Below are 55,243 nucleotides of genomic sequence, written 5' to 3'. Positions count from 1 at the left end.
CAATGTCGCGGAACGCCGGTGAAACGCGTGCGTACAGGCGCTCGCCGGCCTCGGTCAGCGCGACGCTGCGCGTGGTGCGATTGAACAGCCGCAGGTCGACGCGCGACTCGATCACGCGCAGCGCATGGCTCAGCGCCGAAGCCGACACGCCCAGCTCGACCGCGGCCTTGCGAAAGCTGCGGTGGCGCGCGACCGCGAGAAAGGCGGACAGATCGGCAGGGGATAGTCGGCTCATTACTGAAAATATCTCAGTAGCTCGTTAAAAAATCAGCGGATTGTTTCAACAATAGCCCAGGCCTACCTTGGTTGCACCACCCGGCGCCCGCCGGATTCAAGCCCCGCAAACCAGGAGTTTCGACATGATCACCAACACCGCTCAATCCTCTGGCGTCCCGCGCCGTGTCTGGTTCATCACCGGCGCCTCGCGCGGCTTCGGCGCACTGATCGCAGAGCAGGCGCTGGCCGCTGGCGACGCGGTCGTCGCCACTGCGCGCAAGCCGGAGACCGTGACCGCGCGTCTCGGCCAGCACGAGCGCCTGTTGCCGGTCGCGCTCGACGTCAACAGCGACGCGCAGGCGCATGCCGCGGTCGCCAGTGCGCTCCAGCAGTTCGGCCGCATCGACGTGCTGGTCAACAACGCCGGCTACGGCCTGCTCGGCGCGGTCGAGGAGGCCAGCGCAGAAGAAGTACGCAAGCTGTTCGCGACCAACGTCTTCGGCCTGCTCTCGGTGACGCGCGCGGTGCTGCCGGCGATGCGCGAGCAGCGCAGCGGCCACATCATCAACCTGTCGTCGATCGGCGGCTATTCGGCCGCGTTTCCGGGCTGGGGTGTGTACTGCGCGACCAAGTTCGCGGTCGAGGGCATCAGCGAATCACTCTCCGTGGAACTGGCGCCGCTGGGCATCAGGGTCACCGTGGTCGAGCCGGGTTTCTTCCGCACCGATTTTCTCGACGAGACTTCGCTGAGCAAGGTCGCCCAGCAGATCGGCGACTATCACGAAACGGTCGGCGCGACGCGCGACATGGCCGCCGACTACAACCACCGGCAGCCGGGTGATCCGGCCAGGCTCGCGGTGGCGATGCTGGCGCTGGTCAATGCGGAAAATCCGCCGCTGCGGCTGCCGCTGGGCAGTGACACGGTGGCGCGCATCGAGAGCAAGAACGCGCAGGTCGTGCAGGAGCTGGCGCAGTGGCGCGAGCTTGCGCTGTCGACGGATTTTGCGGCGGCGTGAACCGTCGTCCGAAAACGGTCGCGGGCAAGCCCGCTCCTACAAAAGCAGCTGTAGGAGCGGGCTTGCCCGCGACATCACCGTCTACAAATCAGCCGTGATACTTCGTCGCCAGCTCCACTTCGTTCTTGGAGCCCATGATCACCGGCACGCGCTGGTGCAGCTTGTCGGGCTGGATGTCCATGATGCGGACGCGGCCGGTGGTCGCGGCGCCGCCGGCCTGTTCGATGATCATGCTCATCGGGTTGGCTTCGTAGAGCAGACGCAGCTTGCCGCCCTGCTTCTGCGTCTTGCTGTCGATCGGGTACATGAACACGCCGCCGCGGGTGATGATGCGATGCACGTCGGCGACCATCGACGCGACCCAGCGCATGTTGAAGTCCTTGCCGCGCGGGCCTTCCTTGCCGGCCACGCATTCGCTGATGTAGCGCTGCACCGGCTCTTCCCAGAAGCGCTGGTTGCTCATGTTGATCGAGAACTCCTTGGTGTCCTCGGGGATCATCATGTTGCGCTGGGTCAGCACGAAGCTGCCGAGTTCGCGATCCAGCGTGAACTGGTGGACGCCCTTGCCCAGCGTCAGCACCATCGTCGTGCTCGGGCCGTAGACGCAGTAACCGGCCGCGACCTGCTTGACGCCGGGCTGCAGAAAGTCCGCTTCGCTGGCCTGGGTCACGCCCTCGGGCACGCGCAGCACCGAGAAGATCGTGCCGACGGAAACGTTGACGTCGATGTTGGACGAGCCGTCGAGCGGGTCGAACAGCAGCAGGTAGCCGCCTTTCGGATACTGGTCGGGGATTGCGTGCGGATGATCCATTTCTTCCGAGGCCAGGCCGGCGAGGTGGCCGCCCCATTCGTTGGCTTCGAGCAGGATCTCGTTGCTGATCACGTCGAGTTTCTTCTGCGCCTCGCCCTGGATGTTGCCGGTGCCGGCGTCGCCGAGCACGCCGCCGAGTGCGCCCTTGCCGACCGCGATCGAGATGCGCTTGCAGGCGCGCGCCACCACTTCGAGCAGCAGGCGCAGGTTCGGCTGCAGCTTGCCGGCGTTACGTTGTTCCTCGATCAGGAACTGGGTCAGGAAAATCGGCTTTTTGGACGGGTTCATGGTGGTCGGCTGACGTTGGGTTCGGGGGCACACGGGAGTCGGTCGCTAGTGTAAGCGGATGTCGCCACGCTCGGCGCGTGGGTGTTCACTCCGCGAACGGATTGCTAGACTCCGGCGCTATGACAAGGACGTGTTTTTTAGCGGGCATGTTGCTGCTCCCCGCGATAGCCTGCGCCCAGGACGGCGGCAAGCAGCAGTACATCTCAGATGACATCAGCATCACCGTCCGCGACGGCCCGCGTAACGACGCCGCATCGGTCGGCACGGTCAACAGCGGCGACAAGGTGACGGTGCTCGAGTCGCTCGGCGAGGCCAGCTTCGCGCGCATCCGCACGGCCGACGGCCGCAGCGGCTGGATCACCGCGCGCTACCTGTCGTCGCAGCCGGCGGCCAAGGATCGCACCCAGGGCCTGCAGACCGAGCTGACCGCGAGCCGCAACCAGCTCAAGTCGCTGCAGGCCGAACTCGACGCCGCCCAGGCCCGGCTCGAAGGCGCGCGACCGGCGATGGAACTGGCCGCCGACAACGAAAAGCTGAAAACCGAGCTGGCCACCGCTCAGCAGCAGAACGAGGACGCGCAGATCCGCACCAACGAGGAGCGCGCCAAGCGCCGCACGCTGGTCACCGGCGCGGCGCTGGTCGGCGGCGGCATTCTGCTCGGGCTGATCCTGCCGCTGATGGGGCGCAGCGGCGGGCGCAGGAAGCGGCGTAACGAGCTTTGAAGCCTTAGTCCCTTCTCCCACCGGGAGAAGGTGGCGCGAAGCGCCGGATGAGGGTGTCCGAGTGAGCGCCAAGCTCGAACGCCCTCACCCTAACCCTCTCCCGGAGGGAGAGGGAATCAAGACAAGATCACACGCCGCCGATGAAATCCGGCTTGCCCAGCACCACGCCGTTGTGGCGCAGGATGTTGTACGTGGTCGCGACGTGGAAGTGCAGGTTCGGCAGCACGAAGTGCAGCAGGTAGTTTTTGCCGGAAAAGCGCATCTCGCCGTTGCGGCCCTTGAGCACGATCTCGCGGTCTTCGCTGCCGTCGATCTGTGATGACGAAAAGCTCTTGACGAAGGCCGCGGTCTTTTCGACGCGCGCGATCAGTTCGGCGAACGTGACTTCCTTGTCCTCGTAGGACGGCACATCGGCGCCGGCCAGGCGCGCCGCGCAGCCCTTGGCCATGTCGGCCGCGATCTGCACCTGGCGCGACAGCGGGAACATGTCCGGATACAAACGGAACGTGGTCAGGCTGCTCGCGTCGAGCTTGTGCTGTTCGGCGTGCGCCGCACCTTTTTCCAGAATGCCGCGCAGATTGTCGAGCATCCGCGACAGCGCCGGAACCGATGCTTCATACATGGACAAGCTCATGTGATCTCCCCGTTTATCATTCAAGGCGGCAATAATAGGCGCGATACGGTGCTGGTGTGCGATTCGAGAGGCGGCCGCGGCACGTGCGGGTAAGCGACATCACTCCATAGCCGATCCTTAAACGACAAGGACGTTGACGATGACGATGCAATACTGGAAGGCCTTCGCGGCCGGCGTGCTGCTGCTCCCCGCGTGCGGCGCTTTCGCCGCCGACGATTCCGCGCGCCAGGGCAGCCATCTGCTGCAGATCGGCGTGTTTCATGTCGATACACTCGACAGCAGCGAGCCGCTGGAAACGCGGCTCAGACCCGGCGCCGCCGCGCTGCTCGGCGTGCAGAGCGATTTCGTCTCCGACGGCACCAGCGCGCAGGTCAGCTCGGCCGACACGCTGGCGCTGATCTACTCGTATTTCCTGACCGACCATCTCGCGCTGAAAGTGGAAGGCGGCATTCCGGCCAAGTTCAAGCTCTATGGCAATGGCACCGTCGCGCCCACCGGCCCGGCCGGCGCGCTGATCAACGTCGACCTCGGCAATCCCAGCTTCAACCCGCTGGCCGAGGTCACGCAGTGGACCCCGGTGCTGATGCTGAGCTACTTCTTCCGCGACGCCGACAAGGCGGTGCGTCCCTACCTGGGCGTGGGCGTGACCTACACCTGGTTCACCGACATCAAGCCCGACAAGGATTTCGAGACCGAGCTGAACAACAAGTTCGGCCGCACGCTGGCGCTGGCCAACCTGACGCCGGGTGCGACCTCGGTCAGCGCCGAGGCGACGCCGGACTGGGCGCCGGTGTTCAACATGGGCGCGACCGCGCAGCTGAGCCCGCGCTGGAGCCTGTCCGGCTCGCTGTCGCTGAGCCTGCTGTCGACCAAGGCCAAGATCAAGATCGACGCCGCCAACGGCGACCGCCTCGCCACCAGCAGCACCAACCTGGATCTGAATCCGCTGGTGATGGCGCTGCTGCTGGGTTACAGCTTCGACCTGTAGCGCTGAGCGCAGTGCTGTTGTAGCCCGGGTGAAACCCGGGTTGCACCCGGGCTACAGCAGCGCCGAAACCTCGCTCAACACCTCGCCGACGCCGCGCTCGATCTTCAGCGCCAGCAGCGGATCGGCGCGGGTGGCGCCACGGTTGATCGCCGCGATCGGGATGCCGCGCGCCGCCGCGGCATGGGCGAAGCGGTAGCCGGAGAACACCATCAGCGACGAGCCGACGATCAGCATCGCGTCGGCGCGCTCGACCCCGGCCATCGCCTCGGCGACCCGCGCCGGCGGCACGTTCTCGCCGAAGAACACCACGTCCGGTTTGAGCCGGCCGCCGCAGACCGGGCATTGCGGTACGACGAAGCCGGAGAAATCCTGTGCCTCGAGGTCGGCATCGCCGTCCGGCGCGCTGCTGGCGCTGAGCGCGGCCCAGTCGGGATTCAGTCCGGCCAGCTGCAGCTGGAATGCGGCGCGCGGCGTGACGTCGCCGCAGGCGGTGCAGACGATGCGGTCGATGCGCCCATGCAGGTCGATCACGCGCTCGCTGCCGGCGGCCTGATGCAGGCCGTCGACGTTCTGCGTGACCAGCAGGTCGACCTGGCCGGCGCGCTCCATCTGCGCCAGGCTCGCGTGCGCGGCATTGGGCCGCGCCGCCGCCAGCAGGGGCCAGCCGACCAGGCTGCGCGCCCAGTAGCGCGCGCGGGTCAGCGGCTCCTGCGTGAACGCCTGCCAGGTCACCGGCGGGCGGCGCTTCCAGGTGCCGGCCTCGTCCCGATAATCCGGGATGCCGGAGTCGGTGCTGCAGCCGGCGCCGCCGAGCACGAACAGCCGGCGGTGGCGCGCGATGAACTCGGCGAGTCGCGCGCTGCTGTCGTCGCCGCCCCGGCTCGGTGTAGGGTGTGCGTCCATTGATCCTGTGAGCTTACCGGGCATGCCCGAACAACGCCTTGTCGACCTGGAAATGCGCCTGTCCTACCAGGAGGCCGCGATCGAAACCCTGAGCACCGAGATCGCGCGGCAATCGCGGCTGATCGAGCAGATGCAGCTGAGCCTGAAGCGCATCGTCGAGCGCATGCCCAACGAGCCCGAAGGCGCCGCGCGCGGCTCGCTCAGTGACGAGATGCCGCCGCATTACTAGGGAACGTCTGAGGTTCCCTTAATGCCACCGATGCTTGAATGGCGGCGCTCCGGCCGCATCATCGCTATCCGAAATTAAACTGCGCAGGAGTTTCCCATGTTCGGCAGCAGCCTGAAAATCAGCCCCAAGGATTTCCCCGTCGCCGCACTCGACGAGGCGCCGGCAGGCGCGCCGGGGCGCAAGCTGGCAGTGCTCGCCGGCGGCTGCTTCTGGTGCGTCGAAGCGGTGTATCGCGAAGTCGACGGCGTGCTCGACGTGGTCAACGGCTACTCCGGCGGCAGCGCCGACGATGCCGACTACAAGACCGTCTGTACCGGCCGTACCGAGCACGCCGAAGTCGTGCAGATCGCCTACGACCCCTCGCGCACCAGTCTCGGCGCGCTGCTGCGGATCTTCTTCGCCGTCGCCCACGATCCGACGCAGCTCAATCGCCAGGGCAACGACATCGGCACGCAGTATCGCAGCGCGATCTTCTACGCCGACGACGAGCAGAAGCGCATCGCCGAGGCCTATATCAAGCAGCTGGACGCGGCCGGTGTTTACGCAACGCCCATCGTCACGCGTCTGGAAAAACTCGAGGACTTCTTCACCGCCGAGGGCTATCACCAGAACTACGCGGCGCTGCATCCGACCGAGGGCTATATCGCCGGTGTCGCTTTGCCCAAGGTCGACAAGCTGCGCAAGTATTTCGGCGAAGAACTGAAGCGCTGACTTGTCATTCCCGCGAAAGCGGGAATCCAGAGATGTCACCGCCGCCGGATTCCCGCCTGCGCGCGAAGACAAAAAGAACTGCTCATGCCGGATTCATCCGCCCGCCCGAGAATGCTGGCTCAGGCGGGCGGGACGCTGTCAGCACCCTTTCCGCGAATCCATACCAGGAGGGTGTCATGCCAGGCGATAACAACGCTCAGCCGACGAACAACGGCGCGCAGAAAAAACCGTTTCTTACCGATATCAAGATCATCCGCGAGCGCGCGCGCCAGCACATGGGCGACGGCGCGGTCACCGGCGGCTACAGCGCCGATCGCGAAAAAGTCATAGCGCTGCTGAACACCTCGCTGGCGACCGAAATCGTCTGCACCTTGCGCTATCGCTATCACTACTACATGGCCTCGGGCATTCACGCCAAGTCGATCGCCGCGGAGTTCCTGCAGCATGCGCAGGAAGAGCAGGGCCACGCCGACATGATCGCCGAGCGCATCACCCAGCTCGGCGGCAAGCCGAACTTCAATCCGGAAGGCCTGGCCACGCGCAGCCACGCCGAGTACGTCGAAGGCGATAGCCTGGTACAGATGATCGAGGAAGATCTGGTCGCCGAGCGCATCGCGATCGACACCTATCGCGAAATCGCCAACTTCATCGGCTCCGACGATCCGACCACGCGCCGGATGATGGAAGAAATCCTGGCGATGGAAGAAGAGCACGCCGAAGACCTGAGCACCATGCTCGAAGATCTCGGCAAGAAAGGCGAGCCTGCCGCAGCGCCGCTGAGTGCGAAGACCTTGAACAAGCATTGAGTCGATGCAGCAAGAAAAGCCCGCGAAAGCGGGCTTTTTTGTTGAAGAACTACTCCTTCCTCCGCCTGCGGGGCAACGAGAAAAGCAGCCCTCACTCCAGCGTTTCGATGACCAGGCGCTTGTACTTCTGCGCCAGCCGGAACCGGCCCTTGCGCACCACCGTCATCAGCTTCTCGGTGTCCTCGTTGCTCTCCGCTTTTACCAGCAGGAAGTGGCAGCCTTCCTTGGCCAGCGTGTTGTGCAGCTCGACCATTTTCAGCGAGGACCCCATCGCCGCGATCAGGCTGGCGGTATCCAGGCCGTGCTGCGAAGCCGAGATCATGCGCTGGTCGTCGATCTCGCGAACGTCGTCGAAGCCGGCGGCGCGCAGGCCGTCGCGCGCACCATCAGCCTGGGCCTTCTGCTCGAAGGCCAGCAGCACATGATGCGTGGGATAGAAGTTGCCGAAGTCGGCGCCGTCTTCCTGCTGCTCGTGCAGACTTTTCTCCGTCACTTCGCTCATGGTGTTCCTCCGTGAATTCATGGTCGCTTCAGTGCCGCAGCGTAGCGTCTCCTAACCTGCACCCAGATGAATTCAGTCGCTCGGCACGAGCGGCCCGCAGCACAACGCAAGACAAGGAGAGTCCCAGATGAATGACCTGCACTATCAGCCGCAACAGACCGCGACCATGCCCAATGCCGAGCAGCTCAAGCACCTGCGCAAGCTGGTCGAAAAAGCCAAGGTCGGCATGTTCACGACCATCGACCGCGCGCAGGAACTGCGTAGCCGTCCGCTGCATACCGTGCAGATGGACGACGACGGCAGCCTGTGGTTCGTCGTCGCCACCGCGTCGCCGAAAACCCAGGAGGTCAACGAGCACGAGGGCAAGGTCTGCCTGGCCTATGCCAATCACGGCGACCAGGAATACGTGTCGATCACCGGCCACGCCAGTCTGGTGCGCGACAGCGCGATGAAGGAAAAAATCTGGAACAAGATGATCGACGTCTGGTTCCCAAAAGGCGACAAGGACCCGAACGTGGCGATGCTCAAGGTCGTACCCGAGCGCGCCGAATACTGGGACGGCCCGAGCAATACCGTGACCCAGCTCTATGCCTTCGCCAAGGCGATGGCGACCGGCAACAAGGACGCCTTCGGCGAGAATGCCAAGCTCAAGTTTTAAGGCCGCAGAGCCGGCGCCGACGCGCTGGCAGCATGCATGGCCGTGGCTGCGTCGCGCACTCACGGCCTTGTTTTTCGGCGGCCTGCTGCTGCTGCTGATCGAGCGTGGCCGCGCGCTGGACTGGAACCAGGTCGGCGCCTCGCTCGCCGCTTACGACGCCGAAGCGCTGGCGCTCGCGGCGCTGTTCGGCGTGCTGAGTTATGCGCTGTATTGCAGTTTCGACCTGTTCGGCCGGCGTTACACCGGTCACCGCTTATCGACCAGCGCGGTCACCTCGACCGCGTTCGTCAGCTATGCCTTCAATCTGAATCTGGGCGCGCTGGTCGGCGGCATCGGCTTCCGCTACCGGCTGTATTCGCGCTACGGACTGGACGCGGCGACGATCACGCGCGTGCTCGGCCTGTCGATGGTGAGCAACTGGCTCGGCTATTTGCCGCTGGCCGGCGCGGTGTTCGTCAGCGGTGTGGTGTCGCTGCCGCCGCAATACCGTTTCGGCGAAATGGCGCTGCAGCTGCTCGGCTACGGGCTGCTGCTGGTGGCGCCGGCCTATCTGGCGCTGTGCGCGTTTTCCAGCCGTCGTTACTGGCGCATCCGCGGCCTGCGCATCGATCTGCCGCATGCGCCGATGGCGTTCGCGCAGCTGGCGCTGTCGGTGGCCAACTGGCTGAGCATCGCCGGCATCGTCTGGATGCTGCTCGGCGGCCAGATCGCCTATCCGATGGTGCTCGGCGCGCTGCTGCTCGGCGCGATCGCCGGTGTGCTGACGCATGTGCCGGCTGGCCTCGGCGTGCTCGAAGCGGTATTCCTGACCGTGCTCGACGGCCGCATGGCCGAGGCGCCGATCCTGGCGGCGCTGCTGGCGTACCGCGCGATCTACTACCTGGTGCCGGGCCTGATCGCGCTGCTGGTGTATCTGGGGCTGGAGGCGAAGGCTCGTTGGCGGCCGGTGGCCTTGCGGTCGTCGGTCTAGCTGAATCTGTAGGAGCGGGCTTGGCCGCGACTCATGCTTGGGCGGGCACGGGCACGGTCGCGGGCAAGCCCGCTCCTACAGTCGGCACAGCTCACTCACAGGCCCCAGCTGACTTCCTTGTTCTTCTTCTGCGCGCGCTCGAGCATGTCGATCAGCGGGAATGCGCGACGGCCGAGGTCGACGTCCTGCTCGCGGCGCTGGCGCTCGTCCGGGTCGTCGGTGTCTTCCGGTTTGGCGTGCTGCGGCTTGTCCCTGGCGATCGCGGCGCGCAGCGACTCCAGTGCGGCCGGGATCTGGTCCGGCGAAATCGTGCCGCGCTCGCCCGAGGTCTTGCCGAGCTTGTCGAGTATCTGTTTGGCGTGCTCGTCCAGCATGTGCACGTCGCCGGCGGCGGGGGATGAGAATCGGATCATCGGCAAGCTCCTTGTTATTGTCGTGGCTGCGAGCATCGTCCACCCAGCTTAGCCGCTACTGACGCGCGCCGGCGCGGCCAGCCGCGCGCGGGCTTCCCATCGGCCGCGGCTCGCGGCAAGCTGCGCGCCCGCACCTCGCCGTCCCGCCCCATGTCGCCTCCCGCCAAAGCCCAGTGGCAGCTGCATTTCTGCGTCCTGCTGTGGGGCTTCACCGCGATCCTCGGCAAGCTGATCACGATGCCGGCGCTGGCGCTGGTGTGGTGGCGCATGCTGATCGTCGCGCTGTGCCTGGCCTGCGTGCCGCGAGTCTGGCGCCAGCTGCGGCAGATGCCACCACGGCTGCTCGGCGCCTATTTCGGGGTCGGTGTGCTGCTGTCGGCGCACTGGCTGACGTTCTATGGCGCGATCAAGCTCGCCAATGCCTCGGTTGCGGTCACCTGCCTGGCGCTGGCGCCGGCGTTCCTGTCGGTGATCGAGCCCTGGATCGCGCGACGGCCGTTCCAGCCGCGCGAGCTGCTGCTGGGCCTAGCGGTGATCCCCGGCGTCGCGCTGGTGGTCGGCGGCGTGCCGGCGGGCATGCACCTGGGCGTGATCGTCGGCAGCTCCTCGGCACTGTTCGTTTCGTTCTTCATCGCGCTGAACAAGCGCTACGCCGAGCACAGCGATTCGCTGACCGTGACCGCGATCGAACTCGGCACCGGTGCGTTGCTGCTGCCGCTGCTGGCGCCCTTGTTCGACGGCGGCTTCGCCCGCCTGCTGCAGCCGCCGCAAGGTATGAATGCAGCCTGGATGCTGCTGCTGGCGATCGGCTGCACGCTGCTGCCGTTCACGCTGTCCCTGATCGCGCTGCGCCAGCTGTCTGCGTTCACCGCTCAGCTCGCGATCAACCTGGAGCCGGTTTACACCATCGTGCTGGCGGCGCTGCTGCTGGGCGAGCAGCGCGAGCTCGGCCCGAGTTTCTACGCTGGTGTCGCGGTGGTGCTCGGCGCGGTGTTCCTGCATCCGCTGATCGCGAAGAAGCCCGAGCTGATCGCGCCGGACGCGCTCGCCGCGGACATCGACAAACCGTAGCGCGGCTGCCACCGACATCGACGCCGCGCCGATGTCGGGCAGGTGCACGTGACAACGGCAAGTCCCGGGTTTCACCCGGGCTACCGTAGCCCGGGTGAAACCCGGGATCAGCGGTCCAGCCGCATCGCGACCTCGCCATACAACTCGAATGCGCCACGCGTGCTGCTGAAATCCCAGCGCCGCAGCTGGCAGGCGTGGCGGCTTGTGTCGTAGTCGACGATGTTGACGCTGTTCGAGGCCTCGAAGCGCACGCGACGCGACACCGCGGTGCCGGCCTGCACGCACCACAGCTTGCGCGACAGGTCTGGATAGGATTCGCGCAGGTCGCGAACGTAGGGCAGATGGATGTGGCCGCCGAGCACCAGGTCGGCGCCGGCCGCGGCCCAGGCGCGGATCGCGGCCTCGTGGTTGTGCAGGCGGTTGTGCTCGTCGCGCTGCTCGATGACGTGAACCGGCTGGTGCGTGACGACGATGCGCAGCTGGCCGGGTCGCGCCGACCGCAGCCGCGTCGCGATCTGCTCGATCTGCTCGTCGGAGACTTCGCCGTCCTTGTGCCGATACCAGCGCGTGGTGTTGACGCCCAGCGCCAGCAACTGCTCGGTCTCGAACTCCGGCATCAGCGGCGTCTGCAGGGCGCGATGGTAGTTGCCGTAAGGCCTCAGCAAGCGTCCGGCGACATTGAACAGTGGAATGTCGTGGTTGCCCGGCAGTGCCATCACCGGAATTTCCAGGCAGTCGAGGAAGGCCGCTGCAGCCGCGAACTCGGCACGGCGCGCGCGCTGGGTGATGTCGCCGGACAGGATCGCCATCAGCGGCTTCTGCGCCGCGTTCAGAGCCAGCAGGGCATTGGCAACCGCCGCCTGCTCGGTGCCGAAGTGGGTGTCGGACAAATGCAGGAAGCGCAGCGTGCTCATGCCTGCCGCGCCTTTTCCGCCTCGGCCGGATCACGCGGCACCAGCAGCTGCAATGATTGTGGCGCGACGCCGAGCCTGATCGGCGGTTGCAGGTAGGCGACCTCGCCGTCGGTGGCGATCTTCATCGGCTGGTGATGATGCCGCAGCGGCGTCACCGTCAGCTCGCGGAACGCGAAATGGATGACCTTGTGCGCATGCGCGAGTCGGCCGAGCGCGCCGTGAAACGCGAGCTGGAACAGGCCCCAGCGGCTGATCGGCTTCATCGCCACGCCGGCGAGAAAACCGGTTTCGACATCGGGCGCCTGGGGCAGGCCGACCTGTTCGAGTTGCAGCGCGTTGTTGCCGACGAACAGCGTCGGTGTCTGCAGGATCGCCTCGCGGCCGCGCTCGTCTTCCAGCTGCAGCAGCCAGTGCCGATGACGGCGCAGCACGGTGCTCGCTGCCGACCACAGCGCGACGATGCGATGGCGGCCGTAGCGCTTCTTGAACACTTCGCGATCTTCGAGAATGCGCGGATACAGGCCGATGCTGGCATTGACCAGGAATACACGGCCATTGATCAGCCCGACCTGTGTCGGCTGGATGCGTCCGCTGAGCAAGGTCTGCACCGACTCCTCGATGTTCTGCGACAGGCCGTTGGCGCGGCCGAAATAATTGAACGTGCCCTGGGGCAGCACGCCGAAAGGCCGCTCCGATTCCAGCACGGCGGCGGCGACGGTGTTGATGGTGCCGTCGCCACCCGCCGCCACCGCAATGCCGTCGCGTTCCACCGCCATCTGCACCGCGCGCCGGGCGATGTCCGGCAGGGTTTTCGGATCATCGACCTCGAGCAGCTCGAACTCGCGACCGGCCCGGCGCATCGCGTCGGCGATGGTCTTCTTGGCCGCCGCCGGATCGCCGTGACCCGAGCCGATGTTGAAGACGATGAAGCAGGGTGCGTCGGGCCGCATTCGGTGATCGCCTTAGGAGGTGGAGCTAGCGCACGGCAAAGGCGCGCTCTCGCGCCCGGAAAACCGCGATTCAACGCTGCCGACCTGGAATCCAGCATGAACGATATCGCCGCGCCTGCGCCCGGCTTCCACGGCGTGGATATCAACCGCTGTCTAAAGCCCTGAGTCGATCGCGCGGTGAAACGGCCTTGCAGTTCAGCACGAGTGTGGCGCCGCAGGCCTAGCTTGCTACTGCAGTCGATCGCAAGGACGCGATCGGGTACGTAGCCAACACAAGGAGTGTGTGATGTCCGACGACAGGAGCAAGGCCGCCGTGAACGACGAGCATCGTGACGAGCAGGACAGAAAACCCAATGCAGTGAAAGCGGCGATCGGCAAGGTCACCGCGACAATCCGCGCAGACGACGACATGCTGGAGGTGATGAACGCCTTCCTCGCCTTCGATCCGGATGCGATCGAGAAATGCGACGTCGAGCAGGCGCGGCGTCAGCCGACGGCGGCCGATGCGGTAAAAGCCGTACTACGCAACCAGGGCCGTGATCCCTCGCCAGAGGCGCTGGTGCCCGGCGTCAGCAGTGTCGACCGGGTGATTCCGGGCGCCGCTGGCGAACTGCGCGCGCGTATTTACACGCCCACCGGCGCGACGCCTCTGCCGGTTGTCGTGTACTTCCACGGCGGCGGCTGGGTGATCGCCGATCTCGATGTCTACGACGGCGGCGCGCGCGGCCTCAGTGCGCAGGCCGGCGCCATCGTGGTGTCGGTGGACTACCGGCGTGCGCCCGAGCATCGCTTCCCGGCGGCCTGGGACGATGCGCTGGCCGCGTATCGCTGGGTCGCCGACAACGCGGCGAGTTTCGGCGGCGATCCGGGGCGCATCGCGATCGCCGGTGAAAGCGCCGGCGGCAATCTGGCGCTAGCGACCGCGATCGCCGCGCGCGACGCCGGCCTGACCGCGCCCTGCCATGTGCTATCGGTTTACCCGGTGGCCCAGACCGGCAGCACCAGCACGCCGTCGTACATCGAAAACGCGATCGCGCAGCCGCTGAACAAGGCGATGATCACCTGGTTCCTCGACAAGCTGCTGCGTTCGCCGGAAGACAAGGCCGATACGCGGCTGAATCTGGTCGGCGCCGATCTGCGTGGCCTGCCGCCGGTCACGATCATCAACGCGCAGCTCGATCCGCTGCGCAGCGACGGCGCGATGCTGCAGGAGGCGCTGCAGGAGGACGGCGTATCGGTGCAGCGCCGCGATTATCACGGCGTCGCGCACGAGTTCTTCGGCATGGCCGCGGTCGTCGAAAAAGCGCGGCAGGCGCAGCAGTTTGCCGGTGAGCGGCCACGCGAGAGCTTCGATCTGGATCTGGCGAGGACACTGGTTTCTGGCGGGATTTAGCGCAGTCGTCGTCGCGGACAGGGTCCGCTCCTACAGGTGACGATGTAGGAGCGGACCCTGTCCGCGACCTGCTCTACGCGGCGAGCTTCGCCGCAATCTGCGCCACATGCCGCCCCTGGAACTTCGCCATCCCCAGCTCTTTTTCGCTGGGCTTGCGCGAGCCATCGCCGCCGGCGATGGTGCTCGCTCCGTACGGCGAGCCGCCTTTGACTTCCTCGACGCCCATCTGCTCCTGGCAGGAATAGGGCAGGCCGACGATGACCATGCCCAGGTGCAGCAGCGAGGTGTGAAAGCTCAGGATCGTGCTCTCCTGGCCGCCATGTTGCGTGCCGCTGGACGTGAACACGCTGCCGACCTTGCCCACGAGCGCGCCTTTCTGCCAAAGCGCACCGGTCTGATCCAGGAACACGCGCATCTGTCCGCACATGTTGCCGTAGCGCGTCGGCGCGCCAAAGACGATCGCGTCGTAGTGGGCCAGCTCGTCGACGCTGGCGATCGGCGCCGCCTGGTCGGTTTTCGCATGCGCCTTGGCCAGCGCCTCGGCGTCCATCGTGTCGGGCACGCGCCTGATGTCGACCGTGCTGCCGGCAACGCTGCGCGCGCCTTCGGCGATCGCGCCGGCCATCGTCTCGATGTGCCCATACATGCTGTAGTAAAGCACGAGGATTCTGGCCATTTGAAGCTCCTTCTTGTTATCCGATGGCGCGGTGTGAAAGCACCGGCCCAATACAGACTGCCGCCGTATCGTTGAAGTTCAGGCAGCGCTTCTATCGTGTGGGCCATCGCGCAACGCGCCTGGCATCGGAGTCGAATCATGGCGAACGGCCGCCTGCTCACGCCCCGCGAAATCGGCAGCCTGGCCAAGCACGCCGTGGTCGGATGGTCGGACGACAATGCATCGAGCATGGGGGCGGCGATCGCCTACTACACGATGCTGTCGCTGGCGCCTCTACTGCTGATCGTGATCACCATCGCCGGCTTGATCTTCGGTGAAGACGCCGCGCGCGGCGCGCTGTTCGGACAGCTGTCCGAACTGGTCGGAGACAACGGTGCGCAGGCGATTCAGGCGATCCTGACCAGCTCCAGCAGCCTGTCCGGCGGCCTGTTCTCGATCGCCATCGGCGTCGCCACGCTGTTCATCGGCGCGACCACGGTGTTTGCCGAGCTGCAGGCGGATCTGGACCGCATCTGGAAAGCGCCGGTTCCCACCGGCGGCGGCATCATGCGCTTCATACACAAGCGCCTGCTGAGCTTGGGTGTGATCATCGGCGTCGGCTTTCTGCTGATCGTGTCGCTGATCGCCAGCGCCGCCATCGCCGCGGTCGGAACCTTGTGGAATCACTGGCTGATGGGCACCGCCGTGCTGCTGCAACTGCTCAACTTCGTCGTCAGCTTCGGCGTGATCACCGCGCTGTTCGCGCTGATCTACAAGCTGTTGCCGAGCGTGCGCATCGCCTGGGGCGATGTCTGGATCGGCGGCGCCGCGACCTCGCTGATGTTCGCGATCGGCAAGTTCCTGATCGGGCTGTATCTCGGCACCGCGGCGATTTCATCGTCGTTCGGCGCGGCGGGCACGCTGGTCGTGGTGATCGTCTGGGTGTACTACTCGGCGCAGATCTTTCTGCTCGGCGCCGAATTCACCTACCACTATGCGCTCAGGCATGGATCGCTGGCGCAGTCGCGGACAGGGTCCGCTCCTACATTGGCAACTCTGTAGGAGCGGATCCCATCCGCGACCGCCTTAAACCGACGCCGCGACGATCTGCTCGACCTGCCCCGACAGATAGAACGGCTCCAGATAACGCCGCACGGTCGCGTCCAGCATTTTCTTCTTCTTCAAGGTCTTCAGGATCGGCGGCGCGTAGCGGCGCGCTTCGCCTATCATCATCTGCCGGGTCACACCGATGTCGTCGATCAGCGCGGTCAGCGTGCTGTCGCCGTACTTGTCGAAGAACGCGTCGATCGCCGCCTCGATCAAGGTGCTGAAGATGTCGGTGCGGCGCAGTTCCTGAAAATACTCGTAGCCGATCACGAACAGTTCTTCCTGGTCGAGGCTGCTGATGTCGGCGCGCAGCACGGCCACCGGCAGTTCGCGCACGCGATCCCAGATGTCCAGCGCCATATCCCTGATCGCGGCGTCGTCGATGTGGTGCAGCAGGTAATCGACGCTGCGCCTCGACGTCGCCTCGACGCTCTTGCCGATGTATTTCTTCAGCCCGTCTTCCAGCGATGATTCCAGGCCCGGCGACGCCTTGCTCATGACCCGCTTGCCGAGTTTCATCATCGAGCCGGCGCCGGGGATATTGCGCGTCAGCGGATTGTTCGACAGGTAGCCCTGGATGCCGTGATACAGCAGGTCGGAGGCGAACTCGGCGTACAGTGGCCCGGAAAACAGCTCCAGCGCAATTTTCTCGCGCAGGGATTTGAACTCGAGAATCTTGTCCAGGTACTGGCTGACGGCATGGTCCGAAATCAGCTCGCCGAACGTGGTGGCCTGATGGATCTTGTGGCCGTGCAGCGCGCGCGCAATGTCGCCGACCAGCTCGGGCACGCCGCCGCCGAGCTGCAGCTCCACCGCGTAGGTGCGCGTGGTGTCCTTGATCATCTTCGGCGTGACCACGTCCTTGAGCTTGAGCCTGGCCGCGTCGGCCAGCGCGGCGTCCAGCCCCTGCTCCAGCAGCGGCATCAGCGCCTCGCCGGTCAGCTGCTCGATCACGAACGCGCAATGCGCATCGAGCAGCGCCGCGGCGACGCCGCCGGATTTTTTCTTGGTCGTCTTGCTCACCGGCCTCTCCCCTCGTAATGCGGGCGACGATAGCAGAAGCGCCGGGTGCGGCATGCGGCTCCACCGGACCCCGTTCGTGGGCGCCGCTGGTGAGACCGCTGCGGTAGGAGCGGACCGAGGCGGCGCGGGCTCAGCTGTCCGGCGGCGCCGCGTGAATCAGCTCCGGCGCCTGCACCGGCGGCAGTTCCACCGCCTGCTCCGGTTCGGGCCGGCGTGCGCGGCTGAACGGCGCGAGCTTTTGTGCCTCGCCGGTTTCCAGCGCCAGGCGTATCGCCTCGATGATGCGCACATCGGCCAGGCCTTCTTCGCCATCGGGTTCCGGATCACGGCCGTCGAGGATGCATTCGGAGAAATACTGCAGCTCGGCACCGAACTGGTCGGTGACCGGGAATTCGCGCTCGCTGGTGTTGCCTTCGACGGTCAGCCGGTGCCTGACGCCGACGCCAAACATGAAGCCGGGGGAGACTTCCAGATCGCCGTGCGTGCCGAGCACCCGGTACTGGTCCACCGGCGCACCGAAGTAGCTGACGGTGAACTGCGCCAGGCGCTCGTCGGGGAAGCGCATCGTCACGCTGACGGTATCGTCGAAGTCGAACGTGGTATGCGGATGACGCACGCCGACGGCGCTGACCTCGACCGGCTCGGCGGCGAACAGCATGCGCGCGGCGTTGATCGGATAAGGGCCCATGTCGGCGACCGGGCCGCTCCAGAAACCATGCTCGGCGCGGTGATTGCTCGGCGTGACCTGCTGCGAGAACAGCGACGAGAACGCGCGGATCTCGCCGATCGCGCCGCGCCGCATCAGCTCGACCGCGGCCAGCGTGCCGGGCTCGGAGTGCAGGCGGTAGGCGATCATCAGCCGGCGGTTGTGGCGTACCGCCGCGTCGCGGATCGCGATGCAGTCGGCCTCGCGTATCGCCATCGGTTTTTCCAGCAGCACGTGCAGGCCGGCTTCCAGCGCGCGCACCGCGTAGTCGCGGTGCATGAAGTTGGGCAGCGCGATGTAGACCGCATCGATCTCGCCGCTGGCCAGCAGCTCGCCGTATTGCGCGTAGCCCCAGGCGCGGATGCCGTAGCGTGCCGATAGCACGCGCGCCTTGTCCTCGTCGCCGGTCACCAGCGCCGCCAGCTGCGAGTTGCCGGTGTGCTGCACGCCGGGCATGAAAGCCTGCTGCGAAATCCAGCCGGCACCGATGACGCCGTAACGCACGCGCGTGCCCGGTGCGAAGCTCATGAGCGCGCTCCGGCGCGATGAATGCGGTGTTGATGCGGCATGTCGAGCCTTCCTTGGCATAGGCCGCGAGCGGCCGTGCTGAAGCTTGAGAGTTATCAAGATGACCGCCGCGCCGTGAGCCGTGGCTGAACCTGCCGCCGGCGCAAAGGCCTGCGACAATGCGCCATGGCGATGCTCATTCCCGGCAGGACTCAACTCAAGGCGCGTCTACGCACCACGCTGATCGCGCTGCTGACCCGCGAGACCGAGACGCCGGTGGACTACGACCAGCCGCGCGGCGACGCCGGCCTGTTCGGCCCGCGCAGCCTCACCTGGAAAGTGCATGCGGATTTTCCCGGCATGATGGCCGGCGGCGTCTGTGCCCTGATGCTGCAGACGCTGCATCCGCGCGCACTCGCCGGCGTCTACGATCATTCCAATTTTCGCGAAGACCTGATGGGCCGGCTGCGCCGCACCACCGCCTTCGTTGCCGCCACCAGCTACGCGCCGCAAGCCGAGGCGGCGCGGATGATCGCGCGCGTCGCGCAAATCCACACGCGGGTGCGCGGCGTGACCGCCGACGGCCTGCCTTATTCGGCGGCCGATCCGGATCTGCTGACCTGGGTGCACGTGACCGAAATGTCGAGCTTTCTCGCCGGATTCCAGCGGTATCGCGGCGAGACGCTGACGCCTGCCGCACGCGACCGCTACTACCGCGAGACTGCGCGAGTCGCCGAAATGCTCGGTGCGCGTCGCGTGCCGAAGTCGGCTGCGGCGGTGGCGCGTTACTTCGCGCGGGTGCAGCCCGAGTTGCGCTTCGATGCGCGCTCGCGCGAGGTGCTGGAGGTGTTGCAGAACATCGCCGTGCCGGTGGCCGGCGGCGTCCTGGCGCGCGAGGTGTTCATCGGTGCCGGTGCCGTGCTGTTGCCGGACTGGGCCGCGACGCTGATGCGCCGCACGCGGCTGCAGCGCCTGCGCGCTGAGGCCGCCGCACGCAGCCTGCAACTCGCCGGGCCGGCCCTGCGCGCCGCCTTGTCCGACGGCGTCGTCGCGCGCTCCTGCCGGCGCATGGCGGTCGATCCGAAGCGCTTTCAGCCATGAGGCATCCGGAACTGTTTCTGTCGCGTATCCGTCTGAATGTGAACCAGGAGAATTGCATGTTCGTTTCTTCGAAAAACCACGCCGCGCTCGCCGCCGCCCTGCTGGCGCCGCTACTGCTGGCCGCCTGTGCCACCGCGACGCCGTACCAGCCGGCCAAGGACGGCCTGGGTTATTCCGAGCAGCGGCTCGAGACCAATCGCTACCGCATCACCTACACCGGCAATTCGCAAACGCCGCGCGACGTGGTCGAGAACTACCTGATGTACCGCGCCGCCGAAGTCACGATCAACAATGGCTACGACTGGTTCGTGATCGCCGATCGGCAGACGCATGCCGACGCCGCGAAATCCGGCAGCAGCGGCGGCGTCGGCCTGGGCATCGGCGGCAGCTCCGGCAACTTCGGCTCGGGTCTGTCGATCGGCCTGGGCACGATACTCGGCGGCGGCAATGGCGAGGCCTACAACGCGCAGGCCGACATCCTGGTGTTCAAGGGCGCCAAGCCCGCCGACAACCTCAAGGCGTTCGACGCGCAGCAGGTGCGCGCCAACCTGCAGTCCAGCGTGCAGCGCCCCAAGCCCTAGTCCACTGCATCGATGAAATCGCACCTGGCTATCGGCGCCATCACAGCGCGCTGCGGCGTCGAAAATGCTCGCAATAGCGCTGCTATTGCTGTGCTTTTCTCCTTGCATCGCACCGCGCTGGCACCGCTATCCAGATGCTTTTCCACCGATGCAGCGGACTAGCGTCCTTCGCAGCGTTGGCTGCGGCCAGACCGTACGCGTTGGCCGCGAATGTTTATTTTGTCGATGGCCCCGGATACTTCACCGGAGCGCATCACGCAGCATCGTGGGGCGACAGCGAGTCGGCAACGTATCGACGAGTTGGCTGCTTCCGGTCAGACCTATTAAAAAAGAGGAGTGCGCAGTGAAGATCGGGTTCATCGGGCTAGGTGAAATGGGGCTGCCGATGGCGGCCAATCAACTCAAGGCTGGCCATCAGCTGGTAGTGTGGAACCGCAGCGCCGAGCGCGCCGTGCCGCTGATGGAGGCCGGCGCCAGGCTGGCGGCCACGGCTGCCGACGTCGCCGTCGACGTCGACGCGGTCCTGATCATGCTGGCCGACGATCAGGCGCTGCGTTCGGTGATGGATGGCGGCCTGCTCGCGGCGCTGAAGCCGGGCACGGTCGTGGTCAATCACGCGACGGTTTCGGTCGACTACGCCCGCGAGCTGGCGGCTGCGGTCGGCGCGCAGGGTGCCGTCTACGTCGCCGCGCCGGTGTTCGGCCGGCCACCGGTGGCGCAGGCCGGGCAGCTCAACATCGTCGTGGCGGGCGACGCCGCCGGCATCGCGCTGGCGCAGCCGGCGCTGGATGCGATGTCCAAGAGGTGCTGGAACTTCGGCGTCGAGCCCGAGCGCGCCAACGTGGTCAAGATCGCCGGCAACCTGATGATCGCCAGCGCGATCCAGAGCATGGCCGAGGCCAGTGCGCTGGTGCGCGCCCACGGCGTCGAGGCCGCGGACTTCATCGGCATGATGACCCAGACCTTGTTTGCGACACCCGTCTACAGCGGCTATGGCGGCATGATCGCCGAGCGTCGCTATGAGCCCGCCGGCTTCAAGGCATCGCTCGGGCTCAAGGACGTGGAACTCGGCCTCAGCGCCGCCGGCAAGTCGCGCGTGTCGCTGCCGATGGCGGCGGTGATTCGCGACGCGCTGCTCGACGCGCTCGCGCATGGCGCCGGCGACCAGGACTGGGCGGTGCTCGGCGACGTCGCGGCGCGTCGGGCGAATCTCGGCGCATCGTAGCCGCGCAGCGCGGCAAAGGATTGCCGACCGAAGATGGCCGGGCGATTGCTTGCACCGGGTATCGCCTGTCGCCGTGCACCACCATGATCCGTCCTCTGCCGCTGTGCCTCGCGCTACTGCTGGCCGCGCTCGCCGCCTGCAAGGCGCCGCCGCCGGACCCGGATTCGCCGACGGTGCCGGCGGACGCGGCCATCGCCGAAAACAGCTGTTTCTGGAACGGCCCCTGGGTGCGCGACGATCCGGTGCGCAACTACGCGTATCCGGACAGCGGCGCCGCTTACTGGGCGGCGCGTTTCACCTTGCCCGAGAACACCGAGCTGGAACTGGGCGGCGACTTCGCCCACGCGCGTTACACCTCGCTGGTGCTGTACGAAAGCGCGGCCGAACCCAGCGACGCGCTGACCGATCTGGACATCGTCCCCGACGCCGGCAGCCGCAATCCCTTCGTCGACGGTGTCGAGCGCAACACCCGGCCGCGGCGCTGGCATGCGCGCATCGCGGCGGAGGACCCGACGACGCCGCGCGCGCCCAATCACTTGTACTCGGGCAAGGGCAAGCGCGAAGTCGCGCTGCTGTATCGCGTCTATGTGCCCGACAAAAAGTACGGCCGCACCGGCGGCGTCGCGCTGCCGCAGGCACGATTGATAGGCGCCGACGGCGTGCCCTTGTCCGAAGCCGAAACCTGCGCGCGCATCGCGGCCAATGAAAAGCCGATGCCCGGCACGGTGGTCGCGAAAGCCGCGTACTCGGTCGCACGCGACCGGCCGCTGCAGCCGAAGACGTTTCCGGCCGACGATCCGCCGCAGTGGCATGCGTTCTACGACACGCGCCATCAGGCCGCGTGCATTTACCTGAAGAACTGCGGCGGCGATCCGCAGCGCAAGGGCGGCGTGCTGAGCAATCCCGACAATGCCTATCTGACGGCGATGATCAATCGCGGCTACGCGCCGCTGGTGGTGCTGCAGGGCCGCCTGCCGCGCATTCCGGCAACCGAGGCCGGCGGTGGCCGCATGCAGCGCGGCGAGCTGCGCTACTGGTCGGTCTGCAACTACGAGGCCTACACGCAAAAGGCGATGGCCTGTCTCTATGACGAGCAGTTGCCGCTGGACGCACAGCGTGGCTACACCATCGTCGTCAGCCGCAGCGCCGATCGTCCGCGCAACGCGCGCGCCGAGTGCGGCGTCGCCTGGCTCGAATGGACCGAGGCCGGCGACGGCGCCGGGCACAGCGACGACGGCATGCTGTTTCTGCGCAACATGCTGCCTTCGCCCGGGTTCACGCACGCCGTGCAGAACACGCGCAAGCCCGGCGACGAGCGCGAGGTGATGGGCGAGTATCTGCCGGTGGCGGGGTATTCCGGCGTTGCGGATTTCGAGAAGCGGGGTTGCGTGCATTGAAGCGCGATCCGGCCCCTCGATACGCCGGGATGTAGCCCCGGCTACTCGGGACGAACGGGTTTGTGGTGCTGAAGAACCAACCAACCTCCGTTCGTCCCGAGTAGCCCGCGCTTTTGCGGGCGTATCGAGGGAGCCGACCACAATCGCCGTCGGCGTTGCTGGCACAATGCCGCGATGGACACGCCAGCCAAACCCGCCGCGCCGGGCTCGTGGAAATCGCCGATCAGCCTCGACGCCGTATTCGCCGACGCGGTTGGCCTGGGCAGCATCAGCGTCCGCGGTGACGAGCTGTACTGGCTGGAGTCGCGCGCAGCCGAAGGCGGGCGTTCGGTGCTGGTGCATCGCGGCGCCGACGGCGAATGCCGCGATCTCAACGACGCGCCTCTGAGCCTGCGCAGCCGCGTGCACGAATACGGCGGCGGTGCCAGCGTGATCGGCGACGGCGTGGTGTATTTCAGCAACGATGCCGACCAGGCCGTGTACGCGATGGATCTGCGCACGCGCGTGGCCAGCGTGATCGCCGGCGAGCCCGGCCTGCGCTACGCCGATGCGATCATCGACCGCGTGCATCGCCGCTTGATCGTCGTGCGCGAGGATCATCGCGTCGCCGGCCGCGAGCCGCAGAACACGCTGGTGGCGATCGCGCTGGACGCGCCGCATGCGCAGACCGTGCTGGTCGCCGGCGCGGATTTCTATTCGTCGCCGCGCCTCAGTGCCGATGGCCGCCAGCTCGCCTGGCTGAGCTGGATGCATCCGAACATGCCCTGGGATGGCAGCAGCCTGTGGCTCGCTACCGTCGACGCCGATGGCGCGATCGGCACGACGTCGCTGGTCGCCGGCGGCGACGACGAGTCCATCTTCCAGCCGGAGTTTTCGCCGCGCGGCGAACTGGTCTTCGTCTCCGATCGCAGCGGCTGGTGGAATCTGCTTCGCTGGCGCCGCGGCGAGACGCGCGCGCTATACGAACTCGACGCCGAGTTCGGCGCGCCGCAATGGACGTTCGGCATGAGCCTGTACGGCTTCGATCGCGACGGCGGCATCGTCTGCGCGTTCCGCCGTCGCGGCGATTCGCAGCTGGCGCTGCTGGATGCCGACAGCGGCAAGCTCACCGAGATCGCGACGCCGTATCGCGATATCGCGGATGTAAAAGTCGGCGACGGCTTCATCGTCTTCGTCGGCGGTTCGCCGACGCAGGCGCCGGCGCTGGTGCGGCTGGATCTGGCCAGCTGTCGTTGCGAAGTGCTGCGTCGCTCCAGCCCCTTGCAGATCGACGAGGCCTACGTATCGGCGCCGCAGGCGATCACGTTCCCGACCACCGACGGCAAGTCCGCGCACGCGTTCTTCTACGCGCCGCGCAACCGTGACCACACGCTGCCCGAAGGCGCGAAGCCGCCGCTGCGCGTGCTCAATCACGGCGGCCCGACCAGCGCGGCCACGCCGACGTTCAGCGCCGCGATCCAGTACTGGACCAGCCGCGGTTTCGCGATCGTCGACGTCAACTACGGCGGCAGCAGCGGCTATGGCCGCGCCTATCGCCAGCGCCTGAACGGGCAGTGGGGCGTGGTCGATGTCGACGATGCGGTCAACGCGGCGCGCTACCTGGTCGGGCGCGGCCTGGTCGACGGCGACAAGCTGTGCATCAAGGGCGGCAGCGCCGGCGGCTACACCACGCTCGCCGCGCTGACCTTCCGCGACACTTTCAAGGCCGGCGCCAGCTACTACGGCATCGGCGATCTGGAGACCTTGGCGCGCGACACGCACAAGTTCGAGTCGCGCTACCTGGACAGCCTGGTCGGCCCGTATCCGCAAATGCAGGCGCTGTATCGCGAGCGCTCGCCGATCCATCACACCGGGCGGCTGTCGACTCCGCTGATCCTGTTCCAGGGCCTGCTCGATGCGGTGGTGCCGCCGAACCAGTCGCAGGCGATGTTCGAAGCGGTGCGCGCCAAGGGCCTGCCGGTGGCCTATGTCAGTTTCCCGAACGAGCGACATGGCTTTCGTGCGCTGGAGGCGAATCGGCGCGCGCTGTCGGCGGAGTTTTATTTCTACGCCCGCGTATTCGGCTTCGAGCCGGCGGACGAGATCGAGCCGGTCGAGATCGTCAACCTGTAGGAGCGGATCCTATCCGCGACGCAGGCTCCACCGGCACGGTCGCGGATAGGATCCGCTCCTACCACTACGACGTCTGGTGGTTTGCACCGTATGTTTGCGCGCGCCCAGCGCATAGCATGTCGGTCTTCCGATAATCGCAGGGACCTGTGATGCTCAAGTTGCGCCAAGCGGCCGTCGTTCTCGCCTTATTGTCCGCGTCCGCGCAAGCCGCGCCCGACGCGAAACCCGATCTCAAAACCATCTCCGAGCAATCCGGCTTCATCAAGACCGGCCGCTACGACGAGGTGATCCGGCTGTGCCAGGACTTCGCCGCGCGCTGGCCCGAGGCGGTCAGGTGCGAGGAGTTCGGGCGCACGCCGGAAGGCCGTCCGATGATGCTGATGGTGGTGTCGCGCAGCGGTGCGCTGACGCCGCAGGCCGCTGCGGCCAAACACGTTCCGGTGATGCTGATCCAGGGTGGCATTCATGCCGGCGAGATCGACGGCAAGGACGCGGGCTTTCTGGCGCTGCGCGACGCGCTCGAAGGCAAGACCGACAAGGGCATGCTCGACAGGCAGGTGCTGCTGTTCGTGCCGGTGTTCAACGTCGACGGCCACGAACGCTTCGGACCCTGGCAGCGGCCGAACCAGGTCGGTCCGGCCGAAATGGGCTGGCGCACCACGGCGCAGAACTACAACCTGAATCGCGACTACATGAAGGCCGACACGCCGGAGATGCAGGCGATGCTGCAGCTGATCAATACCTGGGACCCGCTGCTCGCGGCCGACCTGCATGTCACCGACGGCGCCAAGTTTCAGCACGATGTATCGATCACGGTGGAGCCGGTGTATTCCGGCGACCAGGCACTGCGCGCCGCCGGCCTGGCGCTGCGCAGCGACGTCAACCGGCAGTTGTCGAAAAAAGGCTCGCTGCCGCTGGCGTTCTATCCGGCCTTCGTCGTCGACGACGATCCCAGTTCCGGCTTTGCCGACAGCGTGCCGCCGCCGCGTTTTTCCAATGGCTATTTCGTGCAGCGCAACCGCTTCGGCGTGCTGGTCGAGACGCATTCGTGGAAGGATTACAAGACGCGCGTGCGCATCACCCGCAACACCATCGACGCGCTGCTGGCGCAAATGGCCGAGCATGGGCAGGACTGGCTCAAGCTGACCGCGGCCGCGGACCAGCGCGCGATCCAGCTCAGCGGTACGGTGCCGCTGAGCTGGAAGGTGAGCGACAAGATACGCACGATCGATTTTCTCGGTTACGCCTACACACGCACGCCGTCGGATGTTTCCGGCGCGCTGATGACGCGCTACGACGATCGCAAAAAACAGGTCTGGCATCTGCCGATGCGCGACGACCCGCAGCCGCTGTATAGCGTCGTGGCGCCCGGCAGCGGCTACATCGTGCCGGCGGCGCAGGCCGACTGGCTCAAGCAGAAATTCGCGCTGCACAACATCGTCTATCGCAGGTTCGACGAAGAGCAGGCGCCGGGCCCGGTGCAGGTGTTCCGTGCGACCGCGGTGCGCTATGCGAAAGAGTCGTTCGAGAATCGCACCGCGGTCGAGTTCGATGGCGAGTGGAAGCCGGAGACGCGCGGCGTGCCGGCGGGCTCGCTGTTCGTGCCGATCCACCAGCCGAACGCACGGCTGGTCATGGGCCTGCTCGAACCCGGCGCGCCGGACTCGTTCGCGGCCTGGGGCTTCTTCAACATCGCCTTCGAGCAGAAGGAATACATGGAAGCCTATGTCGCCGAGGATGTCGCGCGCGACCTGCTGGCGAAAGATCCGGCGCTGGCGGCGGAGTTCAAGCGCAAGCTCACCGAGGATGCGGCGTTTGCGGCGAGCCCGGCGGCGCGGCTGAACTTCTTTGCGCAGCGTTCGCCGTCGCGCGACGAGCGGCTGAACCTGTATCCGGTGATGCGCGTGGATTAATTGGCGAGACCGGAGAGGTTGCGAGGCGCTTCAGCGTACAACCCCTCTCCCGGCCCTTCGGGCCTCCCTCTCCCACAAGGGGAGAGGGAGACATATTCAGAGCCGCAGCTTTTCCACATCCGCTGGCCGCCGCCGCATCAGTGCTTGCGGGTCGGCGGCGCCAGCGCGGTTTCGCGCATGTCGATTTCGTACAGCAGCGCGTTCAGTACCACGTCGTTGATCTCGTCGAGCCGGTGCATGCGCATGACCTCGTTGCGTTCGGCGCGGATGCCGATCAGGCGCAACTCGCGTTCGGCGTCGGCGCGCTCGCGGTGATTGTCCGGGCCGTCTTCCTCGCGCAAGGTGCGCAAGCGCTGCTGATAGGCCGAGATCATTTTCTGCGCGGCCTTGGACGTCAACGAGCCTTGGTCTTCTTCCTCGCGCTCGCTGCCGGGTTCGCGCGCGGCCACCGCGATCGCCGCGACGGCGGCTTCGCAGGCCTGGATGCGCGCCAGCTGTTCTTCGCGCTCTTCCGGATCTTCTTCCTCGACGGTGATGCCGCGCAGCAGCCACGGCAGGCCGATCGCGGCGGCGATCAGCGAAATCAGGATCACGCTGGCAGCGAGGAATACCATCAGGCTGCGCTGCGGGAACGGCGCGTTGCCCTCGATGACGAAAGGCAGCGACAGCACACCGGCCAGCGTGATCGCGCCGCGCACGCCGGCCAGCGCGGTGGCCCACATCAGCCGGCGGCGCGGCATCGGCTTGTGGCCGTCGCCGCGCCAGCGCGCCACCAGATGGGTGAAGCGCAACATGCCCCAGACCCAGACCACGCGCGCGACGATCAGCGCTACCCAGGTCGCGAACGCCCAGGTCAGCAGGCGCAGCGCGTCCGACCAGCCGCCTTCCTGGAACGACTCGCTCAGCGCGTCGAGAATGATGTCGGGCAGCTGCAGGCCCATCAGCACGAAGATCACGCCGTTGAGCACGTATTCGAGCATCGACCAGATATGCGTGGTCGCGATGCGCGTGTCGGCGCCGGCGTCGGCGGCGCTTTTCAGATTCAGCGTGATCGCGGCTGCCACGGCGGCGAGAATGCCGCTGGTGCCGGCTTCTTCGGCGATCAGATACGAGGCGAACGGCAGCAGCAGGATCATCACGATCGTGCCCTGCGCCTGCACCCGGGTCCAGCCGGCCAGCCACTTCTGGAACAGCGCCATGCCCCAGCCCATCAGCGCGCCGATGGCGACGCCGCCGATCGCCACCAGTACGAACGCGATCGAGGCGTCGTACAGCGAAAACGCGCCGGTGGCCGCAGCGGCGACCGCGAACTTGAACGCGGTCAGGCCGCTGGCGTCGTTCATCAGCGCCTCGCCTTCGAGCGTGTACATCAGCCGCTTCGGGATTCCTGCTCCACCGGCGAGCGCCGACACCGCCACCGCGTCGGTCGGCGACAGCACCGCGGCCAGCGCGAACGCGGCCGCCAGCGGCAGATGCGGAATCATCCAGTGCAGCAGGTAACCGACCGCGACCACGGTGAACAGCACCAGGCCGAAAGCCAGCGCCAGGATGCGTTCGCGCGCCTGGAAGAACTCGCGCTTGGGCATGCGCCAGCCGTCGGCGAACAGCAGCGGCGGCACGAACAGCAGCAGGAACAGATGCGGCTCCAGGTCGACATGCAGGCCGTAGCTGGGCACGCTGATGACCGCGCCGAGCGCGATCTGCGTCAGCGGCAGCGGCAGTCGCGCGACGCGCACGATGATCGCCGACATCGCAACGCACAGCAGCAGGGTCAGGACCAGGATCGCAGCATTCATGTCGGGAGTCGGCTGGCTCGGCGCCGGTATCGATGAGGCCGAAGGATAGCCTGCGATCCTGTACGCGACGTTGATCCGCTGCGTCCCTGCCCGGAACGAACGCGGTGGCGACGCGTTCAGTCCGTAGCCCGGGTGAAACCCGGGTTGTACCCGGGCTAGGCCGCGATGCCGTGTTTCAGTACACCCGGCCGCAGGCCAGGTTTGCCGGTACCGCGATGTCCATCAGCTTCGGGTTCGGCAGTTTCAGTGCGTTCATCAGCTCGATGTATTGCTCGCGGCTCTTGCCGGCGAGCCGCGGGTTGTAGCGGCGCTCCTCGCCGATCGAGGACACGGTCCAGCCCTTGTAGTCGTGCGCCGGGTAGACCAGGGTCTCGTCGGGCAGGCGCAGCAGCACCTCGTGGATCGAGTCCCAGGAGCGGCCGGCATCGCCGCTTTGAAAATCGGTGCGGCCGGTGCCGCGGATCAGCAGCACGTCGCCGGTCATCACCGCGCGGGGCCGCTGCGGATCGAGCACCAGGCTGAAGGATTCTCCGGTATGCCCGGGTGTGAAGCGCGCCTGCAGCTGCAGGCTTTCGATGCCGATGATGTCGCCGTCGCGAAAACACTCGGACACGCATTCGGCCTTGGTGAACTCGCCCATCATCGTCACGCAGGCGGTGGCCTCGCGCAGATCGCCGAGTCCGGTGATGTGGTCGGCGTGGGTATGGGTGTCGATCGCGCGCAGCAGTTTCAGGTCGAGCTGGGCGATGGCCTGCAGGTACTGCGGCACCTGCTCCTTGACCGGATCGATGATCAGCGCCTCGCGGCCGATGCCCGAGGCGAGCAGGTAGGTGTAGCTGCCGGTTGCGGCATCGAAGAACTGGCGAAAAAGCACGCTTGGCTCCTAGAAGGACTTCATCATCAGCACGCCGGCCGCCGCCAGCATCATCACGGCGAAACCCTGCTGCAGCCGCGGCCCGGCGATGCGCGGCGCGATGCTGCGGCCGGCGAACATCCCCGCCAGCGCGCCGGCCACGAAAGGCAGTGCCGCGGCCCACAGCATCGGCCGGCCCATCAGCAGAGAGACCAGCACGGTGCCGGCACTGGTCAGCGCGATCGACATCAGCGAGGTCGCCACCGCGGAATGCACCGACAGCGCGGTGGTGGCTCGCAGCGAGGGCACGATCACGAAGCCGCCGCCGACGCCGAGCAGGCCGGACAGGAAGCCGGTGGCGGCGCCGATGGCGGAGATCGTTAACGCGCAGGCTCGCGTCCACAGCAGCCGCCCCGAGCCCGGATGGATGCGGCAGATCGGCCCGCCTGCGGGCGCCCCGTCGCCGGCGACGGAGGCGCGTACCACCTGGGTCTCCTCGGGATGCTGTTGCGCCTGCAGCAGCATCCGCACTGAAATGATCACCAGCGCGGCGGCGAACAGGCCGGCGAGCATGCCGCCCGGCATCGCGCTCGCGGCGACCAGCCCCAGCGGCGCGGTGACCAGGCCAAGCGCCGACATCAGCGTCGCCGCGCGATAGCGCACGTAGCTCACGTCCCAGGCGGTGACGGTGCCGAAAGCCGCCGCCGCGCAGACCGCGATCAGCGCCACCGGCGCGGCCTGGGGCAGGCTCCAGTGCATGCCGAACATCAGCAGCGGTACCGCGAATACCGAGCCCCCGGCGCCGGTGAGGCCGAGGACCAGGCCGACGACGATGCCGATGGCGATGCTCATCACGGCGAATTTCTCCGGGTCACCGCACTAGCCGTACTTGGCCAGCAGCGCGGTCACCGCGTCGATTCGCGACTCCGCCTTGGCGTCGTCGATGCCGAGTTCGGCCAGCTCGCGCTTGGTCACGCAGGCCATCAGGTCGAAGAACGCGCGGTCCATGGCCTTGCGGGCGGCGGCGAACTGCTGCACCACCGGTTCGCATTCCCCCTCGGCCTCGATCATGCCGATGATGCCGCGCACCTGGCCCTCGATGCGGCGCAGGCGGTCGAGCATTTTCTTTTTGTCCTGCTGCCAGTCAGACATCGCGGCTTGCCGGGCTATATACGGTAGGGGGTATAGTATGCGCCATGAGCGGAGACGGCAAATGCAGATGGCAGTGGTGGGTGGAGTTCTGATCGGGTTGTCGGCGCTGCTGCTGTACGCGGCGCTCGGCCGTATCGCCGGCATCAGCGGCATTGCCTATGGCGCACTGGACGCCGAGGCACGCGGCTGGCGCCTGCCTTTCCTGGTCGGCCTGGGCGGCGGCGCCTGGCTGGCGGTTGCGCTCGGGGTGCCGCTGCCTGCGGCGCCTTTGCCGCAAGGTGCTGGCGCGGTTGTGCTGCTGGCCGCGGCCGGCCTGCTGGTCGGTTTCGGCACGCGGCTCGGCAACGGTTGCACCAGCGGTCACGGCGTCTGCGGCATCGCGCGCCTGTCGAAGCGCTCGCTGATCGCGGTACTGGTGTTCATGGCCACCGGCATGCTGACGGCGAGCCTGTTGCGCGGCCCGATGCTGGGAGTCCTGCAATGAAAACCTCGGCAAAGACCACGGTGGTCGCGCTGCTTGCCGGCCTGGTGTTCGGTGCCGGGCTGACCGTGTCCGGCATGGCCTCGCAGGCCAAGGTGCTGGGCTTCCTGAAACTGGGGCCAGGCTGGGATCCGTCGCTGATGCTGGTGATGGGCAGCGCGCTGGCGGTCACGCTGCCGGGCTTCTGGTGGATGCGTCGGCGCGGGCGGCCCTTGCTCGGCGACAGCTTCGCGCAGCCGGCGACTACGCGCGTCGATACGCGGCTGCTGATCGGCGCGGCGCTGTTCGGCGTCGGCTGGGGCCTGTCGGGCTTCTGCCCGGGCCCGGCGATCGTCAGCCTGGCGCTGCTGCAGCCGGCCGCCCTGGTATTCCTGCCGGCGATGCTGGCCGGCGCCGCGCTGACCCGTCTTTTGTAGCCCGGGTTAAACCCGGGTTGTACCCGGGCTAGGCTGCAGCAGGCAACACTCAGGGCACGACGACGTCGGGCGCTTTTTCCCGGCGGATCAGGTAGAGCCCGCTGGCGACGATGATCGTGCCGCCGAGCAGGGTCCAGCGGTCCGGCAGCGCCTGCCACAGCAAAAGGTCGAGCAGCAGGCCCCAGGCCAGTGCCGAATACTCCAGAGGCGCGATGACCGAGGCCTGAGCGCGCGCGAAGGCTTCGGTGATCGCCCACTGGCCGAGCGCGCCGCACAGGCCGACGCCGACGATCAGCGGCGCGTGCTCGCGCGCGATCGGCACCCATCCCGGCGCGGCCAGCGCACCGGCGCCGATCGACATCGAGACCAGTAGCCAGAACACCATGCTCTGGCTGCTGTCGGTGCGGCCGAGCAGGCGCACGGTGATGGCCGACAGGGCGTAGCCGCTGGCGGCGACCAGCACGGCCAGCGCCGGCCAGCTGAACAGGCCGTCGCCGCTGGGACGCAGCACCACCAGCGTGCCGCCGAAGCCGGCGACGATCGCGATCCAGCGATGCACGCCGACGCGCTCGCCGAGCATCGGCCCGGACAGCGCGGTGATGATCAGCGGCGCGACGAAGAACAAGGTGTAGGCGGTGGACAGCGGCAGGCTGCGCAGTGCGTAGGCAAACGCCGTGATCATGCCGACGCCGATCACGCCGCGCAGCAGGTGCAGCGGCCAGCGCACTTTCAGCAGCGGCGCAAAACCCTGGCTGCGCGCGATCCACACCAGCACGAAAGGCAGCGACGCGGCGCCGCGCAGGAACGCGACCTGCGCCGGCGGATAATGCGCCGTCAGCAGCTTGAGCCCGCCGTCCATCAGCGACAGCAGGCCGACGGCCAGCAGCATCATCAGAACGCCGCGGCGACGGCCGGGGTCGGTGATCGGGGGAATGCTCAGTTCCATGGGCGGTGAGGGCGTCAGGTAGAACCCGTTCATCCCGAGTAGCTCACGCAGTGAGCGTATCGAGGGACGCATCGGATCGCGTCAGTGTCCCTCGATATGCCGCAAGCGGCTACTCGGGAGGAACGGGGTTTTGCAGGTTAGCGCCGATTCGTCACACTGGACTTCATTGCCTGAGCCCGCCAAAGGACCCGATGCAAGCTGCTCCCGTCATCCGCGGCGTCGCACTGGCCGACACGCTGAGCCCCGCCGACCGTTATCACGAGCTGTTCGTGGAGGTGCAGACACAGCGCGTGTTCGCCGACAGCAAGACCTTCGTCGACGCGGTGCCGCACGGTGATCCGCGCGCGCTGCTCGACGCCTATCGCGAGCAATGCCACCAGCCCGGCTTCGATCTGAGCGCATTCGTGCATGCGAACTTCGACGTCGACACGATCGGCGGCAGCGAGCGCTACGTGTCCGATCCTTCGCTGAGCCTGGCGCAGCACATCGACGGCCTCTGGGACGTGCTCAGGCGCGTGCCGCGCGAGCATCCGCCGCAGTCCTCGCTGTTGCCGCTGCCGCATGCCTACGTGGTGCCGGGCGGGCGCTTCAGCGAGATCTACTACTGGGACTCGTACTTCACGATGCTCGGCCTGGCCGCCAGCGGCCGCGCCGAGCTGGTGCGCGGCATGGTCGATAACTTCGCCTACCTGATCGACACCTACGGCCACGTGCCCAACGGCAACCGCAGCTATTACCTGAGCCGCTCGCAGCCGCCGATGTTCGTGTTCATGGTCGAGCTGCTGGCGACGCTGGAGCCGGGCTGCGTGACGCGCTATCTGCCGGTGCTGCGCCGCGAATACAGCTACTGGATGGAGGGCGAGCTGGAGCTGCGCCCGGGCGAGGAGCATCGCCACCTGGTGCGGCTGGCCGACGGCAGCCTGCTGAACCGCTACTGGGACGACCGCGACACGCCGCGCGAGGAAAGCTATCGGGAGGACGTGACCACGGCGCGCGCGTCGAGCCGCAAGTCGCACGACGTATATCGCGATCTGCGCGCCGCCGCCGAGTCCGGCTGGGACTTCTCGTCGCGCTGGTTTGGTGAAGCCGGCGGCCTGGCGTCGATCTGCACCACGGCTATCCTGCCGGTGGATCTGAACTGCTGGCTCTACGCGCTGGAGTCGCGCATCGCCGCGCTGGCGAAGGAGGGCGGCGACGAGGCCAATGCCGCGGACTTCGGCGCGCGCGCCCACGCGCGGCGCAGCGCGATCCAGCGGCTGATGTGGAGCCCGGAGCAGCGCGCCTACTTCGACTACCACTGGCAGCTCGATCGCATACGCGAGCCGCTGACCGCGGCGTCGACCGCGCCGCTGTTCGTCGGCATCGCCGACGCGGCGCAGGCCGAGGCGCTGGCCGAGACGCTGCGCCAGCGCCTGCTCGCCGGCGGCGGCCTGGGCACCACCGAAGTCGCCAGCGGCGAGCAATGGGACCGGCCCAACGGCTGGGCGCCGCTGCAGTGGCTGGCGATCGAGGGCCTGCGCCGCTGCGGCCAGCCGGCGTTCGCGCGCGATATCGCGCATCGCTGGCTGGCGACGGTGGCGCGGCTGTATCGCAGCGACAGCAAGCTGGTCGAGAAATACGGCATCGAACGCCGCCACCCGACACCCACCGGCGGCGGCGAAGGCGGCGAATACCCGCTGCAGGACGGCTTCGGCTGGAGCAATGGCGTCACCCGCCGGCTGCTGCTCGATTACCCCGGGCACGAGGCGGCGAGCAGCAAGGCGGGTGAGGATTCCTGAGCTGCGACGGCCTCGGCTTGTAGGAGCGGACCCTGTCCGCGACCTGCGAAGGCTCAGTCGCGGACAGGGTCCGCTCCTACAACAGCATCGCCCCCGTCGTCGTTGTAGGAACGGGCTTGCCCGCGATGGCGCGCTGGCAGGGTCGCGGGCCGCTCAGGGTTGTGGATCGCGGACGAAGCCGAGCTGGGCCGGCGCGTCGGCGATGTCGAGGCGCCCGATCGCCGTGACTCCAAGGCGGGGGGGAAATTTCTGAGCTGCGACGGCCTCGGCCTGTAGGAGCGGACCCTGTCCGCGACCTGCGAGGCCTCAGTCGCGGACAGGGTCCGCTCCTACAACAGCATCGCCCATGTCGTCGTTGTAGGAGCGGGCTTGCCCGCGACGGCGCGCTGGCAGGGTCGCGGGCCGCTCAGGGTTGAGGATCGCGGACGAAGCCGAGCTGGGCCGGCGCGTCGGCGATGTCGAGGCGCCCGATCGCCAGCTCGCGGTCCTGCCAGCGCAGCCGCAAGGCCGTCGCGCTGCCGCTGGGCAGCGCCAACGCCGCCTCCAGGCCCGCTTCGCTGGCGCCGACGAGCCGCTGCAGCAGCCAGTCCAGGTCCTGTGATTCCAGCGCCGCCGCGCCGTGTTCGGTGGCCAGCAGCAGCGAGCCTTCTTCGTCGAGATAAGCCGCGGTAGGCCGCTCGATCACCAGGTCGTTGTGCGTGACCAGGGTCGCGCCGTCGCCAGCGACCCGCAGCACCAGCGGCGCGGTTTCCAGCTGCACGTAGCCGCGCTGCGGGCCGTTCTGGAAGTACCAGCGGCCTTGCTCGTCGGCGGCGTAGTTGGCGGCGATGGTGTCGATGATCTGCGGCCTCGAAATCAGCTCGTGCTGCACCCGCCAGCGGCCGCGTCGGTCCAGCTGCAGCCAGCCGTACAGCGCCGGCACGTTCGGCCAGCGCGCCAGCGCGCGGTGTACCCAGTCTTCCATCGATCGTCCTTCGCTCAGCTTTCGACCCGCGCAGCATAGCCGCCGGCGCTGTGCAAAAATTCCGTATCGAACCCTGCGACGGCCCACGGCGTGGCGATCTGATGGACACCGAACCGACCTCCGGCGCGCCGTCGCGGCCCGACCCGGTCCGCGAGAGCCTGCAGCTGGCGCTGGAGGCGGCCGGCGGCGTCGGCATCTGGGACTGGGACGCGGCGACCGACCGGGTGCACGCCGACGACAGTTTCGCGCGGCTTTACGGTGTCGAGCCCGAAGCGGCGAGGCGCGGCGTGCCGATCGCGCAGTTCACGCGCGTGATCCACGCCGACGATCGCGAGCGCGTCCGCACCGCCATCCGCCAGGCGATGAGCGGGCCCGGCGCCTTTGCCGAGGAATACCGCGTGGCGCAGCAGGATGGCTCCTCTCGCTGGGTCTACGCGCGCGGTCGCTGCCAGCGTGATGATGCCGGCGCGGCAACGCGCTTCGCCGGCATCATCATCGACATCACCGAGCGCAAGCTCGAGGAGCAGCGTGAGCGCACGCTGGCGCGGCTGATCGAAAGCCAGCGCGGCCTGGCGCATCCACGCGACATCATGCTCGCCGCCTCCGCGGCGCTCGGCGAGCATTTGGGAGTCAGCCGCGCCGGCTATGCCGAGGTCGATCCGCGGCAGAAAGTCGTGGTCATCGAATGCGACTGGACCGATGGCCAGGTGCAGAGTCTCGGCGGCACGGTCTGCCTGCTGCAGAGCTTCGGTGCCGGCATCGTCGAGCGGCTCAGCGCCGGCCTGACGCTGGCGGTCAGCGATGTCGACGCCGATCCGCTGACCGCCGATCCCGGCGCGTATTCGGTGTTCGGTACGGTCGGCGCGCGCTCGCTGCTGGCGACGCCGCTGCTGAAAAACGGCCGGCTGACCGCGATTTTTTGCGTGCACGACGTGGTCGCGCGGGTCTGGAGCGCGGCCGAGATCGAGCTGCTGGAAGAAGTCGTCGACCGCACCTGGGCGGCGGTTGCGCGTGCGCGCGCCGAGGCGGCGCAGCGCGAAAGCGAAATCCAGCGCCAGCTGGCGTTCGAGAGCGCGCAGCTCGGCATCTGGGATTTCGATCCGCAGACCGGCGAGTTGCGCTGGGACGATCGCTGCCGCGAACTGTTCGGCCTGCCGCCGGGCGCGCCGGTCGACTACCGCACCTATCTCGACGGCATGCATCCGGACGATCGCGATCGCATGCACCAGGCGGTGCAGCGCGTCATCACGCAGGGCGATTCCGGCAGCTTCAGCGACCAGTACCGCACCATCGGCCTGCAGGACGGCGTGCTGCGCTGGGTCGAAACCTACGGCCAGGCGTTTTTCGAAGACGGCGTCTGCGTGCGCTTCATCGGTTCGATCCGCGATGTCACCGAAAGCCGCAGTGCGCACCAGGCACTGCAGCAGCTGACCGAAACGTTGGAGCAGCGCGTTAGCGAAGAAGTCGCCGAGCGCGGCCGCGCCGAGGCGGCGCTGCGCCAGGCGCAGAAGATGGAGGCGATAGGCCAGCTCACCGGCGGCATCGCGCACGACTTCAACAACCTGCTGCAGGGCATCGTCAGCTCGCTGGAAGTACTCAAGTACCGGCTCGCGGCGAGCGCGCCGCCGCAGGTCGGCGCGCTGATCACCGGCGCGATGAATTCGGCCAACCGCGCCGCCGCGCTGACGCACCGGCTGCTCGCGTTCTCGCGGCGCCAGCCGCTGGACCCCAAGCCGGTGCAGGCCAATCCGCTGGTGCAGGGCATGGTCGATCTGCTGCGCCGCACGCTGGGCGAGAGCATCGAGCTGCAGCTGCAGCTGGCGCCCGATATCTGGCCGGCGCAATGCGATCCGCATCAGCTGGAAAGCGCGGTGCTGAACCTGGCGATCAATGCGCGCGACGCGATGCCCGCCGGCGGCGTGCTCGGCATCGAGACCGGCAATGTCACGCTGGATGCGCGCGGCGCGCGCGGCATCGGCATCGCGCCCGGCGACTATGTGCGCGTGCAGGTGCGCGACAGCGGCTGCGGCATGAGCGCCGAGGTGATCGAGCGCGCCTTCGATCCGTTCTTCACGACCAAGCCGATCGGGCAGGGCACGGGCCTGGGCCTGTCGATGATCTATGGCTTCGCACGCCAGTCCAGCGGCCACGTGCGCATCCTGAGCGAGCCCGGCAGCGGTGCTGTGATCGAGCTGCTGCTGCCGCGCTCGACCCTGGCCGCGATCGAAGACAAGCCATCGCCGGTGGCCGAAGCCGCCGCCAGCGGCCGCGGCGAAACCGTACTGGTGGTCGAGGACGAGGCGATCGTGCGGCAGATCGTCGTCGACGTGCTCGGCGATCTGGGTTATCGCACGCTGGAGGCTGCCAACAGCGCCGATGCGCTGAGCCTTCTGCAGTCGAATGCCGGCATCGATCTGCTGGTCACCGACATCGGCCTGCCCGGCCTGAATGGCCGCCAGCTCGCCGATGCCGCGCGCGGCCTGCGTCCGCACTTGAACGTGCTGTTCATGACCGGCTATGCCGAGACCTCGGTGATGGCCGCGCCGCTGGCAAGCGGCATGGCGCTGATCACCAAGCCTTTCGCGATCGACAGCCTGCGCCAGCGGGTCAGCGAGATGATGCCGCGCTGAGGCACGTTTTCGTTGCGGCGACCGGCTGCTCTACGGCACCGCCGGCAGATGATCGCGATACCAGCCCAGCCAGCGCTGCCAGCGATCCAGCAGATAGCTCGGCTGGTCCAGGCCGTGATGCTGGCCGGGATAGATCACCAGCTGTGTCGGCACGTCGAGAGCCTGCAGTGCCTGGTACATCTGCTGCACGTTCTGCAGCGGCACGTTGTAGTCCTCGGAGCCGCCCATGAACAAGGTCGGCGTCTTGATTTTGTCCGCGTGCAGGAACGGATACGAAATACGCATCCACACGTCCAGATGTTCCCAGGGCTTGCCTAGCTCGTAGTCGTAGTCGCGGATGTATTCGTCGGTGCCGTAGCCGGCGAGGATGTTGCTGATCGAGGCGCCGCTGACCGCAGCCTTGAAGCGCGTATCGCTGGCAATCACGTAGTTGGTCAGCATGCCGCCGTAACTCCAGCCGCCGACCACCAGCCGCGCCGGATCGGCGATGCCGCGCCCGACCATCGCATCGACGGCGCCGAGCACGTCGATCACGTCCTTGTTGCCCCAGTCGGCGTAGATCGCGCTCGCGTACGCGGTGCCGCGGCCGGTGGAGCCGCGCGGATTCATCGTGATCACCACGTAGCCGTTGGCGGCGAACAGCTGCCAGTCGAAACGGAATGCCGCTTCGAACTGCGAAGCCGGGCCGCCGTGCAGGAACAGCAGCGTCGGATAAGGCTTGCCGGCGACATGGCCCGGCGGATAGGTGACGAAGCCGTGGACCTCGTTGCCGTCCTTGCTCGTCGTGCTGATTTCCTCGACCTTGCCGAGCTGCACACCGCTGATGAAAGCCTCGCTCTGCCGCGACAGCGGCCGCAGCTTGCCGCGATCCAGTGCATAGACTTCCGGCGGTTTCGACGGCGTGCTGGCGAGCATCGCGATGCGGCCCGAAGGCAGCGCATCGAAGTCGCCGACGCTACCGCCGCCGTCGCTGAGCAGGGTGAGCCGGCCGCTGCGCGCATCGATGCCGAACAGCTGCGAATGCCGGTCCTGCTCGACGATCGCGGCGATGCTGCGGCCGTTGTCGATCCAGTGCAGCGCCGACACGTTGCGATCGAGACTCGCCGTCAGCAACTGCGGCGTGCCGCCGGCGGCCGCGATCACGGCGAGGCCATGCGTGCCGTACTCGATCAGCTTCGGATCGCTGCCGTGCAGGTAGGCGATGCGCGTGCCGTCCGGACTCCAGGCCGGATGCGTTTCCCAGTCCGGCATCAGATCGGCTTCGGGCGACGTGGTCAGCTGGCGCTCGCGCACCTCGCCCTTGTCGCCGCGTGGCAGATCGAGCACGTACAGATCCCAGTTGTCGCTGCGATCCGGGTCGCTGCCGCGCTTGCTGACGAAGGCGATGTGCCGGCCGTCCGGCGAGAACGCCGGCAGCAGGTCGTCGTGATCGCCGGAAGTCAGCGGCGCGGTCTCGCCGCTTTGCAGATCCAGCAGTGCCAGATGCGAGCGCTGCTGGCCGAGGTAACCGTCGACGTCCTGCTTGAACTGGTAGCGCGTGATCACGATCGGCGGATCGGCGGGCTCGTCGTCGTCATCGTCCGAGTCTTTCGACGCGGAAACGGCCGGCTTCTTGTCATCGCTGTCGGCAGGATCGGGGTCGCCGACCACCAGCACCAGATGCCGGCCATCCGGCGCCCAGTCGAAGTCGGACACATCGCCGTCGCCGAACGTCGCCTGCTGCGCTTCGCCGCCGCGCAGATCGATGATCCACAGCTGCGCGGCATCGTCGTCGGATTTGCCGCGATTGGCGATGAACGCGATGCGCGTGCCGTCCGGACTGAAAGCCGGGTTGCTCTCGCCGCGCTTGCCGAACGTCAGCGGCCGGTTGTCGCGGCCGTCCCAGCTCGCCAGCCACAGATGCGTGACGTTTTTGTCCTTCGCCAGATCGGTGGTACCGACGCTGTAGACGACGCTGCGGCCGTCGGGTGACAGCCGCGGTCCGCTGACGTCGGCGATCGCGGCAAAGTCCTGGGGCTGCAGCCTTGCAGCCTGAGCCGGCAAGCCGAAACCCAGCGCCAGCAGCAGAGCGATTCGAAGATTCATGGAAAGTTCGTGGCCGAAGATCGCGCATGCTAATCGCATTGGCGTCGCCCCGGAAAAACCAACGGGCCGCCGCGGCCTGCGCCGCGACGGCCCGTGTTCAGAGCGCCGCTGTGTTTACGGCGTTGCCAGCGTCGACTTCACCAGCGAGTAGTAATTGGCGATGCGCAGCGAGCCCCAGCCGGTGGTGTAGTCCCAGCCGGTGGCCGCGGTCCAGTCGCCGTTGCTGCCCTTGGTTACGTCGCGCAGGAACTTGTAGGTGCTGTTGGACGGCGCATAGGTGTAGATCGTCGGGTCCGGGAACGGCAGATCGCCCAGGCCGCTGAGCAGGCGCGCGTAAATGCCGCAGAACAGCGGTGCCGACAGGCTGGTACCGCCGTACTGCGCGGAGCCGCCGTTGACCACCAGGATCGCGCCGGACTTGGGATCGGCGTCCAGCGACACATCGGGCACGCTGCGGAAGCTGCTCGAGCCGACGCCCGCCTGCCAGTCCGGCTTGGGCTCGTAGATGCTCGGGCCGCCACCGCCGCCGGACCAGGCTTTTTCGCTGGAATAGGCGCCGGCTTCGGTCAACAGCGTGGTGCCGCCGATCGCCATCACGTAGGGCGACACCGCCGGATAGCTCTGGCCGTTGCGCTTGCCGCATTCGTCGGAGCCGGAGTCGCCGGTGGACACCGAGAAGGTCTGGCCCTGCGCCACCGCCTGCGCGAACAGCTGGTCGTCGGCGGCCATCGAGCCGTCGAGCTTGGCGCCGGTTTCGCATTCGCCCAGCGACACGTTGATGATCTTGACGCTGTTGTCGGTGACGATCTGGTTGAAGCCCGTGGTCAGGTCGCTGTTGGCCAGCGAGGTGATCACGTAGAACACCAGCTTCTTCACCGCGCCGCCCATGCCCTGGATGTCCTGGCTGTCCAGGTCCCATTCCGGCACGCCGCTGGTGTCGGTGCCGAGCGGGCCGACGTTGATCTGCTGCACCGTCAGCTGCGGCAGCGCGTTCTGCGACTCGAACTGGCGCAGGTCGGTGATCGACTGGCTGATGTCGCCGCTGGCGACGATCCCGACCTTGGCCTTGGTCGCTTCCTTGGTGCTGCCGACGCCGTAAAGCGCCGGGAATTCAGTCGGCAGATGGCCGGTCGGCGTCGCCACGTCGGGCTTGGCATCGGTGCTGCTCAGGTCCGCCTGCCGGATCAGCGTGTGCGCCTGCAACAGGTTCTGCAGGCCGAGCACCGACAGCACCACGCCGTCGAGTTCAGCCGGCACCTTGGCCGGCAAGGTATTGGCATAGGCGACACGCTCGCCGACGCTGAAGCCTTCCATGCGCGTATTGAACGCGGCGTTCACCGACGCCGCGCTGCCGTCGGCGCTGACCAGCTGGCGGTTGGCGTCGACGACGATGTTGATGAAGCCCATCTTGCTCAGATAAGCCGACACCGCTTTGACCTGCGCCGCGGTCGGCGCGTAGTTCGCGGCGAACTGTTCCTGGCTCATGGTCTGGCCATAGGCCGGGCTGCCGGTACGGTGTTGCTCGGCCAGGAAGGAATCCAGACCGGCGCGATCGCGCAGCGCCAGGCTCAGGGCGACGTGAATCGCCTCGCCATTCTTCAGCGCGCCGCGCGATACCGCGCCGGGTATCACGTTGGTGAACGCGCCGGTCTGCGTTGCCGCCCAGGAGCCGCTGGCGGCCTGCGCCAGCGGTGCGGCGCATAGCAGCGCCAGTGCGGCGGCGACGGGTTTCAGCGGCGTGCACGAACGATGCGATTTTGGTTGCGACATGAGTTCCCCCTGATGGCCGTGTTTTCACGGCATTGGAATACGGGCTGGAGTACAGCGACGCCGCCTGCACTCAGGGTCTGTGCCACGCGCAGCGGTTTGATTCAAACGGATACAAGCATCGGCAGCCGACGCGCGCCGTGCAGCGCAGGGGGCGATGTTTAATCGTTGGCAGGCATGGGCTTATGCCGTTACGACAAAAACCGCGGACAACGGTGTTTGTTGCTTGCGGTTACTTGGCGGCGGCGCCGTCGAAGCCGATGCGGCGCGGCTAGCGGCGGTCGCGCCGATTCGGTGCGGAAACGCCGCAGAAAAGCCCATTTTCGCGAGCGTCCGCAGCCTGGCTCATCAGCTGAGCCGCTAGCCGGGCAAAGGCGCGGTCAGCGCCCGCTGCAACGCGTCGAAGGCTTCGCGGCGATCGAGCAGGTCGAGGTGGTTCATGCCGTAGCCGATCCATTTCCATTCCGGCTCGAAGCTCAGGCAGCGTGCGGCCTCGCGATCTTCACCGAGCGCGCTGGCCACCGGCACCAGGCCGTCGCCGAGCAGGCGGTCATGAAGATCGCCGACGCGCTTCCCGGTGGTGCCGGCCAGCGCGGCGCAATGCACGTTGGCCGGCAGCGGCAAGGGCTGCGGACGGCGTTCGCTGCGGTCGAAGCGATCGGCGTCGGCCCAGTCCTCGTCGATCAGATTGCCGTGGCGCAGGTCGGTGATGCCGGCGCTGCGCAGCCGCGCCAGGCCGCCGATCGGCGCGCTGTAGGGGCTGATGTTGAGCAGCATGTGCAGGCCGCTGCCACCGCGCTCCAGCGGCGCACCCAGATGCGGCGTGCCGAGAAAGATCAGCCGCTTCAGCCGCAGCGGCCAGCGATGGCCGTCCAGCGCCGCGTAATGGCAGGCGCTGCGCGCGAGCAGGCCGCCCATGCTGAAGCCGATGATCGCCAGCTCCTCCACCGGCACACCGGCGCCCTCGATGAAACGCTCCAGCAGCTGCGACAGCTCGCGGCCGTTGAGCGAGACGTGGCGGCCGCTGTTGTAGCGCACATAGGCGGCCTCGTAGCCCAGCGCCGTGGCCAGCGCGGCGCCGTGATCGTGGCCGTTGCGCTGCCATTGCCGCTCGCTCATGCACAGGCCGTGGATCAGCAGCAGCACGCGCGGACTTTGCGGCGCGTCGAGGCCGGTGCCGTCGCGGCGGATTTCCATATCCATCGCCAGCGGGTTGCCGGTCGCGGCGAGGTAGTCGCCGAGCACGCCGTTGATCGCGGCGACGATCGCGTCGCGGCCGGCGCTGCCGGCTTCCAGCCCGGCCGCGTCGATCAGCGGCTGCAGTTGCTTGAGCGCGACATCCAGGCCCGAGCCAACCCAGCCGGTGATGGTGCGGATGCTGTTGTAGACCAGACCGGTGATGCCGCGCGTGCGCCCCGGCGGCACTTCGCCGAAGATCCACGGCGCCCGCGAAATATTGCGGTGCATGTCTTCGACGATGTTGGTGATCGCCATCGTCGCTTCGACCGCGAGTTGGGTCGCGCCGCGGATATCGGAGGCAAGCATGTCGTCAGGGCCACTGTCGGATCAGCGACGAGTGTCCGGCCTGCGCCCGGCGCGAGCAAGAAACTATCGACATTGCCGGCGGGCGCAACAGCCAAGCCAGGCGAATTTCAGGCAAAAAAAACCGCGGCACGAGGCCGCGGCTTTTTGAGTAAGTCCGAAGACTTAGAGCGGGCGAATCTGCGTCGCCTGCATGCCCTTCTGGCCGCGCGCGGCGGTGTACTCGACGCGCTGGCCTTCTTTCAGGGTCTTGAAACCGGAACCCTGGATTTCCTTGAAGTGTGCGAAGAGATCTTCGCCGCCGTCGGCCGGGGTGATAAAGCCGAAGCCCTTGGCGTCATTGAACCACTTCACGGTGCCGGTAGAAACATTGCTCATTGATACATTCCTCTTGATGAATACGGGTAAAAACCACCCGTGGGGTGCAAGCGATCAAGGAACGCATCCAGGGATCTTGTAGGCCACCAAACCTGTGAATGTTTGGCGCTGGGAAGCCACACTGTGCAAACTTGAAGCGACTGCGGCAGCCACCATACGCTCTCCGAAAGCGGATGTCGATACATTCCCGCCACATTCCCGCCTGCCGTTGGTCTGCCGCGGTGGAGTGGATTGCCACCCCACCGCGGCCCGCCGGCTAGCTCTCCAGCGTGGCGTCCAGCGTGATCTTGGCGTTCAGTACCTTGGAAATCGGGCAGCCGGCCTTGGCGCCGGCGGCGATCTCGTCGAACTGCGCTTTCTCGATGCCGGGAACCTTTGCCTTCAGGATCAAATGGCTGGAGGTCACTGCGAAGCCGTCGCCGACCTTGTCCAGGGTCACTTCGGCGTGGGTTTCCAGGGTATCGGGGGTGAAGCCGGCCTGACCCAGCGCCAGCGACAGCGCCATCGAGAAGCAGCCGGCGTGGGCCGCGCCCAGCAGTTCTTCGGGATTGGTGCCGGGGCCGTCCTCGAAACGGGACTTGAAGCCGTAGGGCGCGTCCTTCAATACGCCGGTTTCCGTGGAAATGGCGCCGCCGCCTTCCTTGATGCTGCCTTTCCAGACTGCCCATGCCTTCTTTTTCATTGCCCTGCTCCTTGTGTTGTCGACTGCGGATCGTGCACCGATTGGAGGTCGCGGTCGTGAACCCGCGTGCCTGCTGATCCGGCGAGTCTGTCGCGCTGCCAGTGAGCGGGCTGTGAATAGAGCGGCGAAACACCTCTGACTAAAGTTGGACGCGCTGCCGCCGTTAACCGTTGACAGAAGTTATACGGGGCGGAGCCATGTCACGCGGATTCGGATCGGCCGTCGCGGCCTTGCTGGGCCTGCTGCTGTGCCAGTCCGCGCTCGCGGATGCGCCGCCGCAGCGCTTGATCCTGCGCTACGCCAACAGCGCTGCCGCCACACAGGCGGCGCAGGCGAGTCGCGTCGACCGCCTGAGTGCGCTCGGCGGCGCGCCAATGCATCTGCTGCGCACGCTGGGCAGCGGCGCGCTGCTGGTCGGCGTCGATGACGGCTCCGACATCGAGCAACTCGCCGCGCGGATCCGCCGCCAGGCGCCGGCCGATCTGCTGTCGGTCGAACCCGACCGGCTGATGCAGGCGACACTGACGCCGAACGATCCTTATCTGGCGAACCTGTGGGGCATCGCCGGCCCGGCACAGAGCAATGGAATCGCCGGCGTCAACGCGTTCCCGGCCTGGGACATCAGCAGCGGCGCCGGTGCGGTGGTCGCGGTGATCGACACCGGCTACCGGCCGCATGCGGATCTCGCAGGACAAGTCGTCGCGCAATACGACTTCATCTCGGACACGACCAACAGCAACGATGGCAATGGCCGTGACGGCGACGCACAGGACCCGGGCGACTACCGCGTCTCCGGCCAGTGCGGCGGCTCGGCCAGCACCAGCAGCTGGCACGGCACGCATGTCGCCGGCACCATCGCGGCGCTGGCCAACAACGCGCTCGGCGTCGCCGGCGTCGCCTACGGTGCCAAGCTGGTGATCGCGCGCGTGCTCGGCGCCTGCGGCGGCTACACCTCGGACATCAGCGACGCCATCGTCTGGGCTTCCGGCGGAACCGTCAGTGGCGTACCGACGAATCCGTCGCCGGCCAACGTGATCAACATGAGCCTCGGCGGCGGTTATCCGTGCTCGGCTTCGCCGGAGCTGCAAAGCGCGGTCACCAGCGCGCGCAGCCGCAATACCAGCGTCGTCGCCGCCGCCGGCAACTCGAACAGCGACGCCAGCAATTTTTCGCCGGCGAGCTGCACCGGTGTGATCGCGGTCGCCAGTGTCGGCGAGAGCGGCGCGCGGGCTTACTACTCGAATTACGGCAATGTCGTCGACATCGCCGCGCCCGGCGGTGACACCAGCTCCGGCGCCGGCATCCTGTCGACCTACAACAACGGCAGCACCACGCCGGGTGCCGATTCCTACGCCTATCTGCAGGGCACCAGCATGGCCTCGCCGCACGTCGCCGGCGTCGTCGGGCTGCTGTATGCGCTGCAGCCGGCGCTGACGCCGGACCAGGCCGAAACCGCGATCAAGAGCACCGCGCGTGCGTTCAACGCGAGCTGCAGCGGCTGCGGGGCGGGGCTGATCGACGCGACACTCGCACTCGGCGCGATCACCCCGGGCCCGGGCTCGCTGAGCTTCGGCGCGAGCACGTATTCCGTCGCGGAAACTGCCGGCAGCGCCAGCATCACGGTGCTGCGCAACGGCGGCAGCAGCGGCGCGATCAGTGTTGCCTACGCCACCGCCAACGGCACCGCGACGGCGGGCAGCGACTACACCGCGCGCAGCGGCACCCTGAACTGGGCCGACGGCGACAGCAGCGCGAAGACGATCAGTGTGCCGATCATCAACGACAGCGCGGCCGAGTCCATCGAAACGCTGACGTTGACCCTGTCCGCAGCGGGCGGCGGCGCCACGCTGGGCACGCCGAAAACCACCACGGTATCGATCACCGACGACGACAGCGCGCCCGGCACGCTGGCGCTGGCATCGGCTGCGTACACCGTCGCCGAAAACGCCGGCAGCGTCGCCGTCACGATCACGCGCAGCGGCGGCGCCAATGGCGCGGCTTCGGTGGACTACACCACCGCCAACGGCAGCGCCAGCGCCGGCAGCGATTACACCACCAAAAGCGGCACGTTGATCTGGGCATCGCTGGATGCCGCGACAAAAACCGTCACGATCCCGGTCGCCAACGACACGCTCGCCGAGAGCAACGAAACCTTCACCGTGCGGCTGTCCGCGGCCACCGGCGCCAGCCTCGGCAGCCCGGCGACGGCGACGGTCACGATCAACGACGACGACACCGTCAGCAGCGCCGGCGCGCTGGCTTTCAGCAGCGCGACCTGGAGCGCGGCCGAGAACGCCGGCACGGCGACGATCACGGTCAAGCGCACTGGCGGTAGCGCCGGCGCGGTGACGGTGGCCTATGCCTCGTCCAACGGCAGCGCGAGCGCTGGCAGCGACTACACCGCGGTCAGCGGCACTTTGAGCTGGGCCAACGGCGACGCGGCGAACAAGACGTTTACCGTGCCGATCACCGACGACGCGCCGGCCGAGAGCAACGAAACCGTCAACCTGACGCTGAGCGTTCCCGGCGGCGGCGCCACGCTGGGCACGACCAAGACCTCGTCGCTGACGATCAACGACAACGACGGCGCGCCCGGCACCGTCGGCGTCGCGTCGGCGAGCTACACGGTGCTGGAGTCCGCGGGCAACGTCGTCGTCACCGTCAGCCGCACCGGCGGTTCCACCGGCGCCGCTTCGGTGGACTACGCCACCGCCAACGGCAGCGCCAGCGCCGGCAACGACTACACCGCCAAGTCCGGCACTCTGACCTGGGCCAATGGCGACGCCGCCAACAAGACCATCAGCATCGTGATCGCCAACGACACCTTGGCCGAAAGCAGCGAAACCCTGCAGTTGCGGCTGTCCGCCGCGACCGGCGCCACGCTCGGCGCGCAGGCGACGGCCACGATCACGATCACCGACGACGACACCGTCAGCAGCGCCGGCGCGATCGCGTTTTCCAGCGGCACCTGGAGCGCGGCCGAGAACGGCGGCGTCGCGACGATCACGGCCAAGCGCACCGGTGGCAGCGTCGGCGCGGTGACGGTTGCGTATGCCTCCTCCAACGGCAGCGCCACCGCGGGCAGCGACTACACCGCGGCCAGCGGCACCCTGAGCTGGGCCAACGGCGACGCGGCGAACAAGAGCTTCACCGTGCCGCTCAGCGACGACTCGCTGGCCGAGAGCAACGAAACCGTCAACCTCACACTGAGCGCCGCAACCGGCGGCGCGACCCTGGGCACCACCAAGACCTCGGTGCTGACGATCAACGACAACGACGGCGCGCCCGGCACGCTGGCCTTGAGCGCCGCCACCTACACCGTGCTCGAATCCGCCGGCACGGCGACGATCACCGTCGTCCGCAGCGGCGGCTCGATGGGCTCCGCGTCGATCGACTACGTCACCGCCAACGGCAGCGCCACCGCCGGCAACGACTACACCGCCAAGAGCGGCACCCTGATCTGGGCCAGCGGCGACGCTGCGAGCAAGAGCTTCGCCGTGGTCGTCGCCAACGACACGATTCATGAGGCGGCGGAAACCTTCCAGATCAGACTCAGCGGCGCGGTCACTGCGACGCTGGGCACGCCGTCCAGCGCCACCGTCACCATCACCGACAACGACTGAGGCCTTGCGGCCCTTGCGGCGCGGCTCGCGGCAGGCGCTAATCTGGCGTCCCTGCCGCGAGCGCTGTCGCCATGTCCACCAAGATCGACGCTGTCATCAACCTGTTTGCCGGCACCGCGCGGCTGTGGCGCGGCTCGGTTGCGTACCGGCGCACGCCACCGCCGGCCAGGCTGCTGAAGCTCTACGACATCGAGGCCTGTCCGTACTGCCGGCTGGTGCGCGAGACGCTGACCGAGCTCGATCTCGACGCGATGATCCTGCCGTGCCCGAAGAACGGCACGCGCTTTCGCGTTGATGCGCAGCGCATCGGCGGCAAGCAGCAGTTTCCGCTGCTGGTCGACGACAACACCGGTAGCACGCTGTACGAATCCGGCGACATCGTCGACTACCTGCAACAGACTTACGGCCGCGGAAAACGCCGCATCACGCTGCTGCATCCGCTGGCCGTGCTCAGTTCGCAGATCGCCTCGCTGCTGATGTTCCGCGGCCGCGGCCTGAGCGGCATTCGCGCGCAAGCCTCGCGCGCGCCAGCGCAGCCGCTGGAGCTTTACAGCTTCGAGAGCAGCCCGTTTTCCAAGCCGGTGCGTGCGCGGCTGTGCGAACTCGAATTGCCTTACCTGTTGCGCAACACCGGCAAGGGCGGCTGGAAGGATATGGGTCCGCCGAGCTTTCGCGACTCGCTGTTCAAAGGCGAAAAGGGCACGACGCGCAATCGCCGCTGGCTGGCCGAGAACACCGGACAGGTGCAGGTGCCGTACCTGGTCGATGCCAACACCGGGACGGCGATGTACGAATCCGGCGACATCCTGAAATATCTGGATCGCACTTACGCCCTGCGCAACGCGTAAAGCCAGAACTGAGCCGCAGCTGAAGTGCCGGCTCAGTCATCGTTCATCGCGCCCTTCTATGTTGCAGCCACGGAACGCAGCAGCGTTCGTGTAAAAACAGGAAGGGATGTCATGAACAATTTAGTTGCGGGTATAGGCGGCGCGGCCGCGGTTCTGGTCATCGGCGCCTCGGCGATGGTGTTCGCCAATCGTTCTCCCAGCGACGAATCCCGCACCGAAGTGGCGCAGGCACGGTCCAGCCACACCGAGTGCCATCAGGAAAAAGTCGTGACCAACAAAGAGTGGGGCGTGCGCTCGGTTGCCGGCACCCTGCTCGGCGGCGCCGCCGGTGGCGCGCTCGGCCACCAGATCGGCGGCGGTCACGGCAAGGACGTGGCGACCGCGGCCGGTGCGGTCGGCGGTGCCTATGTCGGCAATCAGGTCGCCAAGAAGAACTTCCCGGATCAGGAAGTGAGCTATCGCGAGAAGTGCGAGACGGTTCCGGGCTGAAACCCGGCTGTCGGAGAAAGGCGAGCCGCGTGCTCGCCTTTTTCTTTGGCGTAAAGCGCGATAATGCGCGCCTTTATGTTGAGAGTCGCGCCGTGAGCCTGATCATCAATCCCCATCTGTCGATCGGTCTGGACGAGATCGAGCTGACATCGACGCGCTCGCAGGGCAATGGCGGGCAGAACGTCAACAAGACCGAGTCGGCGGTGCAGCTGCGTTTCAACATTGCCGCGTCGAGCCTGCCGGACGAGATCAGGCAGCGGTTGCTGGCGCGACGCGATCAGCGCATCACCACCGAGGGTGAGGTCGTGATCAAGGCGCAGCAGTACCGCAGCCAGGATCAGAATCGCGAGGCGGCGCTGGAACGGCTGCGCGTGATGATCGCCGCCGCGGCCGAAGTGCCGCGCGTGCGCAAGGCAACGCGGCCGACGGCAGCGTCCAAGCGCCGCCGCGTCGCCGACAAGCTGCACACCGGCAAGATCAAGGCGCTGCGCAGCAGCCGCGACGAATGAGCACGACGCTCCTTAATTGGCCGGGGCCAGCCGCGCCAGTCTCGCCGGCAACTGTTCGCTGCTGATGTAGATCGTGCTGTCACTGCCGGGCGCAAACGTGCCGGCTTCGATCTGCGGATAGTCCGGCAGGTCGACGCTGCGCGGTGCGCGCGACAGGGCTGCCATCCAGCTTTCGCCGGCCTGGCGAACGTAAAAATAACCGTTGAGCGGCGTGCCGACATAGGCGCGGTCGCCGGCGTCGTCGAAGTCCATCGCGGTGACCCAGTTGAACAAGTCGACGTTGCCGGCGTAGTCGACCGGCGCGCGTGGAATATTGATCGGCCCCAGCGCTTCCATCACGCCAGGCAGCGCCAGCAGCAAGGGCGCGTCCAGCGCAAAGCGGTACAAGCTCGGCGTCGCATCGCGCTTGGACAGGACATAGGCCATGTTGTCGGTCGCGTCGACGGCGAGCGCTTCGGCGTCGCGCGGACCGTCCGGGTAGAACTGCTGGTACACCGCGGCCGGCGTCGCGCTGAGCATCTGCACGCCGTCGCCTGTCGTCACCTCCGGCTCGGCGACCTTGTAATACGTGGTCAGCGGCCGGATCGCGCTGTTGTCGCCCATGTCGCCAATCAGCAGATAGCCGACCCCGTCCTGCTGGTAGCTGGCCAGATCTTCCCAGTCCAGGTTCAGCAGCGCACCCCTGATTTTCAGCGTCGCCACATGCCGGCCCTGCGTGGTGATCGCGTAGAGCTCGGTGTTGCCGCCGCTGTCGTTGAGCGTCCACAGCAGATCGTCGCGCCGCTGTGATCGGGCAAGGCCACTGCTTTCGTTGATCAGCGGGTCGTCGATCGTATATTCGGCGAGAACCGGAGCCGCCGGTGCATCGGCCTGGCCGTCGTCACTGCCGCCACCGCAGGCCGTCAGCTGCGAAATCAGCAAAGCGGCGAGCGTCAGCCGGTGCAGGCGGAAAAGAGACATTGTGAGCGGCAGGCAGTAGCGGGGCGCCGAGCCTATTGGTGATTCATTACCGGCTCATGATGGCGAGGAGCGCTGGGTTTAGCATGCGCTATACCCGATCGCCGGAGCCATGATGAGCCCCAAGCAGCCCGTTCAAATTGTCGTCGTCATGGGCGTGTCCGGCAGCGGCAAGTCCACGGTCGCCGGCGCGCTGGCGCAGCGCGAGCACTGGGCGTTCCAGGAAGGCGACGATCTGCATCCTCAGGCCAACCGCGACAGGATGCATCGCGGCATCGCGCTGACCGACGCCGATCGCGCGCCGTGGCTGGCGGCGCTGGAGCAGTGGATCGACGCGCGCGTAGCGACCGGCGAAAGCGGCGTGCTGACCTGCTCGGCCCTGAAGCGCGCGTATCGCGATCAGCTGGCGCATGGCCGGCCGCAGCTGAGCTTTGTCTATCTACGTGCCAGCGAGGCGCTGATCGCCGAGCGGCTGAAAAAGCGCAAGGATCATTTCATGTCGCCGGCGCTGCTGCACAGCCAGTTCGAGACGCTGGAACATCCGGGTGCGGACGAGCCGGTGATGATCGTCGATGTCGACAGCGTGACCGCGGATCAGACGGTGGCCAAGGTGATGGCAGCGCTTTAGGCGTTCCGTAGCGCGGTCGGATCCCTCGATACGCGGGCGCAGCCCGCTACTCGGGACGAACGGAGTGTGTCAAAAACCCATTAGTCCCGACAGGACGAACGCAGTGTGTGGAAAGCCCGTTCGTCCCGAGTAGCCCGCGCTTTTTGCGGGCGTATCGAGGGGCCGGATCGAACCTGGAAAATCTCAGCCGAAGCGAAACCCCGAGGTCGCGATCCCCCAGACTTTCTCGCCGAACACCCGCGTTGCGGCGTCGTCGCCGGCGGCACCGGCGACCACCATCAGCGGCAGCAGATGTTCTTCGCGCGGATGCGCGGCGCGAGCCGACGGCGCACGCTCCCATGCACTGAGCAGCGCATCGCGTTCGCTCGCATCGTGGCGCGTCAGCGCATCGACCAGCCAGTGGTCGAATGCGGCGGCATCGCGCTCGCCGGCGCCGCCGTAGCCGCGCATGTTGTGATAGCTGTAGCCGCTGCCGACGATCAGCACGCCCTCGTCGCGCAGCGGCGCGAGCGCGCGGCCGGCCTTGAGATGTTCGGCCGGGTTCAGCCCGGCTTTCAGCGACAGCTGCAGCACCGGCACGTCGGCTTGCGGATAGATCAGCTTGAACGGAATGAACACGCCGTGATCCCAGCCGCGCGTCGCGTCCTGCTGCGCGGCGAGGCCGGCGGCGCCGAGCAGGGAGCTGACGCGCTGCGCCAGTTCCGGCGCGCCCGGCGCCGCATATTGCAGCTGGTAGGTGTGCGGCGGAAAGCCGTGGTAGTCGTAGATCAGCGGCGGCTGCGCGGCCGCGGTGACGGTGAAGCTCGGCGCTTCCCAATGCGCGGAGACGACGATCACCGCCTTGGGTTTGACGCCGACATCCGCGCCGATGCCGCTGAGCCAGTCACCCAGGCCTTTCCAGGTATCGGGCGGATTCCAGTCCATGAAAAAGCAGGGGCCGCCGCCATGGGAGATGAAGTAGGCGGGCAGGCGCGGCGTGGTGTTGTTCATGGCGTGGCCGATGCGAAGGACATGGGCCGGACGATGGGGGCGATCAGTCCGGCGGCAAGGCCCGCAGGAAGTCGACGACGCTCTGGTTGAAGGCGTCGTTCTTGTCGCCGGCGACCATGTGGCCGGCGCCGGCCACGTCGGCGACCTGCAGCTGCGGCAGCAGTTTCCTGAACTCTTCGACGCCGTTCTGGCCGACGATGTCGCTTTCGGTGCCGCGCACCAGCAAGGTCGGCAGCTTCACGCCGCGACAGGCATCGATCATCTGCTGCGCCATCTGCGGCGGCTCCACGCGCTCTTTCGGCGCCAGCATGCGCGGGTCCCAGTGCCAGTGCAGACGGCCGTCGTCGCGCAGCCGCAGGTTCTTCATCAGGCCGCTGGCGTCCTTGGGCCGCTTGCGCGTCGGGTAATACTTGGACACCGCGTCGGCGGCTTCCTCCAGCGTCGCGAAGCCTTCGGGATTGGCATTCATGAAGTCGCCGATCTTCTTCGCGCCTTCCTGTTCCAGCTTCGGCACGATGTCGACCATGACCAGCGCGCTGGCGATCGGCGTGGGGCTGTTGCCGATCAGGTACAGCGCGGTGGCGCCGCCCATCGACGCGCCGACCAGCGCCGGTAGCCGCGGCAAGGTCGCGATCACCGCGCGCAGATCCGCGGCCAGCGCGTCGAAGGAATAATCCGGCTCCACCGGCCAGTCGCTGTCGCCATGGCCGCGCGCGTCCAGGCTGATCACGTAGAAGCCCTGCGCGATCAGCTCCTGCTGTGCGCGCCGCCAGGAATGCCGCGTCTGGCCGCCGCCGTGCAGCAGGATCACCGGCCGCGCCGCCGGGTGGCCGCCGACATCGCCGCAGACGCTGATGCCGCTGGCGGCGAAGCGCGTCGTGCGAATGGGGCTGCTGGCGCTGGGCATCGGCGGGTCTCGGTGGGATGAACCGCTATTGTAGGCGTGCCGCGCGCCTGAGCTTGAACTACTGTTGAGCGCATGCGGGCGGCGGGTAAAGCTGGCGTGGGGCCAGCGCGAAAGCAGGGGAGAGCATGTCGAGTCAGCCGTTGTTGCGACGGGCGGGGGCCTGTCCCATTGCCATCGTGGTTGCCGTGATCGGCGCGGCGCTGGCGCACGATGCCGTGGCGCAGGTCGAAGCCGAGGCGGTGCCGACGATCGCCGTGGCCGCCGAGGCCGCCGAGCCTGCGCCGGCGCGCGTCGAGGCGAGCGCCATCGAGCTGGAAGAAGTCGTCGTCACCGCGCAGAAGCGCGCACAGAGCTTGCAGAAAGTGCCGCTGTCGGTCGGCGTGGTCACTTCCGAGACGCTTGCGCAGAGCGGCAACTTCGACGCCAGCGCGCTGGAGAACTTCATCCCCAACGTCGAGATCGACATCGACCCGCAGGCGCCGGTGATCGGCATCCGCGGCTACGACACCGAGACCGACAACGTCGGTTTCGAGCCGGCGGTCGGCCTGGTGTTCGACGACCTCGCGCTGGGCCGCGCCGAGTTCATCCCCGACGGCATGTTCGACATGGACAAGGTCGAAGTGCTGCGCGGCCCGCAAGGCACCCTGTTCGGCAAGAACACCATCGCCGGCGTGATCAACTTCCACAGCGCCGAGCCCGAGCAGCAGCTCGAAGCCTCGCTGGCCCTGACCGGAGGCGACGATCCGCTGCAGCGTCGCGCCGAGGCGATGTTCAATGTGCCGCTGGGCGAGCACTACGCGGCGCGTGTCGCCGGCGTCTACTGGAACCGCGACGGCGATGTCGACAACAGCACGCTGAATCGCCGCGAAAACACGCTCGAGCAGCGCGCCGCGCGAGTCAAGCTCGACGCTGATCCGGGCGACAACTGGCATGTCGGCCTGGAGGGCCAGTATTCCGATCTGCAGGTCGATTACGCGCCCTGGCAGCTCGACTCGGCGAGCCCGGCGGCGCTGCGTTATGCGCAAGGCTACGATGCCAGCACCGAGGACGATCCGCTGGACGCGCACACCGCGTTCGGCACGCCCGGCTACGTCGATCGCTACTCGCATCTGGAGCGCGCCTTGGTCGACTACCAGCTCGGCGATTTCGCCGGCAGCCACGACGTCAAGCTGACCACGGTGCTCGGCCACGCCGCGTTCAACCTGGCGACGATCATCGACGCCGACGTCAGCGCGGCCGATCTGATCAACACCGATTTCCGCGTCGACTACCAGCAGGACTCGGTCGAGTTCCGCCCCAGCGGCGTCGCCGACTCGCTGTTCGGCCTGGCCGGCGAAGTCGAATGGACCCTGGGCCTGTACGCCTTTCATTCCAAGCTCGAAAGCCATCTGGACGCGATCGCCGGCGACAACCTGATCGACTTCGCGCTCAGCGACGCCGGGCTGGAAGCGCTGGGCGCGCCGGACCTCGGCGCGCTCGGCCCGATCATTGATGCGATCCCGAACCTGCCCGGCGTGCCGATCAACGACAAGCTGCTGCGCGGCTTCTGGCAGGACACCAGGAGCTACGCGGTGTTTGGCCAGATGAACTGGTCGCTGACCGAAAAGCTGTCGGCGATCCTCGGCGCGCGCTTCGGCCTCGATGAGAAAAAGGCCGACTTCGACGCCGAGCGTGTCGGCGTCGGCCTGGTCGCGCTGGTGGTCGGCGCGACGCCGTTCCAGACTACGAAAAAGCGCACAGAAACCGACGTGTCGCCCAAGCTCGGCCTGCAGTACCAGTGGCGGCCGGAGCTGATGAGCTTCGCCACCTACACCGGCGGCTTCAAGGGCGGCGGCTTCAATGCCACCGCGGCCGACGACAGCAACCTGCAGTTCGAGCCCGAGCGTGCCAGCAGCTTCGAAGCCGGCTTCAAGTCGCGCTGGTTCGACAAGCGCATCACCTTCAACGTGTCGGCGTATCGCACCGACATCGACAACCTGCAGACCGTCGACTTCGACGGCGTCACCTACCAGACTTCGAACGCGGCGAAGGCGCGCCTGCAGGGTATTGAAATCGAATCGCTGTGGCGGCCCGAAGCGCGCTGGTTCAACCTGGCCGCCTCGGTCGCGTTCTCGAAAGCCGAGTACGTGAAATATCGCAATGCACCGGCGGCCGGCGACGATACCAGCGGCGCCGACACGCAGGATCTGAGCGGCCGCACGCTGGCGAATGCGCCGACCATCACCGGTACGCTGTCGCCGACCCTGATCGTCGCATTGCCGTGGAAAACCAGCGCGCGCTTCGGCGTCGACCTCTCGTAT

Annotated in this window: 52 protein-coding genes (2 of these 52 only partly in view); 27 read left to right on the top strand and 25 right to left on the bottom strand. The window is 67.2% G+C overall.

What is annotated here, in order from left to right; all coding sequences use genetic code 11:
* Window positions 1–235: the 5' end (the start) of a LysR family transcriptional regulator gene (locus ACQZF9_RS18230; RefSeq protein ID WP_428310385.1), read on the bottom strand. 671 nt of this gene lie to the left of the window's left edge; only the first 235 of its 906 coding nucleotides appear in the window; the start codon lies at window positions 233–235; its stop codon lies off the left edge, out of view.
* A 124-nt stretch (window positions 236–359) separates the two neighbouring features.
* On the opposite strand from ACQZF9_RS18230, the gene ACQZF9_RS18225 reads away from it, so the two are divergent.
* Window positions 360–1,232, top strand: a complete 873-nt coding sequence (locus ACQZF9_RS18225) for an oxidoreductase (RefSeq protein WP_428310384.1) — start codon at window positions 360–362, stop codon at window positions 1,230–1,232.
* A gap of 88 nt (window positions 1,233–1,320) precedes the next feature.
* On the opposite strand, the gene ACQZF9_RS18220 is transcribed toward ACQZF9_RS18225, so the two are convergent.
* Window positions 1,321–2,331 (bottom strand): class 1 fructose-bisphosphatase, encoded by a 1,011-nt coding sequence (locus tag ACQZF9_RS18220; RefSeq protein ID WP_428310383.1) that lies wholly within the window; start codon window positions 2,329–2,331, stop codon window positions 1,321–1,323.
* 146 nt (window positions 2,332–2,477) lie between these two features.
* Between ACQZF9_RS18220 and ACQZF9_RS18215 the strand changes: the two genes are divergently transcribed.
* Entirely contained in the window at window positions 2,478–3,053 is a 576-nt protein-coding gene (locus ACQZF9_RS18215; RefSeq protein ID WP_428310382.1) for a TIGR04211 family SH3 domain-containing protein, read from the top strand.
* A gap of 127 nt (window positions 3,054–3,180) precedes the next feature.
* Here the strand turns inward: ACQZF9_RS18215 and ACQZF9_RS18210 are convergent, their stop codons facing one another.
* Window positions 3,181–3,687, bottom strand: coding sequence for a DUF1993 domain-containing protein (locus ACQZF9_RS18210; protein WP_428310381.1), 507 nt, complete (start codon window positions 3,685–3,687; stop codon window positions 3,181–3,183).
* 139 nt (window positions 3,688–3,826) lie between these two features.
* Between ACQZF9_RS18210 and ACQZF9_RS18205 the strand changes: the two genes are divergently transcribed.
* Window positions 3,827–4,675 carry an OmpW/AlkL family protein gene (locus tag ACQZF9_RS18205; RefSeq protein ID WP_428310380.1) on the top strand — a complete coding sequence of 283 codons (849 nt, stop codon included), beginning with the start codon at window positions 3,827–3,829 and terminating at the stop codon, window positions 4,673–4,675.
* Window positions 4,676–4,726: 51 nt separating this feature from the next.
* Here ACQZF9_RS18205 and ACQZF9_RS18200 read toward each other — a convergent pair whose 3' ends face one another.
* Window positions 4,727–5,578: an NAD-dependent protein deacetylase gene (locus tag ACQZF9_RS18200; protein ID WP_428310379.1), complete on the bottom strand. Its 852-nt coding sequence runs from the start codon at window positions 5,576–5,578 to the stop codon at window positions 4,727–4,729.
* Window positions 5,579–5,600: 22 nt separating this feature from the next.
* Here ACQZF9_RS18200 and ACQZF9_RS18195 point away from each other — a divergent pair, with 22 nt between their 5' ends.
* From ACQZF9_RS18195 to ACQZF9_RS18185, 3 genes are all read left to right on the top strand, one after another.
* Window positions 5,601–5,807 carry a SlyX family protein gene (locus tag ACQZF9_RS18195; RefSeq protein ID WP_428310378.1) on the top strand — a complete coding sequence of 69 codons (207 nt, stop codon included), beginning with the start codon at window positions 5,601–5,603 and terminating at the stop codon, window positions 5,805–5,807.
* 96 nt (window positions 5,808–5,903) lie between these two features.
* A complete protein-coding gene (msrA, locus tag ACQZF9_RS18190) occupies window positions 5,904–6,518 on the top strand; it encodes a peptide-methionine (S)-S-oxide reductase MsrA (RefSeq protein WP_428310377.1) in 615 nt (204 codons plus the stop codon).
* Window positions 6,519–6,694: 176 nt separating this feature from the next.
* Window positions 6,695–7,324 carry a ferritin-like domain-containing protein gene (locus tag ACQZF9_RS18185; protein ID WP_428310376.1) on the top strand — a complete coding sequence of 210 codons (630 nt, stop codon included), beginning with the start codon at window positions 6,695–6,697 and terminating at the stop codon, window positions 7,322–7,324.
* Window positions 7,325–7,415: 91 nt separating this feature from the next.
* Here ACQZF9_RS18185 and ACQZF9_RS18180 read toward each other — a convergent pair whose 3' ends face one another.
* Entirely contained in the window at window positions 7,416–7,826 is a 411-nt protein-coding gene (locus tag ACQZF9_RS18180; RefSeq protein ID WP_428310375.1) for a hypothetical protein, read from the bottom strand.
* A 127-nt stretch (window positions 7,827–7,953) separates the two neighbouring features.
* On the opposite strand from ACQZF9_RS18180, the gene ACQZF9_RS18175 reads away from it, so the two are divergent.
* On the top strand, window positions 7,954–8,484 hold the full coding sequence (locus ACQZF9_RS18175) for a pyridoxamine 5'-phosphate oxidase family protein (protein ID WP_428310374.1): 531 nt from the start codon (window positions 7,954–7,956) through the stop codon (window positions 8,482–8,484).
* A 67-nt stretch (window positions 8,485–8,551) separates the two neighbouring features.
* Window positions 8,552–9,454, top strand: a complete 903-nt coding sequence (locus ACQZF9_RS18170) for a lysylphosphatidylglycerol synthase domain-containing protein (protein WP_428310373.1) — start codon at window positions 8,552–8,554, stop codon at window positions 9,452–9,454.
* A 95-nt stretch (window positions 9,455–9,549) separates the two neighbouring features.
* Here the strand turns inward: ACQZF9_RS18170 and ACQZF9_RS18165 are convergent, their stop codons facing one another.
* A complete protein-coding gene (locus ACQZF9_RS18165; RefSeq protein ID WP_428310372.1) occupies window positions 9,550–9,867 on the bottom strand; it encodes a DUF1840 domain-containing protein in 318 nt (105 codons plus the stop codon).
* Window positions 9,868–10,017: 150 nt separating this feature from the next.
* Between ACQZF9_RS18165 and ACQZF9_RS18160 the strand changes: the two genes are divergently transcribed.
* Window positions 10,018–10,938, top strand: a complete 921-nt coding sequence (locus ACQZF9_RS18160; RefSeq protein WP_428310371.1) for an EamA family transporter — start codon at window positions 10,018–10,020, stop codon at window positions 10,936–10,938.
* A gap of 107 nt (window positions 10,939–11,045) precedes the next feature.
* On the opposite strand, the gene ACQZF9_RS18155 is transcribed toward ACQZF9_RS18160, so the two are convergent.
* Window positions 11,046–11,852 carry a metallophosphoesterase family protein gene (locus ACQZF9_RS18155; RefSeq protein ID WP_428310370.1) on the bottom strand — a complete coding sequence of 269 codons (807 nt, stop codon included), beginning with the start codon at window positions 11,850–11,852 and terminating at the stop codon, window positions 11,046–11,048.
* Window positions 11,849–12,802, bottom strand: a complete 954-nt coding sequence (locus ACQZF9_RS18150) for a diacylglycerol/lipid kinase family protein (RefSeq protein ID WP_428310369.1) — start codon at window positions 12,800–12,802, stop codon at window positions 11,849–11,851. Before ACQZF9_RS18150 ends, ACQZF9_RS18155 begins: the two co-directional genes overlap by 4 nt.
* 286 nt (window positions 12,803–13,088) lie before the next feature.
* Between ACQZF9_RS18150 and ACQZF9_RS18145 the strand changes: the two genes are divergently transcribed.
* Window positions 13,089–14,195: an alpha/beta hydrolase gene (locus ACQZF9_RS18145; RefSeq protein ID WP_428310368.1), complete on the top strand. Its 1,107-nt coding sequence runs from the start codon at window positions 13,089–13,091 to the stop codon at window positions 14,193–14,195.
* A gap of 73 nt (window positions 14,196–14,268) precedes the next feature.
* On the opposite strand, the gene wrbA is transcribed toward ACQZF9_RS18145, so the two are convergent.
* On the bottom strand, window positions 14,269–14,871 hold the full coding sequence (gene wrbA, locus ACQZF9_RS18140) for an NAD(P)H:quinone oxidoreductase (RefSeq protein WP_428310367.1): 603 nt from the start codon (window positions 14,869–14,871) through the stop codon (window positions 14,269–14,271).
* Between the two features lie 138 nt (window positions 14,872–15,009).
* Here wrbA and ACQZF9_RS18135 point away from each other — a divergent pair, with 138 nt between their 5' ends.
* Complete coding sequence (locus tag ACQZF9_RS18135; protein WP_428310366.1) at window positions 15,010–15,912, top strand: YihY/virulence factor BrkB family protein; 903 nt, start codon at window positions 15,010–15,012, stop codon at window positions 15,910–15,912.
* Window positions 15,913–15,936: 24 nt separating this feature from the next.
* Here the strand turns inward: ACQZF9_RS18135 and ACQZF9_RS18130 are convergent, their stop codons facing one another.
* Window positions 15,937–16,980, bottom strand: coding sequence for a hypothetical protein (locus ACQZF9_RS18130; protein WP_428310365.1), 1,044 nt, complete (start codon window positions 16,978–16,980; stop codon window positions 15,937–15,939).
* Window positions 16,981–17,110: 130 nt separating this feature from the next.
* A complete protein-coding gene (locus ACQZF9_RS18125) occupies window positions 17,111–18,214 on the bottom strand; it encodes a Gfo/Idh/MocA family protein (RefSeq protein ID WP_428310364.1) in 1,104 nt (367 codons plus the stop codon).
* Between the two features lie 165 nt (window positions 18,215–18,379).
* Here ACQZF9_RS18125 and ACQZF9_RS18120 point away from each other — a divergent pair, with 165 nt between their 5' ends.
* From ACQZF9_RS18120 to ACQZF9_RS18095, 6 genes are all read left to right on the top strand, one after another.
* Window positions 18,380–19,294, top strand: coding sequence for an oxygenase MpaB family protein (locus ACQZF9_RS18120; protein ID WP_428310363.1), 915 nt, complete (start codon window positions 18,380–18,382; stop codon window positions 19,292–19,294).
* A gap of 56 nt (window positions 19,295–19,350) precedes the next feature.
* On the top strand, window positions 19,351–19,875 hold the full coding sequence (locus ACQZF9_RS18115) for a CC0125/CC1285 family lipoprotein (protein ID WP_428310362.1): 525 nt from the start codon (window positions 19,351–19,353) through the stop codon (window positions 19,873–19,875).
* A 343-nt stretch (window positions 19,876–20,218) separates the two neighbouring features.
* The gene (locus ACQZF9_RS18110) at window positions 20,219–21,100 is read left to right on the top strand and encodes an NAD(P)-dependent oxidoreductase (protein ID WP_428310361.1); all 882 of its coding nucleotides are present in this window, start codon (window positions 20,219–20,221) and stop codon (window positions 21,098–21,100) included.
* Window positions 21,101–21,183: 83 nt separating this feature from the next.
* Window positions 21,184–22,497: a hypothetical protein gene (locus ACQZF9_RS18105; protein ID WP_428310360.1), complete on the top strand. Its 1,314-nt coding sequence runs from the start codon at window positions 21,184–21,186 to the stop codon at window positions 22,495–22,497.
* 174 nt (window positions 22,498–22,671) lie between these two features.
* Window positions 22,672–24,609 carry a prolyl oligopeptidase family serine peptidase gene (locus ACQZF9_RS18100; protein ID WP_428310359.1) on the top strand — a complete coding sequence of 646 codons (1,938 nt, stop codon included), beginning with the start codon at window positions 22,672–22,674 and terminating at the stop codon, window positions 24,607–24,609.
* 149 nt (window positions 24,610–24,758) lie between these two features.
* Complete coding sequence (locus ACQZF9_RS18095; protein ID WP_428310358.1) at window positions 24,759–26,522, top strand: M14 family metallopeptidase; 1,764 nt, start codon at window positions 24,759–24,761, stop codon at window positions 26,520–26,522.
* Window positions 26,523–26,659: 137 nt separating this feature from the next.
* Here ACQZF9_RS18095 and ACQZF9_RS18090 read toward each other — a convergent pair whose 3' ends face one another.
* The 4 genes from ACQZF9_RS18090 to ACQZF9_RS18075 form a co-directional block, all read right to left on the bottom strand.
* Window positions 26,660–28,318 carry a Na+/H+ antiporter gene (locus ACQZF9_RS18090; RefSeq protein ID WP_428310357.1) on the bottom strand — a complete coding sequence of 553 codons (1,659 nt, stop codon included), beginning with the start codon at window positions 28,316–28,318 and terminating at the stop codon, window positions 26,660–26,662.
* Window positions 28,319–28,493: 175 nt separating this feature from the next.
* The gene (locus ACQZF9_RS18085) at window positions 28,494–29,192 is read right to left on the bottom strand and encodes an MBL fold metallo-hydrolase (RefSeq protein ID WP_428310356.1); all 699 of its coding nucleotides are present in this window, start codon (window positions 29,190–29,192) and stop codon (window positions 28,494–28,496) included.
* A gap of 9 nt (window positions 29,193–29,201) precedes the next feature.
* Window positions 29,202–30,023 (bottom strand): sulfite exporter TauE/SafE family protein, encoded by an 822-nt coding sequence (locus ACQZF9_RS18080; RefSeq protein WP_428310355.1) that lies wholly within the window; start codon window positions 30,021–30,023, stop codon window positions 29,202–29,204.
* A 27-nt stretch (window positions 30,024–30,050) separates the two neighbouring features.
* Window positions 30,051–30,323: a metal-sensitive transcriptional regulator gene (locus ACQZF9_RS18075; protein WP_428310354.1), complete on the bottom strand. Its 273-nt coding sequence runs from the start codon at window positions 30,321–30,323 to the stop codon at window positions 30,051–30,053.
* 61 nt (window positions 30,324–30,384) lie between these two features.
* Between ACQZF9_RS18075 and ACQZF9_RS18070 the strand changes: the two genes are divergently transcribed.
* On the top strand, window positions 30,385–30,807 hold the full coding sequence (locus ACQZF9_RS18070; protein WP_428310353.1) for a YeeE/YedE family protein: 423 nt from the start codon (window positions 30,385–30,387) through the stop codon (window positions 30,805–30,807).
* Window positions 30,804–31,220, top strand: coding sequence for a DUF6691 family protein (locus ACQZF9_RS18065; RefSeq protein ID WP_428310352.1), 417 nt, complete (start codon window positions 30,804–30,806; stop codon window positions 31,218–31,220). Before ACQZF9_RS18070 ends, ACQZF9_RS18065 begins: the two co-directional genes overlap by 4 nt.
* 49 nt (window positions 31,221–31,269) lie before the next feature.
* Here ACQZF9_RS18065 and ACQZF9_RS18060 read toward each other — a convergent pair whose 3' ends face one another.
* Window positions 31,270–32,166, bottom strand: coding sequence for a DMT family transporter (locus ACQZF9_RS18060; protein WP_428310351.1), 897 nt, complete (start codon window positions 32,164–32,166; stop codon window positions 31,270–31,272).
* A 191-nt stretch (window positions 32,167–32,357) separates the two neighbouring features.
* Here ACQZF9_RS18060 and treF point away from each other — a divergent pair, with 191 nt between their 5' ends.
* Complete coding sequence (treF, locus tag ACQZF9_RS18055) at window positions 32,358–33,944, top strand: alpha,alpha-trehalase TreF (protein ID WP_428310350.1); 1,587 nt, start codon at window positions 32,358–32,360, stop codon at window positions 33,942–33,944.
* A 406-nt stretch (window positions 33,945–34,350) separates the two neighbouring features.
* Here treF and ACQZF9_RS18050 read toward each other — a convergent pair whose 3' ends face one another.
* The gene (locus tag ACQZF9_RS18050) at window positions 34,351–34,908 is read right to left on the bottom strand and encodes a DUF2946 family protein (protein ID WP_428310349.1); all 558 of its coding nucleotides are present in this window, start codon (window positions 34,906–34,908) and stop codon (window positions 34,351–34,353) included.
* A 101-nt stretch (window positions 34,909–35,009) separates the two neighbouring features.
* Between ACQZF9_RS18050 and ACQZF9_RS18045 the strand changes: the two genes are divergently transcribed.
* Window positions 35,010–37,538 carry a PAS domain-containing protein gene (locus ACQZF9_RS18045; RefSeq protein WP_428310348.1) on the top strand — a complete coding sequence of 843 codons (2,529 nt, stop codon included), beginning with the start codon at window positions 35,010–35,012 and terminating at the stop codon, window positions 37,536–37,538.
* Window positions 37,539–37,568: 30 nt separating this feature from the next.
* Here ACQZF9_RS18045 and ACQZF9_RS18040 read toward each other — a convergent pair whose 3' ends face one another.
* The 5 genes from ACQZF9_RS18040 to ACQZF9_RS18020 all read right to left on the bottom strand — a co-directional run bounded on the left by ACQZF9_RS18040 (window position 37,569) and on the right by ACQZF9_RS18020 (window position 43,992).
* A complete protein-coding gene (locus ACQZF9_RS18040; RefSeq protein WP_428310347.1) occupies window positions 37,569–39,623 on the bottom strand; it encodes a S9 family peptidase in 2,055 nt (684 codons plus the stop codon).
* 114 nt (window positions 39,624–39,737) lie between these two features.
* Complete coding sequence (locus tag ACQZF9_RS18035) at window positions 39,738–41,393, bottom strand: S53 family peptidase (protein WP_428310346.1); 1,656 nt, start codon at window positions 41,391–41,393, stop codon at window positions 39,738–39,740.
* Between the two features lie 357 nt (window positions 41,394–41,750).
* Window positions 41,751–42,935 (bottom strand): esterase/lipase family protein, encoded by a 1,185-nt coding sequence (locus ACQZF9_RS18030; RefSeq protein WP_428310345.1) that lies wholly within the window; start codon window positions 42,933–42,935, stop codon window positions 41,751–41,753.
* 162 nt (window positions 42,936–43,097) lie between these two features.
* Window positions 43,098–43,310, bottom strand: a complete 213-nt coding sequence (locus ACQZF9_RS18025; RefSeq protein ID WP_072898255.1) for a cold-shock protein — start codon at window positions 43,308–43,310, stop codon at window positions 43,098–43,100.
* Between the two features lie 256 nt (window positions 43,311–43,566).
* The gene (locus ACQZF9_RS18020; protein WP_428310344.1) at window positions 43,567–43,992 is read right to left on the bottom strand and encodes an OsmC family protein; all 426 of its coding nucleotides are present in this window, start codon (window positions 43,990–43,992) and stop codon (window positions 43,567–43,569) included.
* 197 nt (window positions 43,993–44,189) lie between these two features.
* Between ACQZF9_RS18020 and ACQZF9_RS18015 the strand changes: the two genes are divergently transcribed.
* The 4 genes from ACQZF9_RS18015 to arfB all read left to right on the top strand — a co-directional run bounded on the left by ACQZF9_RS18015 (window position 44,190) and on the right by arfB (window position 49,461).
* Window positions 44,190–47,615 carry a Calx-beta domain-containing protein gene (locus ACQZF9_RS18015; protein WP_428310343.1) on the top strand — a complete coding sequence of 1,142 codons (3,426 nt, stop codon included), beginning with the start codon at window positions 44,190–44,192 and terminating at the stop codon, window positions 47,613–47,615.
* A gap of 71 nt (window positions 47,616–47,686) precedes the next feature.
* Window positions 47,687–48,463: a glutathione S-transferase N-terminal domain-containing protein gene (locus ACQZF9_RS18010; protein ID WP_428310342.1), complete on the top strand. Its 777-nt coding sequence runs from the start codon at window positions 47,687–47,689 to the stop codon at window positions 48,461–48,463.
* Between the two features lie 111 nt (window positions 48,464–48,574).
* Window positions 48,575–48,952: a glycine zipper 2TM domain-containing protein gene (locus ACQZF9_RS18005; protein WP_428310341.1), complete on the top strand. Its 378-nt coding sequence runs from the start codon at window positions 48,575–48,577 to the stop codon at window positions 48,950–48,952.
* Window positions 48,953–49,044: 92 nt separating this feature from the next.
* Window positions 49,045–49,461 (top strand): alternative ribosome rescue aminoacyl-tRNA hydrolase ArfB, encoded by a 417-nt coding sequence (gene arfB, locus ACQZF9_RS18000; protein WP_428310340.1) that lies wholly within the window; start codon window positions 49,045–49,047, stop codon window positions 49,459–49,461.
* 12 nt (window positions 49,462–49,473) lie between these two features.
* Here the strand turns inward: arfB and ACQZF9_RS17995 are convergent, their stop codons facing one another.
* Entirely contained in the window at window positions 49,474–50,421 is a 948-nt protein-coding gene (locus tag ACQZF9_RS17995; protein ID WP_428310339.1) for a hypothetical protein, read from the bottom strand.
* A 112-nt stretch (window positions 50,422–50,533) separates the two neighbouring features.
* On the opposite strand from ACQZF9_RS17995, the gene ACQZF9_RS17990 reads away from it, so the two are divergent.
* Window positions 50,534–51,046 carry a gluconokinase gene (locus tag ACQZF9_RS17990; protein ID WP_428310338.1) on the top strand — a complete coding sequence of 171 codons (513 nt, stop codon included), beginning with the start codon at window positions 50,534–50,536 and terminating at the stop codon, window positions 51,044–51,046.
* Between the two features lie 183 nt (window positions 51,047–51,229).
* Here ACQZF9_RS17990 and ACQZF9_RS17985 read toward each other — a convergent pair whose 3' ends face one another.
* A complete protein-coding gene (locus tag ACQZF9_RS17985) occupies window positions 51,230–52,036 on the bottom strand; it encodes a DODA-type extradiol aromatic ring-opening family dioxygenase (protein WP_428310337.1) in 807 nt (268 codons plus the stop codon).
* A gap of 43 nt (window positions 52,037–52,079) precedes the next feature.
* Entirely contained in the window at window positions 52,080–52,943 is an 864-nt protein-coding gene (locus ACQZF9_RS17980; protein WP_428310336.1) for an alpha/beta fold hydrolase, read from the bottom strand.
* 176 nt (window positions 52,944–53,119) lie between these two features.
* On the opposite strand from ACQZF9_RS17980, the gene ACQZF9_RS17975 reads away from it, so the two are divergent.
* Window positions 53,120–55,243, top strand: the 5' portion of a protein-coding gene (locus tag ACQZF9_RS17975; protein WP_428310335.1) for a TonB-dependent receptor. Its footprint extends 249 nt past the window's final position; only the first 2,124 of its 2,373 coding nucleotides appear in the window; the start codon lies at window positions 53,120–53,122; the stop codon falls past the right edge of the window.

Source organism: Hydrocarboniphaga sp., assembly GCF_965279055.1.
Classification (GTDB): domain Bacteria; phylum Pseudomonadota; class Gammaproteobacteria; order Nevskiales; family Nevskiaceae; genus Hydrocarboniphaga.
The sequence above is the reverse complement of the archived record's forward strand: the minus strand, read 5'-3'. Positions and strand labels throughout refer to the sequence as shown.

What these genes read in the sequence shown, in the direction of transcription:
- ACQZF9_RS18035 (WP_428310346.1), bottom strand. Translation starts at nt 41,393, where the DNA reads ATGTCGCAACCAAAATCGCATCGTTCGTGCACGCCGCTGAAACCCGTC.
- ACQZF9_RS18155 (WP_428310370.1), bottom strand. Translation starts at nt 11,852, where the DNA reads ATGAGCACGCTGCGCTTCCTGCATTTGTCCGACACCCACTTCGGCACC.
- ACQZF9_RS18135 (WP_428310366.1), top strand. Translation starts at nt 15,010, where the DNA reads ATGGCGAACGGCCGCCTGCTCACGCCCCGCGAAATCGGCAGCCTGGCC.
- ACQZF9_RS18030 (WP_428310345.1), bottom strand. Translation starts at nt 42,935, where the DNA reads ATGCTTGCCTCCGATATCCGCGGCGCGACCCAACTCGCGGTCGAAGCG.
- ACQZF9_RS18010 (WP_428310342.1), top strand. Translation starts at nt 47,687, where the DNA reads ATGTCCACCAAGATCGACGCTGTCATCAACCTGTTTGCCGGCACCGCG.
- ACQZF9_RS18015 (WP_428310343.1), top strand. Translation starts at nt 44,190, where the DNA reads ATGTCACGCGGATTCGGATCGGCCGTCGCGGCCTTGCTGGGCCTGCTG.
- ACQZF9_RS18150 (WP_428310369.1), bottom strand. Translation starts at nt 12,802, where the DNA reads ATGCGGCCCGACGCACCCTGCTTCATCGTCTTCAACATCGGCTCGGGT.
- ACQZF9_RS18200 (WP_428310379.1), bottom strand. Translation starts at nt 5,578, where the DNA reads ATGGACGCACACCCTACACCGAGCCGGGGCGGCGACGACAGCAGCGCG.
- ACQZF9_RS18005 (WP_428310341.1), top strand. Translation starts at nt 48,575, where the DNA reads ATGAACAATTTAGTTGCGGGTATAGGCGGCGCGGCCGCGGTTCTGGTC.
- ACQZF9_RS18220 (WP_428310383.1), bottom strand. Translation starts at nt 2,331, where the DNA reads ATGAACCCGTCCAAAAAGCCGATTTTCCTGACCCAGTTCCTGATCGAG.
- ACQZF9_RS18115 (WP_428310362.1), top strand. Translation starts at nt 19,351, where the DNA reads ATGTTCGTTTCTTCGAAAAACCACGCCGCGCTCGCCGCCGCCCTGCTG.
- ACQZF9_RS18045 (WP_428310348.1), top strand. Translation starts at nt 35,010, where the DNA reads ATGGACACCGAACCGACCTCCGGCGCGCCGTCGCGGCCCGACCCGGTC.
- ACQZF9_RS18050 (WP_428310349.1), bottom strand. Translation starts at nt 34,908, where the DNA reads ATGGAAGACTGGGTACACCGCGCGCTGGCGCGCTGGCCGAACGTGCCG.
- ACQZF9_RS18065 (WP_428310352.1), top strand. Translation starts at nt 30,804, where the DNA reads ATGAAAACCTCGGCAAAGACCACGGTGGTCGCGCTGCTTGCCGGCCTG.
- ACQZF9_RS18025 (WP_072898255.1), bottom strand. Translation starts at nt 43,310, where the DNA reads ATGAGCAATGTTTCTACCGGCACCGTGAAGTGGTTCAATGACGCCAAG.
- ACQZF9_RS18040 (WP_428310347.1), bottom strand. Translation starts at nt 39,623, where the DNA reads ATGAATCTTCGAATCGCTCTGCTGCTGGCGCTGGGTTTCGGCTTGCCG.
- ACQZF9_RS18020 (WP_428310344.1), bottom strand. Translation starts at nt 43,992, where the DNA reads ATGAAAAAGAAGGCATGGGCAGTCTGGAAAGGCAGCATCAAGGAAGGC.
- ACQZF9_RS18120 (WP_428310363.1), top strand. Translation starts at nt 18,380, where the DNA reads ATGGCGATGCTCATTCCCGGCAGGACTCAACTCAAGGCGCGTCTACGC.
- ACQZF9_RS18145 (WP_428310368.1), top strand. Translation starts at nt 13,089, where the DNA reads ATGTCCGACGACAGGAGCAAGGCCGCCGTGAACGACGAGCATCGTGAC.
- ACQZF9_RS18195 (WP_428310378.1), top strand. Translation starts at nt 5,601, where the DNA reads ATGCCCGAACAACGCCTTGTCGACCTGGAAATGCGCCTGTCCTACCAG.
- ACQZF9_RS18165 (WP_428310372.1), bottom strand. Translation starts at nt 9,867, where the DNA reads ATGATCCGATTCTCATCCCCCGCCGCCGGCGACGTGCACATGCTGGAC.
- ACQZF9_RS18100 (WP_428310359.1), top strand. Translation starts at nt 22,672, where the DNA reads ATGGACACGCCAGCCAAACCCGCCGCGCCGGGCTCGTGGAAATCGCCG.
- ACQZF9_RS18075 (WP_428310354.1), bottom strand. Translation starts at nt 30,323, where the DNA reads ATGTCTGACTGGCAGCAGGACAAAAAGAAAATGCTCGACCGCCTGCGC.
- wrbA (WP_428310367.1), bottom strand. Translation starts at nt 14,871, where the DNA reads ATGGCCAGAATCCTCGTGCTTTACTACAGCATGTATGGGCACATCGAG.
- ACQZF9_RS18080 (WP_428310355.1), bottom strand. Translation starts at nt 30,023, where the DNA reads ATGAGCATCGCCATCGGCATCGTCGTCGGCCTGGTCCTCGGCCTCACC.
- ACQZF9_RS17990 (WP_428310338.1), top strand. Translation starts at nt 50,534, where the DNA reads ATGAGCCCCAAGCAGCCCGTTCAAATTGTCGTCGTCATGGGCGTGTCC.
- ACQZF9_RS18180 (WP_428310375.1), bottom strand. Translation starts at nt 7,826, where the DNA reads ATGAGCGAAGTGACGGAGAAAAGTCTGCACGAGCAGCAGGAAGACGGC.
- ACQZF9_RS17980 (WP_428310336.1), bottom strand. Translation starts at nt 52,943, where the DNA reads ATGCCCAGCGCCAGCAGCCCCATTCGCACGACGCGCTTCGCCGCCAGC.
- treF (WP_428310350.1), top strand. Translation starts at nt 32,358, where the DNA reads ATGCAAGCTGCTCCCGTCATCCGCGGCGTCGCACTGGCCGACACGCTG.
- ACQZF9_RS18225 (WP_428310384.1), top strand. Translation starts at nt 360, where the DNA reads ATGATCACCAACACCGCTCAATCCTCTGGCGTCCCGCGCCGTGTCTGG.
- ACQZF9_RS18060 (WP_428310351.1), bottom strand. Translation starts at nt 32,166, where the DNA reads ATGGAACTGAGCATTCCCCCGATCACCGACCCCGGCCGTCGCCGCGGC.
- ACQZF9_RS18185 (WP_428310376.1), top strand. Translation starts at nt 6,695, where the DNA reads ATGCCAGGCGATAACAACGCTCAGCCGACGAACAACGGCGCGCAGAAA.
- ACQZF9_RS18095 (WP_428310358.1), top strand. Translation starts at nt 24,759, where the DNA reads ATGCTCAAGTTGCGCCAAGCGGCCGTCGTTCTCGCCTTATTGTCCGCG.
- ACQZF9_RS18160 (WP_428310371.1), top strand. Translation starts at nt 10,018, where the DNA reads ATGTCGCCTCCCGCCAAAGCCCAGTGGCAGCTGCATTTCTGCGTCCTG.
- ACQZF9_RS18105 (WP_428310360.1), top strand. Translation starts at nt 21,184, where the DNA reads ATGATCCGTCCTCTGCCGCTGTGCCTCGCGCTACTGCTGGCCGCGCTC.
- ACQZF9_RS18215 (WP_428310382.1), top strand. Translation starts at nt 2,478, where the DNA reads ATGTTGCTGCTCCCCGCGATAGCCTGCGCCCAGGACGGCGGCAAGCAG.
- ACQZF9_RS18090 (WP_428310357.1), bottom strand. Translation starts at nt 28,318, where the DNA reads ATGAATGCTGCGATCCTGGTCCTGACCCTGCTGCTGTGCGTTGCGATG.
- ACQZF9_RS17995 (WP_428310339.1), bottom strand. Translation starts at nt 50,421, where the DNA reads ATGTCTCTTTTCCGCCTGCACCGGCTGACGCTCGCCGCTTTGCTGATT.
- ACQZF9_RS17985 (WP_428310337.1), bottom strand. Translation starts at nt 52,036, where the DNA reads ATGAACAACACCACGCCGCGCCTGCCCGCCTACTTCATCTCCCATGGC.
- ACQZF9_RS18210 (WP_428310381.1), bottom strand. Translation starts at nt 3,687, where the DNA reads ATGAGCTTGTCCATGTATGAAGCATCGGTTCCGGCGCTGTCGCGGATG.
- msrA (WP_428310377.1), top strand. Translation starts at nt 5,904, where the DNA reads ATGTTCGGCAGCAGCCTGAAAATCAGCCCCAAGGATTTCCCCGTCGCC.
- ACQZF9_RS18070 (WP_428310353.1), top strand. Translation starts at nt 30,385, where the DNA reads ATGCAGATGGCAGTGGTGGGTGGAGTTCTGATCGGGTTGTCGGCGCTG.
- ACQZF9_RS18175 (WP_428310374.1), top strand. Translation starts at nt 7,954, where the DNA reads ATGAATGACCTGCACTATCAGCCGCAACAGACCGCGACCATGCCCAAT.
- ACQZF9_RS18125 (WP_428310364.1), bottom strand. Translation starts at nt 18,214, where the DNA reads ATGAGCTTCGCACCGGGCACGCGCGTGCGTTACGGCGTCATCGGTGCC.
- ACQZF9_RS18205 (WP_428310380.1), top strand. Translation starts at nt 3,827, where the DNA reads ATGACGATGCAATACTGGAAGGCCTTCGCGGCCGGCGTGCTGCTGCTC.